The organism is Streptomyces sp. NPDC050085 (genome assembly GCF_044460595.1).
Classification (GTDB): Bacteria; Actinomycetota; Actinomycetes; order Streptomycetales; family Streptomycetaceae; genus Streptomyces.
Map to the genome: position 1 here is coordinate 167885 of NZ_JBITJZ010000011.1, position 52271 is coordinate 220155.

Below are 52271 nucleotides of genomic sequence, written 5' to 3' on the forward strand. Positions count from 1 at the left end.
CGGGTCGAAGAACTTCTTCCAGTTCGCCTTGATCTCCTTCTCCGCCGCGGCCCTGTCCGCGGGTGCGGTCTGCGCGGGCGCCGACGAGGAGGGCTGCTGCGACGTGGGCCGCTGCGTCGAGGGGGTGGGCGGGTTGCTCTCGTTGCCGCCGCTGTCGTCGCACGCGGCCAGGGCCGGTCCGAGCGCCAGGGCCGCGACGGCGAGGGCGAGTGCCCTGCCGCGTCCGCGGGCCGGCCTGATCGTGCGCGCACGAACCATCTGGCTCACCACCGGGTGTCGGTCCGGGCCCCAACTGCGCCCGGAGCTTTCAGGGTTGGCCTGCAGAAGGCATAGTGCAAGCGATCGGCCGACAAGACCAGACGCACGCAGGACGTCACGACGTGGGGGTCACCGATGCGGACTGCCAGAACTGCCCGGTCTGCCCGGTCCGCCCGGATCTCGCGGCTGCGCACCGTGCACCCCGCCCTATGGGCGGGCCTCGCCGCTCTCGCCGCGGGCGCGGTGCTGTGCGTGGTCGGCTGGTACGGGATGTCCGGCGAGCGCTTCGCCGAGCGCCAACTTCCCTATCTCGCCTCGTGCACGGTGCCCGGCGCGGCCCTGATCGTCGTGGGCGCGATCCTGCTCACGTACGGCAGGAGCACCCTCGCGAGCTCCCGCGTGGAGGAGTTGTACGAGCTTCTGGTCGCCGTCGAGCCGCCGGAGCGGGCCGAGGCCGCTCTCCCGCTCGCGACCGCCGAGGCACTGCTGATGGTCCCCGGTGGGACGCTGCGGCACCGCGCGGACTGCCCGCTCGTCGAGGGGAAGCCGGAGGCGGTGCCCGCCGACGCGGGGGCCGTCGCGGCCGCCGGGCTCGACCCGTGCCCCATCTGCGAGCCGCCCGCGGGGAGTTGAGGCGTGTCGTCACTGACGTACGACCTCACGCTGGCGGGTCTTTCGGTGGGCGCGGCGGCGGCGCTCAGCGGGGTCGGGCTCATCGTCACGTACCGCGCGACGGGTGTCCTGAACTTCGCGCACGGCGCGCTGGCGATGCTCTGCGCCTATCTGTTGCGCCAGTTCGTGGTCGTGTGGTCCTGGCCGCTGTGGGCGGGTGCGGCGCTGGTCCTCCTGGTCGTCGCCCCGGCGCTCGGACTCGCCCTGGAACGCCTGGTGTTCAGGCCGCTCGCGAAGGCCGGGACCGACCCGGCGCGCACCCTCGTCGCGTCGATCGGCGTCTTCGTGCTGCTGGTCGGTGCGGCGGCGATGGCGTGGGGAACCGGCGCACAGGAGGACGCGCCGACGCTCATCTCAGCCGATCCCTGGGGGCAGTTGGCGGTGGCCTGCGCGCTCGCGGTGGCGGTGTGGGCGGTGACGCGCTGGACGCGGTTCGGGGGCGAGCTGCGGGCGGTCGTCGACAACCGGTCGCTCGCGGTCCTCGGCGGCATCGACGCGGACCGGGTCGCGGCGGTGGGCTGGGCGTTCGGCGCGTTCACCGCGGGCCTGACGGGCGTGCTGCTCGCGCCCTACGTACGCCTCGACCCGTACGGCCTGCCGCTGCTCGTGATGGAGGTCGTGGCGGTGGCGGTCGCGGCGCGGATGCGGCTGCTCTCGGTGGCGGTGCTCGTGGCCCTGGCGATCGGCGTGGCGCAGAGCCAGTTGACGCGGCTGCACCCCGACGGCCGGGTGCAGCCGCTGCTGCAGGCGGTCGGCGCGAACCTGTTCGTGGTGGCGCTGCTCGTCGCCGCGCTCGCCCTGCCGGGGATCGGCGGGCGGGACGCGCTGCCGCGTGCGGTGACGCGCCGGGTGGTCCCTGCACCTCCGGGGGCCTGGCTGGTCACGGCGGTGCTGTTCCTGCTCCCGCTGGGCTTCGCGGGCTCGGACCTGCACACGTCGATCCAGGTCCCGGCGCTGGCCCTGATCCTGCTGTCGTTGGTCGTGGTGACGGGCCGGGCGGGGCAACTCGCGCTCGGCCAGGGCGCGTTCGCGGGCCTTGGGGCGCTCTTCGCGACGCTCCTGACCCTGGGACGCTTCCCCGGGGTCCCTCAACTCCCGGCCCTGACAGCCCTGTTGATCTCGATGCTCCTGGTCGCTCCCCTGGGACTGCTGACGGCCGTCCCCGCGATCAGCCGGCACGGGCTCGCGCTCGCCCTGGCCACCTTCGCGGTCGGGGTCGGGGTGAGCCGGTTCGTGTTCGCGCAGCCGTACGCGGCCACGGGCCTGGCGCCCGGTCGACCGGCCGGCTTCGGCTCGGACCGGGCGTTCTACGTCCTCGAACTCGCCCTGCTCACCGGCGCGTTGATCCTCGTACGGGCGTTGCGCCGGGGCCGGGTGGGCCGTGCGCTGGCCGCGGTCCGGGACCACGAGGCGGGGGCGTCGGCGGCCGGGGTGCCGGTGCCCGCGCTGAAGGTGGCGGTGTTCGTGGTGGGCGCGGGCCTGGCGGCGCTCGGCGGCGGCCTGCTGGCGTTCGCCCTGCGCTCGTTCGACCCCGGGGCGTACGACCCGGTGCGAGGCCTGCTGTGGTTCGCGGCGATCGTGGTCCTGGGCGCGGACAGCCCACTGGGCGCACTCGCGGGCGCGGCCCTCCTGGTGGGCCTGGACGCGGGCACCACGGGCGGGGTGGCGGCAGGACTGGTGGGCCTGCTGGCGGTGACGACGGGCCGACTCCCGTCCGTACGGGGCCGGGGGCGACGGCGGTTGACTGTGCGGGGGGTTGGGGTGCGGGGTGTGTTGGGGGCGGGGGCGGAGGCGCGGGCGGGGGGTTCGGACGGATGGCAGGCGCTTGGAGGGCGGCGTGCGCCGGGGTCGGAGGCGGGGGGTTCGGACGGGAAGCAGCCGCTTGAGGGGCGGCGCGCGCCGAGGTCCAGGTCCGGCGCGGGCGGGCCGGACGGGTCGCACGGGCCGCACGGGCCGCTCGGGTCACACGAGCCGCACGAACCGCACGAGCCGCACGAGCCGCACGAGCCAGACAGGTCGCACGAGCCGGACAGGTCGCACGAGCCGCATGAGTACCGGCCGGTCACCGCCCCCTCACCCCCCTCCCTCTCCGCGACCGGCCTCACCGTCACCTTCAACGGCCGCCGCGTCCTCGACGGCGTCGACATCACGGTTCCCGGCGGGCGGATCACCGCCGTCGTCGGGCCCAACGGGGCGGGCAAGAGCACCCTGTTCCACTGTCTGGCGGGGACGTTGCGGCCCGGTGGCGGGCGGGTGCGGTTCGGGGGGCGGGACGTCACCGGGCTGCCCGCGCACGCCCGGACGCGGCTCGGGGTGGCGCGGACCTTCCAACAGCTCGTCGTCTTCCCGTCGTTGACCGTCGCCGAGAACATTCGCGTCGGCGCCGAGCAGGGCCGAGTCCGCGATCCGGCCGTCACCGGGCGCCTGCTGGCCCTGTTCGGCCTGCGGGGCGACGCGCTCACCGCCGACCTGCCCACCGGGGCCCTGCGCCGGGTCGAACTCGCCCGCGCCCTGGCGGGCCGACCGCACGCCCTGCTTCTGGACGAGCCGGCCGCGGGCCTGGACGAGGCCGAAGTCGCGGACCTGGCACGGCTGTTGAAGACGCTGGCCGCCGACGGCACGGCCCTGTTCGTCGTCGAGCACGACCTGGACCTGGTGACGGACCTGGCGGACACGGTGCACGTGATGACAGCGGGCCGCATCGTCACCTCGGGCCCGCCCCGCACGGCCCTGGCCCGGCCCCCTGACAGCCTGGACGCCCCATGAGGCACGGCATGGAACTCCGCGACGCCCGCGTCCGCTACGGCCCCCTGGAGGCCCTGCACGGCATCACCCTGGCCGCGCCCGCCGGGACGGTCACCGTACTGCTGGGCCGCAACGGCTCCGGCCGGACCACCGCCCTGCGCGCCCTCGCGGGCACCGTCGCGCTCAGCGCCGGGTCCGTTCTGCGGGACGGCGCCGACATCACCCGGCACACGGCACACGCCCGCGCGGCCGCCGGACTCTGCTTCGTCCCCGACCGGCAGGCCGTCTTCGCGGGCATGACCGTCGCCGAGAACCTTCAACTGGCCGCACCCGACGGCGACTTCACCTTCGCGCTCGACGCGTACCCCGAACTGCGCCCCCTCCTCCCCCGCCGCGCCGGCACCCTCTCCGGCGGCGAACAGCGCATGCTGGCCGTGTCCCGCGCCCTCCTCTCCCGCGCCCGCACCGTCCTCGTGGACGAACCCGCCCAGGGCATGGCCCCCCACGTGGCCGCCCGCACCTACGCCCTGTTGCGCGGCCTGGACGCCTGCGTCGTCCTCGCCGAACAGCGACTGCCGCCCGGCCTGCGCGCGGTCGGCGCGGGCGGGGCGGCAGTGGTGGTGCACGAACTGCGGCGCGGATCCGTCGTGTTCAGCGGTGAAGCGAGCGAGACACCCCGGCCGGGACCGCGCGGGCCCTCTCCGGGATGAGCAGCATCGTCCCGACGTTCAGCCGGTCCGGGTGCGGGCCGACCATCTGGCGGTTGGCCTTGTAGAGCGCCTGCCAGCCGCCCTTCACCTTGAAGCGGGCGGCGATCGAGGCCAGCGTCTCGCCGCGCTGCACCACATGGATGCGCCCGTCGAGCCGGTACGCCCTCGAGCACACGGGCCAGGCGCGCCAGCCCTGGTCCCGCAGCACTTCCTCGGCGACCTCGATCTGCTCCTCCCTGGTGGCCAGATCGGCGCGCGGCGCGTACGCGAGGCCGCCGTGCTCCTCCCAGGTGGGCTGCCAGAACTGGAGCCCGCCGTAGAAGGTGTTGCCGGTGTTCTCCTGCCAGTCGCCGCTGCTCTCGCACTGGGCGAGGCAGGACCACGGCCATTGCTCACGGGCACAGTCATAGGGTTCGGCAGACGCAGAGACAGAGACAGAGACAGAGACGGAGGCAGAGGCAGAGGCAGAGGCGGACGCGGCTGTCGGCGCCAGGATCAGGGCGAGCAGCACGCCCAGAAGGGCCGCCGCCCAGCGGTGCATCGTCGGCATCGTAGGCATCAGGTGCATCGCGTCACGCTAAGCAGCGGGGACAGGGCCGCCTCCGGTGCCGCGCCGCGCCGCCCGCGGCCCCACCCGGTCGGCGCACCGGGCGGGGCCGCGGGTCCCGGTTCGCGCTACCGGACCAGAAGGTGCTGACCCGGCAGGATCAGATCCGGATCGCCGCCGATCACCGCCTTGTTGATGGTGTAGAGGCGCTGCCAGTTCGTGCCGTGGGCGGTCGCGATCGCGCCGAGGGTGTCACCGCCGCGCACGACATAGCCGCCCCGGCGGGCCGCACCGCGCTCGGCCCCCGACGAACTCCGCTTCGGAGCAACGGACTTGGGCTTGACCGACTTGGGCTGCACGGACCTCGGTTTCGTGGATTTGGGCTTCGTGGACTTGGGCGCGGCCACTCCCGCCCCCGGCGCGCTGCCGTACGCTCCGGCCCGCGCCGCACAGGTGGGCCAGGCGCCCCAGCCCTGTGCGCGTTGCACCCTCGTGGCCACAGCGATCTGCTGCGCCCTCGACGCCCGGTCGGCCGTGGCTGCGTAGGCCCCTCCGCCATGTGCGCGCCACGTCCCGGCGGAGAACTGGAGCCCGCCGTAGTAACCGTTGCCGGTGTTGATGTGCCAGTTGCCGCCGCTCTCGCAGCGTGCGATGCGGTCCCAGACGCCCGGGTCCGCCGCATGGGCGGATCCCGCGGACGCCAGCAGACCGAGGGGGGCGAGCAGAGCCGCCCCGGCGATCACCGCTGTCGTGCGAGCCGTACGTATCGGCACGGACATGAGATTCCCTCTCGTGGACTGCAAGGTGCAGACGGCGGTGGAATCTAGGCAGCCCACGAGGTTGGCATCAACCAACGGCTTGTCACGCCAGGCCAGTTCGCCGTTACCCGAAGTAGCGACGAGTTCAAGCCACCCACTTCATTCACTGATTTCAGGATTTGTCGACCTGTCACCTCGGTGATCTGTGACCCACTTCACCCCCTCAACTTCCTTGGATTCCCAACAAGTTGGCATGGAGTGACAGATTCCGGGCGGCCGTTCACGGTGTGCTTCGGATGGGTGGATTCCGTTCGGTTCCGGGCGTGACTCCTGCCACAGATCGGCCGTTGTCCCTTTATCAGCCCGATCCCGTTCCACGCCCGATCCACGCCCGATCCAGAGGAGTCCCCCGTGCCGCGCTTGCTCGACGTCAGTGACGACGTACGCGCCGAGATCGGCGACGACGAAGCCGACCGGCTGCTCACCGGGGACAGCACCCCCGGCGGCTACGACTGCACGTCCTGCCGCACCCCCGGCGACAGCGAGCGGGAGCGCACCAGCACGGTCCTGTTCGTCGGCGACGAGACCGCCGTCCTCGCCTTCGCCCACGCCGGCTGTCTGCCCTCGCAGGTGGTGCAGGTCGCCGAGGACCAGCTGCAGGGCGCGGTGCGCTCCCTCGGCGGCGCGGACGACGGCGCCGAGCCGCCCGAGGTCGCCCCGGCGCAGGCCGTGCTCGGCGTGACCAGCGGTCTGGTGCTGATCGCGGGCCAACTGCACCCGGCGCTCGTCGTCGAGCCGACGGGTCCCATCTCGCGCCCGGGCGCCGAGGCCGGCGGGGACGACTTCCTGCCGCTCCTGATCGAGCAGGGCTTCATGCCGCTGACCGAGCTGACCGAGGCGCCGCGCGCGCTGCCCGGCTGGTCGGTACTGCTCGCCATGGGCCAGCTGCACGCCGTGCTGCAGCCCGGCACCGGCGGCTCCCCCTCCCAGGTCGCCTGGTGGCAGGCACACCAGCCGCTGCAGGTCACCGAGGGCTGGCGGGCCGCGGCCAACAAGACGCACACCGTGCTCGTCTTCGCCGCGCCGGTCGGCTCGATCGGCCGCCAGCCGCGCGAGGACCTGCTGCGCGACGCCCTCGACAAGGCCGCGGCGAACGGCCGTCTGGTGGCCGCCGCGATGCCGCTCGCGGGCACCTGAGCCACCACCCCGTCGGTACCCGGTCCCCCGCGAATGCGCCGGTCACACTCCTGATGCCCCGGTCAACCCGAGGCCAAGGGCGCATCCGTCGGGGGTCCGGGTCGTTGGCACATACGTGCACCCATACGACCCCACCTCGGCCCACTCCGGGCGGCGCCAGCCGTACCCGTCCCCCATCCCGGCGATGCGTCCCGCGGAGGACCACGCGAGCAGCCACTCGGCGACACCGATCTACGACGCGCTGTACGCGGAGTACCGCCGGTCCTTCCGGGCCCTGCCGGGCGACCGCAGCGGCGAGGAGGATCTCGGGTTCACGGCCTTCGGGACGGGGCCGTACGGGACACGGCACCACCACGCGCCGCAGCACCCGCACCCGCATCCCCACCCGCACGCTCACCAGCAGCAGCACTGGCAGCCACAGACGAACGGGCGGCAGTACAGCCAGGGAAGTCACTTCCCCGCCGCACTGCCGCCCGGACCGCGCCGCGAGCACTGAGCCCGCGCCGCCAGAACGTAGAGCCGCTCCAGGAACAACGTAGAGCTGCTCCAAGAACGTAGAAGAACTACTTCTTCTTGCCGCGCTTCTCCCGCACCCGCACCGAAATGTGGATCGGCGTCCCCTCGAACCCGAACTCCTCGCGCAGACGCCGCTCCACGAAGCGCCGGTAGCCGGCTTCGATGAAGCCGGAGGCGAAGAGCACGAACCGCGGCGGCTTGGTGCCGGCCTGCGTACCGAAGAGGATGCGGGGCTGCTTGCCGCCGCGGACCGGGTGCGGGTGGGCCGCGATGAGCTCGCCGAGGAAGGCGTTGAGCCGCCCGGTCGGCACGCGGGTCTCCCACCCGGCGAGGGCGGTCTCGATGGCCGGGACCAGCTTCTCCATGTGGCGGCCGGTACGCGCCGACACGTTCACCCGCGGCGCCCACGCGATCTGCGCGAGCTCGGTCTCGATCTCGCGCTCCAGGTAGTAGCGGCGCTCCTCGTCGAGGGTGTCCCACTTGTTGTACGCGACGACGATCGCGCGGCCCGCCTCGACCGCCATCGTCACGATCCGCTGGTCCTGGATCGAGATCGACTCGGAGGAGTCGATCAGGATGACCGCGACCTCCGCCTTCTCGACGGCGGCGGCGGTGCGCAGCGACGCGTAGTAGTCGGCGCCCTGTTGCAGGTGGACGCGCTTGCGGATGCCCGCCGTGTCGACGAACTTCCAGGTGACGCCGCCGAGTTCGATGAGCTCGTCGACCGGGTCACGGGTGGTGCCCGCCAGCTCGTTGACGACGACGCGGTCCTCGTTCGCCACCTTGTTGAGCAGCGAGGACTTTCCTACGTTCGGACGGCCGATCAGCGCGATGCGGCGCGGGCCGCCGACCGCCGTGCCGAAGGTCTGGGCGGGCGCCTCGGGCAGCGCCTCCAGGACGGCGTCGAGCATGTCGCCGGTGCCGCGGCCGTGCAGCGAGGAGACCGGGTGCGGCTCGCCGATGCCGAGGGACCACAGGGCGGTGGCGTCGGCCTCGCCGGACGGGCCGTCGACCTTGTTGGCGCAGAGCACCACGGGCTTGCCCGCCTTGCGCAGCAGGCGCACGACGGCCTCGTCCGTGTCGGTGACGCCGACCGTGGAGTCGACGACGAAGACGACCGCGTCGGCGGTCTCGATCGCGTACTCCGCCTGGGCGGCGACGGACGCGTCGATGCCGAGCACGTCCTGCTCCCAGCCGCCGGTGTCGACGACCTTGAAGCGGCGGCCCGCCCACTCCGCCTCATAGGTGACGCGGTCGCGGGTGACGCCCGGCTTGTCCTCGACGACGGCCTCGCGGCGGCCGATGATGCGGTTCACGAGCGTCGACTTGCCGACGTTCGGGCGGCCGACGACGGCGAGGACGGGCAGCGGACCGTGGCCCGCGGCCTCGATCGCACCCTCGACGTCCTCGATGTCGAAGCCCTCTTCGGCGGCGAGCTCCATGAACTCCGCGTACTCGGCGGCATCGGCATCGCCAAGCGCCCCGTGCTCGTACTCCGCCGAGCCCTCGGGCTGAATCTGGTCGTTCATGAAGTCCGTACCTCGTCGTTCATTCGTGGTGATCGGTGCGCCCGCCCCTCATGAAGGCTGGTGCACTACTGAAAGTCTCGCTCAGCGCCCGGTCAGGCGCCTGGCGTTCTCCAGGTGGGCGGTGAGCCGCTCCTGGATGCGCACGGTCGCCTCGTCCAGCGCCTTGCGCGTACGCCGTCCGCTGCCGTCGCCCGCTTCGAAAGGATCCCCGAAGACGACGTCCACGCGGCTCCTGAGCGGCGGCAGCCCCTTTATCAACCGTCCGCGCCTCTCCGTGCTTCCCAGTACGGCGACCGGGACGATCGGCGCCCCGCTGCGCACCGCGAAGTACGCGAGCCCGGCGCGCAGCGACGCGAAGTCGCCGTCGCCGCGGGTGCCCTCGGGGAAGATCCCGAGCACGCCGCCGTCCGCGAGGACGTCCAGGGCCCGGGTGATGGCCTTGCGGTCCGCGGTGGTCCGGTCGACCTTGAGCTGCCCGATGCCTTCGAGGAAGGTGCCGAGCGGGCCGACGAACGCCTCCTGCTTGATCAGGAAGTGCGTCGGCCGCGGGGCCACGCCCATGACCATCGGGCCGTCGACGTTGTGCGAGTGGTTGACGGCGAGGATGACGGGTCCGCTCGCCGGAACCCGCCACGAGCCGAGCACGCGCGGCTTCCACAGCCCGTACATCAGGCCGACGCCGATGCGCCGCCCGACCTCGGCGCCACGCTCGGAAGCACGCTCAGAAGCAGCTGTCACTTGGACGCCCGCTTCTCCTCGACCAGGGTGACCACGCACTCGATGACCTGCTGCAGCGTGAGCTCGGTGGTGTCGACCTCGACGGCGTCGTCCGCCTTGGCCAGCGGCGACGTCTTGCGGCTCGAGTCGGCCTGGTCGCGCTTGACCAGGGCCTCCTGCGTGGCCTTGACGTCGGCACCCTTGAGCTCGCCGGAACGGCGGGCGGCGCGGGCCTCGGGCGAGGCGGTGAGGAACACCTTCAGGTCGGCGTCGGGCAGCACCGTCGTACCGATGTCACGGCCCTCGACGACGATGCCCTTCTCGGCACCCTTCGCGATGGAGCGCTGCAGCTCGGTGATGAGGGCGCGCACCTCGGGCACGGCGCTGACCGCGCTGACCTTGGAGGTGACCTCGGTGGTGCGGATCGGCCCCGCGACGTCCGTGCCGTCGACCGTGATGGTCGGGGCGGACGGGTCGGTGCCGGAGACGATCTCGGCCTTGCCCGCGACCGCGGCGATGGCGGTCGGGTCGGTCAGGTCGATCCCGTTGTTCACCATCCACCAGGTGATCGCGCGGTACTGGGCACCGGTGTCCAGGTAGCTCAGGCCGAGCTGGGCGGCGACGGCCTTGGAGGTGCTCGACTTGCCCGTGCCGGAGGGTCCGTCGATGGCGACGATCACAGCTGCCGGGGCGGCGGTTTCCACGGTGACGGGCACCTTTCTGAGTACGCGGGCGGAGGTGCGGGACGCGAGAACGCCCCGCACAAGGTTACTGGCTCCGCGCGGCGCCTCTCACAGCCGCTTACTGGCGCATGGCCCAGCCGCGCTCGCGCAGCGCCGCCGCCAGCTTGGGCGCGGCCGCGGGCTGCACCATCAGCTGCACGAAACCGGCCTGCTGCCCGGTGGCGTGCTCGATCCGGACGTCCTCGACGTTGACGCCCGCGGCGCCCGCGTCCGCGAAGATGCGGGCCAGCTCGCCGGGCTGGTCGGAGATGAGGACGGCGACGATCTCGTACGCGGCGGGGGCCGCCCCGTGCTTGCCGGGGACCCGGGACTGGCCCGCGTTCCCCCGGCGCAGCATCGTCTCGACGCCGTCGGCGCCCTCGCGGCGCTTGGCGTCGTCGGCGGACTGGAGGGAGCGCAGGGCCTGCACCGTCTCCTCCAGGTCGCCGGCGACGGCGGAGAGGAGGTCGGCGACGGGGCCCGGGTTCGCGGACAGGATGTCGATCCACATCCGGGGGTCGGAGGCCGCGATCCGGGTCACGTCCCTGATGCCCTGGCCGCACAGGCGTACCGCGGACTCCTCTGCGTTCTCCAGGCGGGCCGCGACCATGCTGGAGACCAGGTGCGGCATGTGCGAGACGAGGGCGACGGCCCGGTCGTGGGCGTCGGCGTCCATCACGACGGGCACGGCGCGGCATAGCGCGACCAGTTCGAGCGCGAGGTTGAGGACCTCGGTGTCGGTGTCCCGGGTCGGGGTCAGCACCCAGGGGCGGCCCTCGAAGAGGTCGGCGGTCGCGGCGAGCGGGCCGCTGCGCTCCCGGCCGCTCATGGGGTGCGTGCCGATGTACGTGGTGAGGTCCAGGCCGAGCTCCTCGAGCTCGCGGCGCGGGCCGCCCTTGACGCTGGCGACGTCGAGGTGGGCGCGGGCCACACCCCGGCGCATCGCGTCGGCGAGGGAGGCGGCGACGTGCGCGGGCGGCACCGCGACGACGCACAGGTCGACGGGGCCCTCGGGCGCCTCGGTCGTGCCCGCGCCGAGCGCGGCGGCGGTGCGGGCCTGCGCCTGGTCGTGGTCGGCGAGGTGCACGGTGACCCCGCGCGAGGCCAGGGCGAGGGCGGCGGAGGTGCCGATCAGGCCGGTGCCGATGACGAGTGCGGTTCTCACTGGGCGATGTCCTTGCGGAGGGCGGCCGCGGCACCGAGGTACACGTGCGCGATCTCGGACTTGGGCAGGTCGGTCTCGACGTGCGCGAGCACCCGGACGACGCGCGGCATGGCCCCGGCGATGTCCAGCTCCTGTGCGCAGATCAGCGGGACGTCCACGATGCCGAGCCCGCGGGCGGCGGCCGCGGGGAAGGCGGAGTGCAGATCGGGCGTGGCCGTGAACCAGATGGAGATCAGGTCGTCCCCGGCCAGCCCGTTGCGCCCGAGCACCTCGGTGAGCAGCTCGCTGACCTGCTCGTCCATGTGCCCGGCGTCGTCCCGGTCGAGCTGGACGGCGCCTCGCACCGCTCGTACCGCCACGGTGTCACTCCTTGATCCTGTGCTGTGCGTTCGTGCCACACGTTTGTCGCTCAAGACTAGTTGGGGCCCCACACACGGGTGCGCGGCGCCCGTCCTTCGAGACGGCCGCCGCGCACGCGTGCTTACGGGTCAGAGGTTCTGCTGCTTGATGATGTCGTCCAGCGAACCGGTCGGCACCTGTCCCTCGGGCGTCAGCTTGTCGATCGCCTCGGGCAGCTTCTGCGCCACCTGCTCGGCGACCTGGTCGCGGCTGACGTGCGCCTCCTCGGCGAGCTTGTCGAGCGTCTCGTCGGGGATGGCCTGCTTGACCTGCTCGGGGCTGATCGGCTGGTTGTCGCCCTTGCCGATGAACGAGTCGAGCTGGTCCTGGCTGACCAGGCCCGACTTCGTGATCATGTCCATGAGGCCGCCGAGCGGGTTGGACCCACCGCCGCCGCCCGCGCTCGCACCGCCGGCGCCGCCGCCGAGGAGGCCGCCCAGGATCTTGCCGAGGTCGAGGCCGCCACCGCTGCTGGACCCGCCGCCGCCGAGGAGGCCGCCGAGGAGACTGCCCAGATCGTTACCCGCCATGGTTACCGCGCCTTTCGGGACATTAAGGAAACCCGGACCATCTCAATGTCACCCGAACCACCCCCTGTCGCCACTCGGCCGGAGCTGCTTGCATGGAGGGCGGCACCGTGCCGCCTCGGGGGAGGCTCGTCATGAAGCGCTCTGGACCCCTGTTCACCCTGTTCACCGGCCTGGCCCTCGCGCTGTTCATGTTGTCGCTGAACGCGACGACGGGCGAAGGCACCTCGTCGTACGGCGGCGCTCCGGCCGCGACGACCACACCGTCCGCATCGCCCTCGGCCTCACCCTCGCCGTCCGCCACGAAGGCGAGCCCGAGCACGAGCCCGAGCGCGAGCCCGTCGCAGACCAAGCGGGCCCGCCCGAATGCAAGCTACGCGGGCCGCACCGACGACAACACCTCCGCCGTCTCCGTCTCCGTACGCGGCGACAAGGCCGTCGCGTACTTCTGCGACGGCCGCACCAAGGAGTCCTGGCTGAAGGGGAACGTCGAGGACGACGGTTCCATGAAGCTCAGCGGCAGCCACGGCGCCAAGCTCGAGGGCACCCTCGCCGGTGACCGGATCCGCGGCACCGTCGAGATCCAGGACCGCCCGTACGGCTTCACGGCGCGCAAGGCCGTCAAGCCGTCCGGCCTGTACCGCGCCACCACCGAGGTGCGCGGCGCGAAGGTCGACGGCGGCTGGATCGTGCTGCCCGGCGGCCGCCAGGTCGGCATCGTCACGAAGAACGACAAGCCGTCCTCCGCGCCTCCCATCGACCCGGAGACCGGAGCCGTCACGGTCGACGGGGAGCACCTGACCGCGCGTCCCGTCGTCCCCTGACCTCCCCGGAGGCGTCGTCATGACCGTCGACCCGAATGCCGCCACCCAGAGCTTCCCCGGCGGACCCGACCCCGGGCACCGCCGTCCGGGCCCCGCCCGCTATCTCGTGCCCGCGCTCGTCGCGGCCGCCGTGGCCGTGGCGCTCGGCGCGTACGGCAAGGTCCACGACCCGGAGGGCACGGCGTTCAACCTGGCCGGGTTCTCCAGCACCAGCGCGGTGAAGGCCTGGCTGGCGACGGTGGCGTTCGCGTTCGGCGTCGTCCAGGTCGTCTCGGCCTTCATGGTGTACGGGAAGCTGCGCGGCCCGTCCTGGGCGCCCGTCCTGCACCGCTGGTCGGGCCGGATCGCGTTCCTGGTGGCCGTCCCGGTGGCGGTGCACTGCCTCTACGCGCTCGGCTACCAGACGTACTCGACCCGCGTCATGTGGCACTCGTTCTTCGGCTGCTTCTTCTTCGGGGCGTTCAGCGCCAAGATGCTGCTGCTGCGCACGGAACGGCTGCCGGGCTGGCTGCTCCCGGTGGTCGGCGGCCTCGCCTTCGCGGTCCTGACGCTGCTGTGGCTGACGTCGGCGCTGTGGTTCTTCCGCACGGTCGGGGTGACGACGTGAGGCCGCCACCGGCCCGGCGCAGCGTGCTCGTCGCGGGGGCGGCGGTGCTCGCGGCGGGGTGCAGCAAGTACGGCGACGAGGGCGGCGGGGACAGCGGGGGCTCGGGCGGCGACACGGCGCAGCCGGAGCCGCGACCGTCCACGGCAGGCACCGGAACCGACACCGGAACCGGCTCCGGCGGATCCCAACAGCCGCCCGCCGCCGACGAGTTGGCGAAAACGTCCGACATTCCGGTCGGCGGCGGAAAGATCTTCGCCGACAAGAAGGTCGTGGTGACACAGCCGACGCAGGGCGACTTCAAGGCGTTCTCCGCGGTCTGTACGCACCAGGGCTGCACGGTCAGTTCGGTCTCGGACGGCACGATCAACTGCCCGTGCCACGGTTCGAAGTACCGGATCGCGGACGCCTCGGTGGCGGACGGCCCAGCCCCGCGCGCCCTCGCACCCCAAGCGATCAAGGTCACCGGAAATTCGATCTCGCTGGGCTGAGGGGCCCCCTGACACGCCCTAGGCTGCGCGGATGAACCCGCACGACCTGGTCCGCGACCACACGGTGTACTCCTGCGTGATGGGCTCGCGCGCCTTCGGCCTGGCCACGGACACGAGCGACACGGACCGCAGGGGCGTGTACCTGGCGCCCACGCCCCTGTACTGGCACTTCGAGAAGCCCCCCACGCACGTCGAGGGCCCGGCCGAGGAACAGTTCTCCTGGGAGTTGGAGCGCTTCTGCGAACTGGCCCTGCGCGCCAATCCGAACATCCTGGAGTGCCTGCACTCCCCGCTGGTCGAGCACCTCACGGACACGGGCCGCGAACTCCTGTCCCTGCGGGACGCGTTCCTCTCCCGCCAGGCGCACGACACGTTCGCCCGCTACGCGCTCGGCCAGCGCAAGAAGCTGGAGGCGGACGTCCGCACGCACGGCGCCCCGCGCTGGAAGCACGCGATGCACCTGCTGCGCCTCCTCATGTCGGCCCGGGACCTGCTGCGCACCGGCGAGCTGACGATCGACGTGGGCGAGCACCGCGAGCCGCTGCTCGCGGTGAAGCGGGGCGAGGTCCCGTGGCCGGAGGTGGAGCGCCGCATGACGCTCCTCGCGGAGGAGGCGGAGAAGGCGGCCCTCGACACCCCGCTGCCCGCCGCACCGGACAGGGCCCGCGTGGCGGACTTCCTGTTCCGCGCGCGCCGGGCGTCAGCCCTGCAGGCGGGCCCTGACCACTAGGTCGTGCAGCGCGTCGTACGCCGACGCCTCGTCCGGCAGCTCGGACGCGGCCTGCGCCGCGTCGAGCTCGGCGTGCAGCGCCTCGACGTCGGCGGCCACGCGCGCGTGGTCGACCTCGGCGCGACCGTGCTCGGCAGCGGCCTTGACCTCGATCAGCTCGGGCAGATAGCCCGGCGCCCTCAACTCCCCTGCCAGCGTGGGCAGATCGGCCTGCACCTCGCCGCTGCGCATCAGACGGATCCCGGTGAGCAGCACCCGGAACGTGTACAGCAGAGGCTTCAGCTCCCGCGTCTTCTCGTAGAGCCGCCACTGCGTCCCCGCGAACCCGCGGTAGTGGTGCGCGTGATGACGGGTGATCACGCCGGGCGCCAGGGCGACCAGCTCCGCGTGCACGTCCGTCGTGTGCACGACGAGCGGCGACAGGAGCTGTTCCAGTACGTAGCCGTTGCGCCGCAGCATCAGGCGGACGAACTTGCGCAGGTCGTGCGTGACGAGGTCCATCTCGACGCCGTTCGCGTCCCACATCCGCGACCGCGTCTCCTCCGGCTCCCTGAGCCCGAGCAGCGCCTGAGCGGGCAGCAGGTGCACGCCGCGCAGATCGACGTCGGAGTCCCGCGACGGGAACCCGTACAGGTGCGCCCCGGAGACGGTGGCGAACAGTACGGGGTCGGGTTCGGCGGCGACCACGGAGGTCAGGTCCACGGCGGGCAGCTGTGCGTCGGCGATCATCCGCCCATGCTCCCCGACCCCGCTGCCGCGCCCCACCGAATTACCGGCAGGACCCGTCCCACTCCGCCCCGAACCCGAGCAGCTCGTCCCGGTGCTCGATGCGCCGCACCCAGTCCCCCGGCCAGGCGTCGGCCCCCAGGTGGGCCCCGGCGAAGGCGCCCGCGAGCGCCGCGATCGAGTCCGAGTCGCCCGACGTGCAGGCGGCCCGGCGCAGGGCGAGGACCGGCTCGTCGACGAAGAGGAGGAAGCACAACAGGGCGGTGGCGAGGGCCTCTTCGGCGATCCAGCCCGGGCCGGTGGCCAGGCACGGGTCGGTCTCCGGCGAGGGCGAGGCGAGGGCGTCGCGCAGCCGGTCGAGCACGCCGAGGCACTCGTCCCAGCCGCCCGCGATGAACGCCTCGGGCGTCGCCGCCTCCCCCCGCGTCCACAGATCGCCGAGCCACCGCTCGTGATACGTCTCACGGTTCTCGTACGCGTACGAACGCAGCAGGCCCACGAGCCCGGTCGGTTCGGCCCCCTCGGCGAGGAGGCGTACGGCGTGCGCGGTGAGGTCGGAGGCGGCGAGGGCCGTCGGGTGTCCGTGGGTGAGCCCGGCCTGCAACTGGGCGGCGCCCGCCCGCTGTTCGTCGCTCAGCCCGGGCACGAGGCCGAGCGGCGTGACCCGCATGTTGGCACCGCACCCCTTGGAGTGCACCTGGCTCGCGTCCTGCCAGGCCCGGCCCTCGGCCTTGAGCAGGTTGCACGCGCGCAGGCAGGTGTTGCCCGGCGCGCGGTTGTTGTCCGGCGACCGGTACCAGTCCACGAACTCCTCGCGCAGCGGCCGCTCGAACCGCTTCGGCCCGAGCAGCCCGCGCCCCATGGCGGTGCGCAGCCCGCGCGAGACGGCCAGCGCCATCTGCGTGTCGTCCGTGATGTACGCGAGGGGGTGCCCCGGCAGCTCCATCTCCCGCCACGGCCCGCATTTCGCGAGGATCGCGGGTACGTCGTTGAACTCGGTCGGGAAGCCGAGCGCGTCCCCGAGAGCCAGCCCGAGCAGCGATCCGGTCGCGGCGGTCTTGGTCACCGGCGGTTTCCTTCCGTGGGTTCGGGCGCGGGCCGCAGCAGCGGCGGGAGCAGGGACGAGGCGCCACCGGCCCGGTACAGCGCGGCGGGCTTGCCGCGGCCGCCGGTGAGCCGGGACGCGCCGGGGACCTGCTCGACGAATCCGGGGGTGGCGAGGACCTTGCGCCGGAAGTTCGCCGGGTCGAGCTCGGTCCCCCACACCACCTCGTAGACCTGCCGCAGCTCGCCGAGCGTGAACTCGGGCGGGCAGAACGCCGTGGCCAGGCAGGTGTATTCGAGCTTGCCGCCGATCCGGTCGTGCGCGTCGGCGAGGATCCGGTCGTGGTCGAAGGCGAGCGGCCCGTACGCGCCACGGGCCCCCGGCTCGTACGGCAGCCAGGCGGCGCGGGCCGCGTCCCCGCCGCCGCGGGCCTGCGGGGCGTCGGGCACCAGCGCGGCGAACGCCACCGACACGACCCGCATCCGGGGGTCGCGGTCCGGCTCGCTGTAGGTGCGCAGCTGCTCCAGGTGCAGCCCGGCCACGTCGCTGAGCCCCGTCTCCTCGGCGAGCTCGCGCCGCGCCGCGCTCTCCGCGGACTCGGCGGGCTGCAGAAACCCGCCCGGCAGCGCCCAGCGTCCCGCGTACGGATCCTGGCCGCGCTCGACGAGCAGGATCTGCAGCCGCCCCGCGCGCAGCGTGAAGACGGCCAGGTCGACGGTGACGGCGAAGGGCTCGAAGGCGTGCTTGTCGTATCCGTGCATGCCCACCCCCTCTCTTTAATGTCTAGTTGACTATAAAGAGAGGGGGCAGGCACGCACAAGCCCCTGAAAGCGCCGACCCGCCTCGCGCGGGCGCCGTGCGCTGACGCCCCGCGCGGACTACGAGGACTTCCCCGGCACGAACGCCGCGACCACCGCCCCCGCGGCCGACGCCCCGGCCGACACCCACAGCGCGGGCACGAACCCGTCCATGAAGTCCACGGGCGAGCCGTAACCACCGGCCCGCGCGAAGACGGCGGCGGCGATCGCCACGCCGAACACCCCGCCCAGCTCCCGCAGCGCCATGTTCACGCCGGAGGCCACACCCGCGTCCGGCGGCGGCACCGCCGAGGTGACGGCGTTGGCGGCGGTCGGGAAGACCATGGAGATGCCGACCCCGGCGAGGACCAGGGGCAGGACGAGCTTCCCGTACGCCACCCCGGGCTCGGTGACCATGGCCATCAGGCCGAGCCCGACCGCCTCCAGGACGAGACCGGTCAGCATGAACAGGCGGTTGCCGTACCGGTCGGCGAGCGCACCCGCGAGCGGCGCGACGAGCAGCGGCATGCCGGTCCACACGAGGATCCGAAGGCCGGCCTCCAACGGCGAGTTCCCGAGCCCCAGTTGGAACAACTGGGAGATCATGAACAGTGCGCCCAGCAGCGACACGAGCTGCAGGAACAGCGCGCCGTTCGCGGCGGAGAACCCGCGCAGCCGGAAGTACGCGAGCGGCAGCATCGGATACCGGGCCCGCCGCTCCCACCGCACGAAGGCCGTCACGAACGCGGCGCCCACCAGGAGCGACCCGAGCACCTCCGCACTCCCCCACCCGACTTCGGGCGCCCGGGCCGGCGCCCAGGTCAGGGCGAACATGCCGATGGCGGCCAACACCAGGCCCACCAGGTCGAGTTGGGGCCGCGGCCCCTTGCTCTCGCGCAGCTTCGACGCCGCGAACGGGATCATGACGAGTCCGATCGGCACGTTGATCCAGAAGATCCACTGCCAGGAGAGCCCCTCGGTGACCGCCCCGCCGAGCACCGGCCCGAGCGCCACCCCGACCCCGGTGACCCCGCCCCACAGGCCGATGGCCACGCCCCGCTTCTCCGCCGGGAACGCGTCACTGATCAGCGTGAGCGTCAGGGGCAGCACGAGTGCGCCGCCCGCGCCCTGCGCGACCCGGGCGGCGATCAGGATCTCGGGCCCCGCGGCGAGCGCCGCGACGGCGGAGGCCAGCGTGAACAGGGCGAGCCCGGCCACGAACATGCGCCGCCGCCCGAACCGGTCGCCGAGGGCCGCGCCGGTCAGGGTGAGACAGGCGAAGGCGAGGTTGTACGCGTTGATGGTCCACTCGAGCTGCGACAGGCTCGCCCCGAAGTCGGCCCGCAGCGCGGGCAGCGCGGTCGAGACGACGACCACGTCGAGGGAGCCGAGCAGCGCGCCGAGCCCGGCGAGAGCGACGGTCCAGCCGCGGCGCACGGGCACCCCGGGCGCGGGCGCGGGGGACTTCCCGAGTCCCACCGGGCCCGCGACGATTTCTGTGTCTGTCATGACGGTGACTGTCCTTCCGGGACGAAGGCACGTACGCGTGGACGTACGTGCGGTGCTGGTCACGGAAGACAGACCGGGCCGGGGCCGGAAAGGAATCGCGGCGGCCCGGCCGGACGGCGGCCGAGGAAGGCGACGAGCCGGTCGCCCGGGCACGCGCCCGGGGCCACGTCGACCGGCTCGGCGAACCCCGTGCCGCGCTCGACGGACGTCACGAACCGCCGTGCCAGCGGCAGCAGTTCGGCCGCGAGGGCGGGCGGCACGGGCCGCCGGACGCCGCGGGCCTCGGCGACGTCCCAGCCGTGCACGGCGATCTCCACGGCGCCGACGGCGGCCACCACCCCGGCGGGCAGGCCCCGGTCCGCCACGAGGACGGGCTCGGCGTCCCGCACCGCCGTGCCCAGCAGGTCCCGGGCGCGCTCCCGGAAGCCCGCTCCCGGGTCCGCGCCGAGCAGCGTTCGCGGCCCGGCCCCGAGCCCTACACAGCCGCCCCCGAGGCCCTCCCGCAACGCGTCCAGGGAGTCGTCGAGGTGCCCGATGAGCGCGCCGAGGTCCCACTGCGCACACGGAGTGGGCCGTGCCAGCTGGCAGGGGGTGACCCCGGCCAGGCTGCCGAGGGCGTAGGCGAGGGCCCGCTCCAGGAGCTCGTCGGCGTTCACGGCAGCACCGGCGGCAGCCCGCAGCGCTCGACGAGCCCCTCACCGAGGAAGGCGGTGATCCGGGTGAGCCGCGTCCCGTCGGGCCCCGGCGTGAGCACCTGAACGGAGTGCGGCCGGCAGATGCCGTCCGCCCCTCGCTCGTAGGCGCCCACGGCCGGCTGCCCGTTGGCCCGCGTGGCGAGCATCCGGATCCGGGCGTCGCCGAACGGGTCGAGCACCCTGGCCCCCAGGAAGGCGAGCACGTCCTTCTTGCCGCTGAACCAGGCGGCGTAGGGCGGCATCTCCAACTCGATGCCGTCGTACAGGAGTTGGGCGAGTCCGTCGGCGTCACCGCGCTCGAAGGCCGCCATGTAGCGGTCGAGGAGGGCCCGTTCGTCCACGGCGGCGGGCTCGGACAGCAGCTCCTCGGCGGGCGCCACCTCGTCGAGCCGCGCCCTGGCCCGCTGCAGGGTGCTCTTGACCGCGGCCGTACTCGTCCCGAGCGCCGCGGCGACCTCGGACGCCCGCCAGGCCAGGACCTCGCGCAGGATCAGCACCGCCCGCTGCCGGGCGGGCAGCTCCTGCAGGGCGGCCACGAGGGCGAGCCGCAGGCTGCCGCGCGCGACGACCAGCGACGCCGGGTCGACCAGGGCGTCCGGCAGCGGCTGCAGCCACGGCACGTCGTCCGACGCCCTCCCCAGCGGCTCCTCGGGGACGTCCGACGGCGCGCCGATCCCGGACGGCAGCGGACGCCGCCCCCGCGTCTCGATGGCCGTCAGACAGGTCCTGGTGGCGATCCGGTACAGCCAGGTCCGCACGCTGGCCCGGCCCTCGAAGCCGTCGTACGCGCGCCAGGCCCGCAGGTACGTCTCCTGCACCAGGTCCTCGGCGTCGTCCACGGAACCGAGCATCCGGTAGCAGTGCGCCAGCAGCTCCCGCCGCAGCGGCTCCGCCACCTTCTCGAACTCCTCGCGGTCCGCCATGCCGGCCGCCCCCTTCCGTCGCCCATCCCCTCTACTGACCTGCCGACGGGCGAAAAGGAATCGGCCGGCCCCGGATTTCTCCGGAACCGGCCGACGTACGAGCCGCGGGTGAGACCTACAGGTCGACTTCCTTCATCAGCATGCCGACCTCGGTGTTCGACAGACGCCGCAGCCAGCCCGACTTCTGGTCGCCGAGCGTGATCGGCCCGAAGGCCACCCGGACCAGCTTGTCGACGGGGAACCCGGCCTCGGCCAGCATCCGCCGCACGATGTGCTTGCGGCCCTCGTGCAGGGTCACCTCGACCAGGTAGTTCTTGCCGGTCTGCTCGACGACGCGGAAGTGGTCCGCCTTCGCGTACCCGTCCTCGAGCTGGATGCCGTCCTTGAGCTGCTTGCCCAGGTCACGCGGGATCGGGCCCACGATGTGCGCGAGGTAGACCTTCTTCACGCCGTACTTGGGGTGGGTCAGACGGTGGGCCAGCTCGCCGTGGTTGGTGAGCAGGATGACGCCCTCGGTCTCGGTGTCGAGCCGCCCGACGTGGAACAGCCGCGTCTCACGGTTGTTCGTGTAGTCCCCGAGGCACTGCCGTCCTTCGTTGTCCTCCATGGTGGAGACGACGCCGGCCGGCTTGTTCAGGACGAAGAACTGGTACGACTGCGTGGCCACGGTCAGCCCGTCGACCTTGATCACGTCCTTCTCGGTGTCGACGCGCAGACCCTGCTCGAGCACGATCTCGCCATTGACCTCGACGCGGGCCTGGTCGACCAGCTCCTCACAAGCGCGCCGCGAGCCGTAACCGGCACGGGCGAGCACCTTCTGCAGCCGCTCGCCCTCCTGCTCGGCGCCGGGGAAGGTCTTGGGGAGGTTCACCTTCGGCTTGCCCGCGTACCGCTCGCGGTTGCGCTCCTCGGCCCGCGCCTCGTACTCGCGCGACGTCGCCGGGACCCAGCGCCCACGCCCGGTCGAGGACTGCTGCTGACCCCGCTTGGGGCCGCCCTTGGCGCCGCCGCGCGCCGAGGCGCCGCGGCCCGACTTCGGGCCGTCCTGCGTGCCGCCGGGGCCCACGTCGTAGCGCCGCTCCTCGGGACGCGGCTTCTTCGGACGGCCGCTGCCCGGCTTGTCGTCACGCCGGTCGTCACGCCTGTCATCGCGGTTGTTGCCGGCGCCGCGGTAGTTACCGCGGCCGCCGCCACTCCCGCCGCGGCCGCCGCTGTTGCCACCACGGCTCCCGCCGTTGTTTCCGCTGCTGTTCCTGCCGCTGCTGCTTCGCATCAAATTTCCGTTAGTCGGCTGTCTACTCGGTGGAGTCGGAACCCGGCGCATCGGGTGCGTCCGGGTCGAACGACGGAACCCCTTCCAGGGTCTCGGCCTCGATCGCGTCCGCCTCGGGGAGGAAGGGCGCGAGCTCCGGCAGCTCGTCCAGGCCGCGCAGGCCCATCCGCTCCAGAAAGTAGTTCGTCGTCCTGTACAGGATCGCACCTGTTTCGGGTTCCGCGCCCGCCTCCTCCACCAGACCCCGCTGCAACAGGGTCCGCATGACCCCGTCACAGTTGACTCCGCGCACGGCGGAGACCCGGGAACGGCTGACCGGCTGGCGGTACGCGACCACGGCCAGAGTCTCCAGAGCGGCCTGCGTCAACCGGGCGACCTGCCCGTCGAGCACGAAGCCGTCGACCGCCGCGGCGTACTCGGGCCGGGTGTAGAACCGCCACCCGCCCGCGACCAGCCGCAGCTCGAAACCGCGCCCCTGCACCGTGTACTCGTCGGCCAGCGCCCGCAGCGCATCGGCGACGGCCCGCTTCGGGCGCTGCAGGATCTTGGCCAGGTGCTCCTCGGTGGCGGGCTCGTCGACGACCATCAGCACGGCTTCGAGGGCGGGCCTGAGCTCAAGCGCCGCGACTTCGCTCTCGGCCCCGGTCTCCACACTCATCCCGCACGCTCCTTGTCGCTGACGTCGTCGGTGTCGTCGGTGTCGTCGGTCACGGGCTCGGGAGCCCGGTCGAACTCATCGGTCACCACGGGCTCCGGGCCGCCCTCGTCCCCGGTCCAGCGCACCCGCAGCTCCCCGAGGGCGGTCTCCTGGTCGAGGGCGACGGCCTTCTCCCGGTACAGCTCGAGCAGCGCCAGGAACCGGGCCACGACGGTGAGGGTGTCGTCGGTGTCCGCCACCAGGTCCCGGAAACTGGCCTCGCCCACCTCGCGCAGCCTGGCCACGACGAGCCCGGCCTGCTCCTGGACGCTCACCAGCGGGGCGTGGATGTGATCGACGTACACCTGCGGCTTGGGCCTGGGCTGCATCGCCTTCACGGCGAGCTTGGCGAACCCCTCGGCCCCGATGCTGATGACGACGTCGGGCAGCAGCTCGGCATGGTGCGGCTCGAGCCCGACGGTCCTCGGCCGGCGCCGCGCCTCGTCCTCCATCCGCCGGCTGAAGATGTCGGCGATCTGCTTGTACGCGCGGTACTGCAGCAGCCGCGCGAACAGCAGGTCCCGCGCTTCGAGGAGCGCCAGATCGCCCTCGTCCTCCACCTCGGCGGCGGGCAGCAGCCGCGCGGCCTTCAGATCGAGCAGGGTCGCGGCGACGACGAGGAACTCGGTCGTCTGGTCCAGGTCCCAGTCGGGCCCCATGGCGCGGATGTGCGCCATGAACTCATCGGTGACCTTCGACAGCGCGACCTCGGTGACGTCGAGCTTGTGCTTCGAGATCAGCTGCAGCAGCAGGTCGAAGGGCCCCTCGAAGTTCGCGAGCCGCACCTTGAAGCGACCGTCGTCGACTTCCTCGGGCGCCGGGTCGGCCGCCTCGGGCGCGGGGTCGCCGTCACCGTCAGGCGCCACGACCGACTCGGCAGCGCTCTGCGACTCCGCGGGGCTCTCCGGCTCGTCCGGCGAGGACAACGCCCCACGCCCCAGCGCACGCCGACGCGCACCCCGGTCAGGCGTGAGGGAGGCGGAATCGTTCACAGGCACAATGCCGGAGGCTACCGCCCGCGCAGCCTGCGTACGAGAATGCTCGCGTCGCCGCGCGACTCCAGGTCGGCGAGGACCACGGCGACGGCCTCGCGCACGATGCGGCCCCGGTCGACGGCGAGCCCGTGCTCCCCGCGCAGCACCAGACGCGCGTGCTCGAGGTCCATCAGCTCCTCGGCGGAGACGTACACGGTGATCTTCTCGTCGTGCCGCTCACGGCCGCTGGGCCGGCGATTGGCCGCACGGGACCGACGCCGCGCCGCGGCCGTGCCACGACCGTTGCCAGAACCTTCCTGCGCGCCGTTCGAAGAGCGCTTGCCGGTCTCCGCCCCGGCGCCGCGACTGCGCGAGCCGGCGTCCGACTCGGCCTCGGAAGCGGTGTGTTCACCAGAGGCGGCGGACCCGGAGTCCGCGTCACCGTCCTCGGCGGCGGGCGCCGCGGCGGCCGCCTCGTCGCTCTCCCCGGCAGGGCCCGGTACCCGCGCCTCGCCGTTCGCCGGGCGCCTCGGCGAGGACGCCTGCAGTGCCATTCCCCCGGTCGTACGGAACAGTTCGTCGGCCCCCGGCAGACTCACTCGGCGTGACACCGGGCGAGCACCTCCCTGGCGAGCTGGCGATAGGCGGCGGCACCGACGGAGTTCGAGGCGTACGTGGTGATCGGCTCACCGGCGACGGTGGTCTCCGGGAAGCGCACGGTCCGGCCGATCACGGTGTGGTAGACGTGATCGTCGAACGCCTCGACCACCCGGGCGAGCACCTCGCGGCTGTGCACCGTGCGCGAGTCGTACATCGTCGCGAGGATGCCGTCGAGCTCCAGGTCGGGGTTGAGCCGCTCCTGGACCTTCTCGATGGTCTCGGTCAGCAGGGCGACACCGCGCAGCGCGAAGAACTCGCACTCCAGCGGGACGATGACCTTGTGAGCGGCCGTCAGCGCGTTCACGGTCAGCAGGCCGAGCGAGGGCTGGCAGTCGATCACGATGTAGTCGTAGTCGGCCATCAGCGGCTTCAACGCCCGCTGCAGCGTGGACTCTCGGGCCACCTCGCTCACCAACTGCACTTCGGCAGCCGACAAGTCGATGTTGCTGGGGAGCAGGTCCATGTTCGGGACGGCGGTCTTCAGCAGGACCTCGTCCGCGGACATCCCCCGCTCCATGAGCAGGTTGTAGACCGTCAGGTCGAGTTCCATCGGGTTCACGCCGAGCCCGACCGACAGGGCACCCTGCGGGTCGAAGTCGACGAGCAGGACCCGGCGGCCGTATTCGGCAAGTGCGGCGCCCAGGTTGATGGTCGACGTCGTCTTGCCCACGCCGCCCTTCTGGTTGCACATCGCGATGATCTTCGCGGGGCCGTGGTCGGTCAGCGGTCCTGGAATCGGGAAGTACGGCAGCGGACGCCCGGTGGGGCCGACGCGCTCACGGCGCTGGCGTGCAGCGTCCGGGGCGAGCGTGGCCGCGTATTCGGGGTCGGGCTCGTATTCGGCGTCGGGGTCGTAGAAGTGCCCCTCGGGGGACAGTTCGTCGTAGTCGGCGAAGTGGCTTCGTGTGTCGCCGCTTCGGTCGCCGGCCATGGCGTTCACGTGATGGCCATCCATGCTCTGGTGTGCTGTCTGCGTCGGCGTCTGCTGGGGGCTGCCCGGGTAACTGCTCTGCTGGGCCGCGAAGGTACGCACAGCGACGGAGCCGACAGCCTGAAGCCCCGCGGGAACCTGTCCGCCTGGCTGGCCACCTCCGGGAGTAAATGTCGACTCATTCACAAGTCGTCTTACCTCCTTGGATGTGACCAGGAACATTTATCGATAGGTCAGCGTGGCACCATGCCGACGGTTGGCGACTCTATGGCGTGTCACCACTCCGCAGCAACACAATCCGCCGGACCCGGCACGATGTGTCGGCACTTCAGCGACAACCGAACACCCTCATGTCAAGGGCGTGCGACGGTTCTTCGGTGTGTTTCACGGCTGCGCGAATCGGTTAAAGGGTTACGTTCAAGGCGAGTTGAGCATGTCCGTACCCATGCCGCTTCCCTACACGTACGGCCGGACCCCTCACAAGGTCCGGCCGTTGGCGTGAGATTGACGACTCTCGTTGACGAGGTCGGTCGGAAAGTCAGCCGAGCAGGGTCTCGAGCTCCAGGTGCTCGAGGCCGTGCGCCTCGGCGACCTCCTTGTAAACGACCTTGCCGTCATGGGTGTTGAGGCCCAGGGCGAGCGCGGGGTCACGGCGCAGCGCCTCGACCCAGCCGCGGTTGGCCAGCTCCACGATGTACGGCAGCGTCGCGTTCGTCAGCGCGTACGTCGACGTGTTGGGCACGGCGCCCGGCATGTTGGCGACGCAGTAGAAGACCGAGTTGTGGACCGGGAAGGTCGGCTCGGCGTGCGTCGTCGGGTGCGAGTCCTCGAAGCAGCCGCCCTGGTCGATCGCGATGTCGACAAGGACACTTCCCGGCTTCATCCGCGAGACGAGCTCGTTGGTGACGAGCTTGGGGGCCTTGGCGCCCGGGATGAGGACGGCACCGACGACGAGGTCGGCGTCGAGGCAGGCCTTCTCGAGCTCGAAGGCGTTGGAGACGACGGTCTGGATCTTCGTGCCGAAGATCTTGTCGGCTTCCTTGAGCTTGTTGATGTCCTTGTCGAGCAGGGTCACGTGGAAGCCCATGCCGATGGCGATCTGCGCGGCGTTCCAGCCGGAGACACCGCCGCCGATGACGACGGCCTTGCCGGCGGCGACACCGGGGACACCGCCGGGCAGCACGCCGCGGCCGCCGTTGGCGGCCATCAGGTGGTAGGCGCCGACCTGCGGGGCGAGGCGGCCCGCGACCTCGGACATCGGGGCGAGCAGCGGCAGTTGACGGTTCGCGGTCTCGACCGTCTCGTACGCGATCGCGGTCGTGCCCGACTCCAGGAGCGCGTCGGTGCACTCCTTGGACGCGGCCAGGTGCAGGTACGTGAAGAGCGTCTGGTCCTTGCGGAGGCGGTGGTACTCCTCGGCGATCGGCTCCTTGACCTTCAGGAGCAGGTCGGCCGTGGCCCAGACCTCGTCGGCGGTGCCGAGGATCTGCGCGCCCGCCGAGACGTACTCGGCGTCCGTGATCGAGGAACCCACACCGGCGTCCCGCTCGATGAAGACCTGGTGGCCGTGGCGCACCAGCTCGTGCACACCGGCGGGGGTGATGGCCACCCGGAACTCGTTGTTCTTGACCTCGCGGGGGATGCCGACCTTCATCGTCGATCACGGTCCTTGGCTCAGGGGATATCTCGGGCAATGCACTGCATACCAGTGCGCCGAAGGACACACCGGGAGACACCACGGAAGTACGCGGCGGAGCCAGTCTAATGAAGGTTGTCGAGCTGTCTAGCCTTTCGATGCATCAATCTTTCGCGGATGCACTACGGATTTCGCAGGTGTTAGCGGCTCGTTCCGAAGGGTTTGCTTCCGCTGCCCCGTCTGCGGGGCCACCAGGCATCTCCTCCCCCAGCATGCGCTCGGCGGCACCCCGGTGCAGCTTGGCCGCGGCGGGGTCGCCGAGCCGCTCCAGCGTGTCCGCGAGCCGCAGCTGGAGCGCCGCCTGCAGGCGTACGTCCTTGGCCTGGCGCGCCCACTCGACGGCCTCCTGGCAGGTGTACAGCGACTCGTCGGGCCGCCCCGCGTACTCCTGCACCCGGGCCAGTTCGCTCAGGGCCCGCGCCTGGGCGGCCACGTCGCCCTCCTTGCGGTACCCGGCGACGGCCGAGCGCCAGCCGCGCAGCGCCTCGCCGTAGCGCCCCGCGTACGTGTGGACCGCGGCGATGCGTCCGTGCAGGCGCGCGGCGTCGGCCCGCTCGCTCCGGGTGAGGCGCTGGGCGAGGGCGCGGCCGTACCAGTCGGCGGCCCGCTGCCAGTCCCCCAGCTCCTGGTAGGCGCCGCCTACGGATTCCATCGCGCGGCCCGTCGCGTACGGGTCCTGCGCGACCCGCCCGGCGTCGAGCGCGGCCCGGTAGCGGGCGAGGGCCTCCTGCGTACGACCGGTCTGGGCATCCAGATCGGCGAGGTTGAGCAGCGCGGCCGCCTTCTCCCTCGGCAGGTTCCGCCGCTCGGCCACGTCGAGCACGAGCCGGTGGATCCCGTACAGCTCGGGAGCGGCGGCCTCGGTCCCCCGGTGCGCCACCATCGCCCGCACGAGAGCGGCCATGAGCCGCCGCGCCAGGGTGTCCAACTCCCCGTCCGCCACGGCCAGTCGGGCCGACGCGAGCAGCGCGGGCTGCCGTACGCGCAGCCACTCCGCGCCCGCTTCCGGGTCGGCGAACCGCAGGGCGCTGGGCAGCCCCGCGAGCTTCTTGCGGGCCGGGGAGCCGTCGGGCTCGGTGACGGCGCGGCAGGAGGTGAGCAGCCGCACGGTCCGCTCCAGCATCCGGGCGCGGGCCAGCTGCACCTCGGCGGGCCGGTCCAGGGTCTCGGTGAGTCCGCGCAGCAGCGGCACCAGGCAGCCGGGCACCTCGTACTGGGGCAGCTCCGAGTCGACGGCCCGGACGAGGCCGAGCGTCACGAAGTCGTCCAGGGTCGTGCGGGCGGCGGACACCGAGCAGCCGGCGAGCGCGGACGCGGTGTGCGGGTCGACGCAGCCCTCGGGGGCGAGCGACAGGTATCGCAGTATCCGGGCGGCGGGCCCGGGCAGGGACGCGTAGGAGTGCCGGAACACCCGGGCGAGGGCGGGCCCGTCGCCGTCGAGCGCGTGCAACTGCTTGGCCAGGTCGGCCACGGACTCCTTCGGGCGTACGGCGAGCCAGCCGCCGGCGATCTCCAGGGTGGCGGGCTCGGCGCCGCACAGCTCGACCAGGGACTCGGCGGAGCGCGGGTCGCAGGTGACCCGGACGGACCCGGTGTGCCGGGTCAGCAGTTCGAGCGCGGACTTGGTGTCGAGCCCGCCGAGCGTGCACGGCCGTACGTCGGGGATGCCGGTCAGCGGCCCTTCGGCGACGGCCACGACGAGGCAGTCCGGGGAGTCCGGGAGCAGCGGGTCGACCTGCTCGGCGTCACCGGCGTCGTCGAGGAGCAGCACGACGCGGCGCACGGAGAGCCCCTCGCGCAGCCGCTCCGTGAGGTCGTCGGCGCTCTCGCCGGGCGGCGCGGGCAGCTCCAGCGCGTTCAGCAGGTCACGGGCGACGCGCTCGGTCGGCACGGGGGTGCCGTCCGGGGCGGTCAGCCGGGTGCGCAACACGCCGTCCGGGTACGCGTCGGCGACCTGGCGCAGCAGTTCCTCGGCGAGGGCGGTGCGGCCGGTGCCGGGGCGTCCCGCGATCAGCAGGACCCGGGCGCGCGGCGCCTTCCGCCCCGACAGGGTGTCGAGTCCGGCCCGCTCGATGTCGGACCTGAGCTCCTTCAACTCCCGCCTGCGCCCCAGGAACTGAGGCTCCGTCACGTCTTGCCCGCGGCGGGTTCGACGCCGCTTGCGGGACGGATCCGAGGACGCCTCGACCGCCGTTACGCCGTCCGACTCGACCGCCTGCTCCGTCACGGGCCACGCTCCGTCCACCGATCCCCTCCGGGGGTCGGCAGGGGCGATTCCGAGCCTAGTTCAGGGGGTGAGCCTCTCCTTGGCGAGCGGCGCCGCCGAATCCCCCGATCGGATCAGCGGATGGTCGGACTGGCGCCGTGTCGACGGGTGCGGGTACGTCGATGGAGGCGAGCGGCGCAGCCGCAAGCCTTCAGGCGCGCGGGGAACTGCGCGACCAGCCACGACGAAAGCCGCACCCGCCAACCGAACCGGCACAGCTACGGCGACTAGGCCTCGAACGGCCTCGCGGGCCACTCCGCCTCCGCGGGACGCAGGGCCTCGACCCCGTCACCCGCCAGAGCCGCGCTCAGCGAAAGCACCCCCACCACAAGGCAGTTGTTGTGCAGCTCACCCCCGAGCACCCCCCGAACCAGCTCGGCCAGAGGCACCCGCGCGAACTCCATGTCCGCCTCCTCGTCCTCCACCTCGAACCGCTCCCCCTCCGCCTCGGAGAGATCACGGGCCAGGAAGATCCGTACGGCCTCGGAGCAGCCGCCCGGCGTCGTGTACACGTCGGTGAGGACGCGCCAGTCCTCGGCCTTGACGTGCGCCTCCTCGTACAGCTCGCGCTGCGCCGCGTGCAGCGGGTTCTCGCCGGGGACGTCGAGGAGTCCGGCCGGGATCTCCCACAGCTTCATGCCGACGGGGTGGCGGTACTGCTTCAGGATCAGCACCCGGCCCTGGTCGTCCAGGGCGAGCACGGCCACCGAGCCGGGGTGGACCTGGTAGTCGCGCCGGGCGACCGATCCGTCGGGCATGACCACGTCGTCCGTACGCACCGAGGTCTTGTTCCCGACGAACGGGGTCGCGGTCGCCCGGACCTCCCACTGCTCGGCGGTGTCCAGAATCGTCGTCATGCCGGAACGTCCTCCCACGTACGCACAAGAAAACCGGGGCACGTGCCTCAAAAGGCACGCACCCCGGTTACCGTACATCGCCTGTGTTACAGGCCCCTGAGAGCCCTTACTTGGCCTTCTTGGCCCCCGCGGCGGCGGCCACCTTGCGCTCGACGGCGGCCTTCACCAGACCGGCGAACAGCGGGTGCGGGCGCGTCGGGCGCGAGCGCAGCTCCGGGTGCGCCTGGGTGGCGACCAGGTAGGGGTGGATCTCGCGCGGGTACTCGACGTACTCGACGAGCTTGCCGTCCGGGGAGAGGCCGGAGAACTGCAGTCCGGCCTTCTTCTCGAGCTCGGCGCGGTAGGCGTTGTTCACCTCGTAGCGGTGGCGGTGGCGCTCCTCGACGTACTCCTTGCCGTCGTACACCTCGCGCACGATGGAGCCCTCGGCGAGCTTGGCCGGGTACATGCCGAGCCGCATGGTGCCGCCCATGTCGCCCTCACCGGCGACGATGTCGAGCTGCTCGGCCATGGTGGAGATGACCGGGTGGGCGGTGGCGGCGTCGAACTCGGTCGAGTTCGCGTCGGGGATGTCGGCCAGGTTCCGGGCCGCCTCGATCACGGTGCACTGCAGGCCGAGGCAGAGGCCGAGCAGCGGGATCTTGTTCTCGCGGGCGAACTGGATCGCGCCGACCTTGCCGGACACACCGCGGTCGCCGAAGCCGCCGGGGATGCAGATCGCGTCCACGTCACCGAGCTGCTTCTTGGCGCCGGCCGGGGTCTTGCAGTCGTCGGAGGTGACCCACTTGATCTTGACGCGGGCCTTGTTGGCGAAGCCGCCGGCGCGCAGCGCCTCGGTCACCGAGAGGTAGGCGTCGGGCAGGTCGATGTACTTGCCGACCAGGGCCATGACGATCTCGTGGTCGGGGTTGTGGACGCGGTCGAGCAGGTCGTCCCAGGTCGTCCAGTCCACGTCGCGGAACGGCAGGTCCAGCTTGCGGACGACGTACGCGTCCAGGCCCTCGCCGTGCACGGTCTTCGGGATGTCGTAGATCGAGCGGGCGTCGGGGCACGCGACCACGGCGTCCTCGTCGACGTCGCACATCAGCGAGATCTTGCGCTTGATGGCGGTCGGGACCTCGCGGTCGCAGCGCAGCACGATGGCGTCCGGCTGGATACCGATGTTGCGCAGGGCGGCCACGGAGTGCTGGGTGGGCTTGGTCTTCAGCTCGCCGGAGGGGCCGATGTAGGGCAGCAGCGAGATGTGGACCACGAACACGTTGTCCCGGCCGACCTCGTGGCGGACCTGGCGGACGGTCTCCAGGAACGGCAGCGACTCGATGTCGCCGACCGTGCCGCCGACCTCGGTGATGACGACGTCGACCTCGTCCGTCGCCATGCGGCGGATGCGGTGCTTGATCTCGTTCGTGATGTGCGGGATGACCTGGACGGTGTCGCCGAGGTATTCGCCGCGCCGCTCCTTGGCGATGACCTGCGAGTAGACCTGGCCTGTAGTGACGTTCGCACTGCCGTCCAAGTCACGGTCGAGGAAGCGCTCGTAGTGTCCGATGTCCAGGTCGGTCTCAGCGCCGTCGTTCGTGACGAACACCTCACCGTGCTGGAAGGGGTTCATCGTGCCCGGGTCGACGTTCAGGTACGGATCGAGCTTCTGCATGACGACCCGGAGGCCCCGCGCCTTGAGCAGCATGCCGAGGCTGGAGGCGGTCAGCCCCTTGCCGAGAGAGGAGGCGACACCCCCGGTGACGAAGATGTGCTTGGTCGTCGAAGATTTCGGCTGCATGGCCAAGAGGGGGCTCCCGTGGTCGCGGTCTGGGGTGCGTGCCGGCGATCCGTCCCGTTTTGCGGGAGGCGCCGTCGCTGCGGTTCGGGGGTTCTATGACCACCGGCTCACGGGCTACCAGGGTATCAGCGACGGGACGAGGCTGCTTCCGGCCACGCTCCGCGCATGCGCCGCCACAGGCGCACGACCTGGTCACCCGACGCTCACCCGTTCGGCCCAGACGCGTTGCCGCGAGCGGCACGCGGATCACTTGGGTGCGTCGTATCCTGCTCGGACACTCGGCTGGCGAGTCACGCAGGACAACGGCACCACAACGGCAACACCCCTGTCCGTTCCCGACCGTTCACCGGATCACGAAGCCCGATCGCCGGTGGCTGCGCCGGAACAACCGGCTCGTCAGTTCGTTTGACAACGACGTATCAGCATGACGAATCTCGACGATCCGTTGACTCCCCCATTGACCGTTGACTTGACCGTTGACCCCACTTGACCGTTGGCCCCCGTTCTTCCGGGGGCGCACGTGGCCGTTCGACTGGAGATGCACGTGGCCGGGCGCATCGAGGATTACGCACTCATCGGAGACATGCAGACCGCAGCCCTGGTCTGCCGGGACGGCACAGTCGACTGGCTGTGCCTGCCCCGCTTCGACTCGCACGCCATTTTCGCCGGGCTGCTCGGCACCGAGGACCACGGCTTCTGGCGCCTGGGCCCCGCGCACGCGGCGGACGCGCAGCCACCCAGCGCGACGCGGCGCACGTACCGCGGTGACTCGCTGATCCTCGACTCCGAGTGGGACACCCCGCGCGGCACGGTCCGGATCACGGACTACATGCCGCCGCGTGACGGTGCGCCCCAGCTGACCCGGGTCGTGGAGGGCATCAGCGGGCGGGTGCCGATGCGTTCGGCGCTGCGCATGCGGTTCTCGTACGGGCGGATCACCCCCTGGGTGCACAAGGCGGACGGACGTACGGTCGCGGTGGCCGGGCCCGACTCCGTGTGGCTGGACGCGGACACGGAGACGTACGGCAAGGACCTGACGACGTACGCCGACTTCACCGTGGCGCCCGGCGACAAGATCACCTTCACGATCACCTGGCAGCCCTCGCACCACGAGCCGCCGCCGCTGCCGGACCCGCAGGGTTCGCTGGAGGCGACCGAGGAGTTCTGGCGCGACTGGGTCGAGCAGTGCACGTACCACGGGCCCTACCGCGAGTCCGTGGTGCGCTCGCTGATCACGCTGAAGGCGCTGACGTACGCGCCGACCGGCGGCATCGTCGCCGCGCCCACCACCTCGCTGCCGGAGGAGATCGGCGGCGTACGGAACTGGGACTACCGGTACACGTGGCTGCGGGACGCGGCCATCACCCTGTCGTCGCTGCTGCGCACGGGCTACCGCGAGGAGGCCCGCGCCTGGCGCGAGTGGCTGCTGCGGGCCGTGGCGGGCGACCCGGAGAACCTGCAGATCATGTACGGGATCGCGGGCGAGCGGGAGTTGGGCGAGGCGGAGCTCGACTGGCTTCCCGGGTACGAGAATTCGGCGCCGGTCCGCGTCGGGAACGGGGCGGCGCACCAGCTGCAGCTCGACGTGTACGGCGAGGTCACCGAGGCCCTGCACCTCGCGCACATGACGGGCCTGACCCGCAACGACTACGCCTCGCTGCTCCAGTTGAAGCTCATCCGCTACCTCGAGGGGCACTGGGACGAGCCCGACGAGGGCATCTGGGAGGTGCGCGGGCCGCGGCGGCACTTCGTGCACTCGAAGGTGATGGCATGGGTGGCCGTCGACCGCACCATCAAGCTCATCGAGTCCGGTGACGCGGACGGTCCGCTGGAGAAGTGGCGCGATCTGCGCGACGACATCCACCGGGACGTCTGCGAGAAGGGCTACGACAAGGAGCGCAACACCTTCACGCAGTCGTACGGCAGCAAGGAGCTGGACGCCTCCCTGCTGTTGATCCCGCAGATGGGCTTCCTGCCGCCCGACGACAAGCGCGTCATCGGGACGATCGAGGCGATCCAGCGGGAGCTGTCGACGCCGGACGGGTTCATCCTGCGCTACCCGACCGACGGCGACAACGCGGGCGTCGACGGGCTCCCCGGTGACGAGGGGGCGTTCCTCGCCTGTTCGTTCTGGATGGCCGACGACCTCGCGATGATCGGCCGGGTCGACGAGGCCCGCAAGCTCTTCGAGAAGCTGCTCGACCTCCGCAACGACCTGGGGCTGCTCGCCGAGGAGTGGGACCCGCGCCTGAAGCGGCAGGTCGGCAACTTCCCGCAGGCCTTCAGCCACGTGCCGCTGATCGACACGGCACTGCGGCTGACGGCGAGCGGGGCGTACGGCGGTTAGCTCAGCGCCGGCTCCCGTGGTTCGGAGCGTTCGGCCGCATCCTCCAGGACGATGCGGCCGATCACCTCGTAGCGCTCCGGGCGGCGGGACTTGAGGTAGTACCCGAGGCCGAGGCCGCCGAAGAAGACGACTCCCACGATCCACGGGATCGCCTTGAAGAAGAGGGAACCGGCGGCCGTACCGGCCGCCGTGTCCATGTTCAGGACCAGGAGCACGACCACCACGATCATGCCGATGCCGCCGAGGAGCGGGGCCACCAGGGTCCTGAACCAGTGCCGGTCCTCCGGGTGGTGGTGGCGGAAGTAGCCGATCACGGCGAACGAGCACAGCGTCTGGACGATGAGGATCGCCATCGTGCCCAGGATCGCGAGCAGCGTGTACAGGTGGACGTACGGGTCCTGGCCGGTGAGCCAGAAGGCCGCCACGATGGCGACGGCGATCACCGACTGGACGAACGAGGCGATGTACGGGGAGCCGTGCACGCGGTGCGTGCGGCCGAGCGCCGGGTGGAGGAAGCCCTCGCGGCCGATCGCGTACAGGTAGCGGGACGCGCACTGGTGGAAGGCCATGCCGCAGGCGAACGACCCGGTGATCAGCAGCCATTGGAACGCGTCGACCGCCCACGCCCCGATGAAGGAGTGCGCCGGGTCGAAGAAGAGGTCGAGCGGGCTGGTGCCCGAGGAGACCTTGACGGAGCCCTCGAGGCCGTTGCCCGCGATCGTCATCCAGGAGACGTAGATGTAGAAGAGGCCGACGCCGACCACCGAGATCAGGGTGGCCTTCGGGATGACGCGCTTGGGGTCGCGGGACTCCTCGCCGTACATCGCCGTCGACTCGAAGCCGACCCAGGACCAGAACGCGAAGAAGAGGCCGAGGCCCGCCGACGTACCGGTGAAGGCGTTCTTGGGGTTGACCGGTTCGAGCGGGATGCCGTCGGGGCCGCCGCCGTGGACGAGGACCGCCGTCGCCACCGCGAAGAGGACCGCGATCTCGGCGATCAGCATCACGCCGAGCGCCTTCGCGGTGAGGTTGATGTCGAAGTAGGAGAGGGCCGCCGTGACCGCGAGCATCGCCGCCGCGTAGACGATCCACGGGACGTCCCGGCCGAGTTGGTCGTGGACCGTGGTCTTCGCGAAGTACGCGAAGACGCCGACGATCGACGCCTCGAACACGACGTACGCGAGGACGGCGAGCATCCCCGACGCCATGCCGGCGATGCGGCCGAGGCCGTGCGAGATGTAGCCGTAGAAGGCGCCGGCCGCCGTGATGCGCTTGGCCATGGCGACGTAGCCGACGGAGAACACCGTCAGGACGAGCGTGGCGAAGAGGTAGCCGGCGGGGGCTCCCGTGCCGTTGCCGAAGCCGACGGCGATGGGCAGGTTGCCGGTCATCGCGGTGATGGGGGCGGCCGTGGCGACGGCCATGAAGACCACCCCGACGAGCCCCACCGAGTTCGCCTTCAGGCGCTGGACCGGGGGTGCGCCGGGGGTCGTGCCGTGTGCGCCGTTCTCCACTGTCTCTGGCATTTCCGTCCCTCTCTGGGGGCAGCTGCTGCGAAATCCGTAGATCGATTGGGGGTACGCGTACGAATGCGTCAGTGTGGCGGGGAAGTGACGTACGCCACAACAGACAGCAGGTCGCGCAATTTCCGCCACGGGACGACGAGTTGTCGCGGAATCCGGCCGGGTGATCACTCCCGTAACGGACCGGAGATGTTCCCGGAACCCGCACGCAGGTACCGTCCGCTGCATGGACAGCACCTCCCCCGACTTCTCCTCCCCCGGCGGCATCACCGTGCAGCGCGCCCTGGAGCTTCCGGGGCTGCGCAGCGGGCTGCCGGAGGTGGTGGCCGGCGGGGAGCGGCTGCAGCGGACGGTGCGCTGGGTGCATGCGGGCGAGGTGCCCAACATCGCGTCGCTGCTCAAGGGTGGCGAGCTGCTGCTGACCACGGGGTTCGGCCTCGGGACGCGGCCCGCCGAGCAGCGCGCGTTCGTGCGCAAGCTGGCCGAGCGGGGCATCGCGGCGCTGGTGATCGAGCTGGGGCAGCGGTTCGCGCGGCTGCCCGCGGCGCTGGTGGAGACGGCGCGGGCGGCGGGTCTTCCGCTGGTGCAGCTGCACCGCGAGGTGCCGTTCGTGACGGTCACCGAGGAGATCCACACCGAGATCGTCAACGGGCACTACGCGCTGCTGCAGCGGGCCGAGGAAGTGCACCGCCGGTGCACGAACGCCCTGCTCGGTGGCGGTGGCGTGCCTCAAGTCCTGCGCATCCTGGCCGAGTTCAGCAACAACCCGGTGTTCCTGGAGACCGCCGACGGGCAGCTGCTGTACGCGGCCGGGGTCGACTCCGAGGTCGCCGACCCCCTGCAGGTGTGGGAGGGGATGCGCGGTACGCACCAGGACGAACCGCCGGGCGGGGCCGTGCTGGTGGACGTGCCGGGCGGTGGCCCCGGGGCCGGGTCCGTGCGGGCGCGGCTCGTGCTGCTCCCGGTGTCGGCGCCGCTCGCACCCGTGCACCGGATCGCGGCCGAGCGGGCCGCCGGGTCGCTCGCGGTGGTGCTGATGCAGGCCCGGCAGGAGGAGGAGCTGGCGGCACGCGGACGCGGCGACTTCCTCACCGATCTCGCCGAGGGCCGGATCACCCCCGAGGACGCCCCGGCGCAGGCCCGCGTCCTGGGCTTCAAGCCGACCGGCCAGGGCCCGCTGCTGCCCGTGGTGATGCGGCTGCCCGAGGCCTCGATGGGGCCTTCGCCGGGTGGCGGCTGGGCGGTCCTCGCGCGGGCCGTCTCCGAGGAGCTGGCCTCGGTCGGCGTGCCGGTCCTGCTGGGCGTCCGGCCCGTCGAGGGGCGGGTGCCGCTGCTGCTCGGCCTGCGCTCGGAGTCGGAGCGCACGGCGGTCGCGGAGCGGGTCGCGGCGGCACTGCGGGCCGGCGTGGAGCGGGCCGGGATGCAGCGGGCGGGCACCCAGGCGCCGGTCGTGGTGGTCGGCGGTGCGGGCGGCTGGGCGGCGGCGGCCGCGGGCCTGCGGCACGCGGCGGAGACGGCGACGGCGGCGCAGGGCCTGGACGACCGGCCCTGGTACGACGCGCGGCGCCTGGACATCGATCTGCTGCTGTGGCGGCTTCGGGACCATCCGGACCTCTCGGCGTTCGTGGAGCGCGCGATCGGTCCGCTGCGGGAGCACGACAAGAGGTCGAAGCCGCCGCTGCTGCCCACGCTGCAGACGTATCTGGCGCACGCGGGCCGCAAGGCGGAGACGGCGCGCGAGCTGCATCTGAACCGGCAGACCCTCTACAACCGCCTTGCGCGCATAGGGGAGTTGCTCGGCACGGACCTCGACGACCCGCAGACGGTGCTCGCGCTGAGCCTGGCGCTGCGGGCCCGCCGGCACGTGCCGTAGGGCCTGTCAGTACCGGGCTCTCAGAACCCGCCGGCCAACTCGTCGTAGACGCTGAGCACTTGGGTGATCGTGGCGTCCTCGGTCGGCCAGGACGCGGCCTGCGCGGCGCCCCGCTCCATGAGTTCGGCGCGGCGGTCTGCGTCGGACAGCAGCCGCTCGACGGCCCGGGCCAGCGCAGGGGCATCCCCGTAGGGCACCAACTCGGCGCCTTCTCCTACGAGTTCGGGGATGCCGCCGACATCGGTCGCCACCAGCGGGACCCGGGCGTGCAGCGCCTCCTGCGCGAGCAGCGAGCGGGACTCCCAGCTGCTGGGCAGCACCGCGAGGTCGGCGGCGCCGAGCAGTTCGGCGACGTCAGCGCGCCGGCCGAGCAGCCGCACGGGCAGCCCCTCGCTCTCGATGCGCCTTTGGAGTCCGGCCCGCTCGGGTCCCTCCCCCGCGATGACGAGCAGCGGGGCCGGGTCGAGGGCGAGCCATGCGTGGGCGGCGTCGAGCAGTACGTCGTAGCCGCGGTGCCGCTCCAGGCTGCCGACGGCCATCAGCAACGGCCGGTCCACGGCGCCGAGTTCGGCCCTGGTCTTGAGGCGGGCGCGCTCGGCGTCGTCCGCGCTGCCGGCGGGAGCGCGCGGCGGCGGGAAGGAGACCGCGGCGAGCCGCGCGTCGCGTGCGCCCCGCGCCCTGGCCCGGTCGACCAGGTCGGACGAGGTGCCGAGGACCACGGACGCGGCCCGGGCGACGCGCCGCTCCAGCATCCGCAGCAGATGGGCGCGGGCGCCTTCCGCGTAGGACCGGGTGTGCCAGGTGACGACGAGGGGGACGCTGCGGCCGCTGAGCGCGAGGGAGGCGCGCAGCGCGGCGTGCAGTCCGTGCGCGTGCACGAGGTCGGCGTCGGCGCAGGCCACGCGGAGCGCGGCGAGGGACGCGGGGTCGCTGCTGCGGGGCACCGCGAGGTGGTGGGCGCCGACGCCCCCGAACCCGTACGCGCGCTCGGCCTCGGACGGCGCGCACACCGTCACGCGCACCCCGCGGGCCACCAACCCGGCCGCGAGCGACCGGACATGGGCACTGCTGCCCGCACTGCCGCCGCCCAGCACCTGCACGGTGCGCAACGGCGACTGGCCGTGTGCCGAGTGGCTGCTCACGTGACTCACGCGGCGGGGCTCCTGGTCGATAGAGGACAGTCGGTGGCGGACAGTCGACAGAGGACTGAGGTCCGTAGGTATACGGAGGGTGCAGGTCTGGGGTACGTACATGCCGCCGGGGCCAAGGATGCCAGCCCGTACGGGCGTTCCGGCACCGGCCACGGTCCCGCACCGCACGGCCACGGGCAACACGGCGCACGGGATCACTCACACGGGTGAAGTGGGCTCACTTGCCGTGCCCTTGGCGAGCGCACTGACCCGGTCCCCGTACGCGGCCGCCGCGACGAGCCCCGCGGCGTGCGCCACCAGGCCCGCTCGCCCGTTGCCCGCGACGATCGCGACGCCGAGCGCGGCCCCGAGGGCGTGCGCCCCGGCGTCGCCGAGCATGCCGCGTTCGGCGAGGTCGTCCGGGAGCACGGCCGCGGCGGCGCCCATCGGCGCGGCGGCGAGCGGGCCGCGCACCAGTCCGGGCGCACCCAGGGCGAGGGCGAGTTGGGCGGCGCGCCCGGGGCGTACGTCCACGAGGTTGACGAGGTGCGCCGTGCCCGCGACGACGACGCCCGCGAGCACCTTGTCGGCCGAGCGTTCCTTGAGCAGGGCTCCGGCGACGAGCCCGGCCGCCGAGATGCCGAACAACTTGACGGCGCCGCTGGTGAGTTCGCCGTGCCGCAGCGCCCCGAGGTGCGCCCGGAAGCCGCGCCGCGGATCGCCCGCCCCGGCCACGTCGTCGTACGCGCCACAGGCTCCGGCCGCGAGCGTGGCGACGAGGGCGGCGGCGCGGGTGCCCGGCTGTGCGGCGAGGGCGCCCGCCGCGACGCCTGCCGCGACGGCGGGACCGGCACACAGGTCGACGGTGCGCCCCGCGTGGTTCGCCCGCTCCCACCGGCCCGCGCCGCCCGGCTTCGTACGGCGGAGGGCGGCGCACGCGGTGCGCGTGACGCCTGCGGCGAGGGCGGCGGAGCGGAGGGTGCGGCTGACGTCGATCATGCCGTCACCCTGGAACGGCCGGGAGTTACGCATCGGCGCGCGCCGCCGCCAACAGCTCCTCCGCGTGCGCGCGGGCCGTCTCGGAGTCCTCCTGGCCCGCGAGCATCCGCGACAACTCCCGTACGCGGTCCTCGCCTTCGAGGACGGTCACGCCGGAGCGCGTCACGGAGCCGTCGTTCGTCTTCTCGACGAGCAGCTGCCGGTCGGCGAACGCCGCGACCTGCGGGAGGTGCGTGACGACCACGACCTGCGCGGACTTGGCGAGCTTGGCGAGGCGGCGGCCGATCTCGACGGCGGCCTTGCCGCCGACGCCGGCGTCGACCTCGTCGAAGAGGTACGTGGGCACGGGGTCGGTGCCCGCGAAGACGACCTCGACGGCGAGCATCACGCGGGACAGTTCACCGCCGGAGGCGCCCTTGGCGATGGGGCGGGGCAGGGCCCCGGGGTGCGGGGCGAGCAGCAGCTCGACCTCGTCGACGCCGCTGGGCCCGGCGATCACGGTCCGTCCCTCGACCTCGATGCCGTCCCCCTCGCCGGTCTCGGTCTGCCGGATGTCGAAGGAGATCCGGGCGTGCGGCATGGCGAGCGAGGCCAGTTCCTCGGTGACCGCGGCGGCGAAGCGGGCGGCGGCCTCGATGCGGGCGGCCGTCAACTCCTGGGCCAGCGCGCCGAGTTCACCGCGCAGCGACTCGCGCTCGGCGGTCAGCTCGTCGATCCGCTCGTCGTCGCCGTCGAGTTCGAGCAGCCGCGCGGCGCTCGTCTCGGCCCACGCGAGCACCGCGGCGACGTCCTCGCCGTACTTGCGCGTGAGCTGGGTGAGCGCGGCCCGGCGCTCCTCGACGGCCGACAGGCGCAGCGGGTCGGCGTCCAAGTCGTCGGCGTACCCGGCGAGTTCGGCGGCGACGTCGGTGAGCAGGATCTGCACCTCGCCGATCCGCTCGGCGAGCGTGGCGAGGGCGGGGTCGTGCGAACGCACGGCATCGAGGGCCCGGTTGGCGCCGCCGACCAGCGTCGTGGCGTCGACTCCCTCCGGGTCCTCGGGGTTTCCGGCGAGCGCGGCGTGCGCGGCGGTGGCCGCCGAGGCGAGCGCCTCCGCGTGCCCGAGCCGCGAGGCCTCCTCGGCCAGCTCCACGTCCTCGCCGGCGCGCGGCTCGACCGCGGCGATCTCGTCGAGCCCGAACCGCAGCAGATCGGCCTCCTGCGCCCGCTCACGGGCCCGGGTGGTGATCTCGTCGAGCTCGTTGCTGACGCGCTTGAGCCGCTTGTACACGGCCGCGTACTTGGCGAGCGGCTTCGCGACCGCGTCCCCCGCGTACCGGTCGAGCGCCTGGCGCTGCCGGCCGAGCTTCAACAGGCCCTGCTGGTCGGTCTGTCCGTGCACGGCGACGAGGTCGTCCGCCAGCTCGGCGAGGACGCCGACCGGCACGGACCGCCCGCCCAGGTGCGCCCGCGAGCGCCCCTCGGCGGAGACGGTACGGCTGACGAGCAGCACCCCGTCCTCCAGCTCGGCGCCGGCCTCCTCGGCACGCGTCTGCGCACCGGAGCCCGCGGGCACGGCGACGCGCCCCTCGACCACCGCGTTCTTCGCGCCGATCCGCACGAGCGCCGGGTCGGCCCGCCCCCCGAGCAGCAGCCCGAGGCTGGTGACGACCATGGTCTTGCCCGCGCCCGTCTCACCGGTCACCGCCGTGAATCCGGGCGACAGCTCGACCACCGCGTCGTCGATGACTCCGAGCGACCGTATCCGCATCTCCTCCAACACGGACACGACCTTACGAGGTCGGGGGCCACCTGTGCGACGGGCCCTGGCCTCCGGGAGGGAATCAGCAGGTGACGCGGGCCCCGCACACAGGGTCTTCACCCGGGCGAGTGGGGGTGGGGTTGTCCCCCGGGATGATCGACGGGCCCGCCCCATGTCCTTGGCAGGACCGGTCCGCGCACGCTTGACCCCATGAGTACGGCACTGGCGCAGGCAGCCCTCAAGGCCCACCGTCCGGCGTTCGTGGGGACGGCGGTGGCCGCACTGTTCGCGGCGACCGTGGTGAGCGCCTCGCTGATGATCCTCGTATCGACCGGCACGCACGACGTCCCTGCGGCCGCCCGCCACGCCATCACGGCGAACGGGGTCGGCGACATCGCGACCGTGCTCCTCATCGGCTCGATCTACATGTCGATTTTCGTGGTGGTCTCCACGATGGGCACGGCCGTCGCCCAGCAGCACCGCGAACTGGCCCTGGTCCGCGCGATCGGCGCCCGCCCGCGCCAGGTCCGCCGCGCGGTGGCCCTCCAGGCGCTCGTGGCGTCCGTACCGGCGGCGCTGCTCGGCTTCGCGGCGGGCGGGGTGCTGGCCCGCTTCTGGTTCCACGGGATGGTCACGCACGACCTGATCCCCGCCTCGGTCCCGTTCCGCTTCTCCTGGCTGGCGCTGCCCGTCTGCCTCGCGGTGGCGGTCGTGACCACGACGATCGCGGCGTTCCTGGCCTCGCTGCGCTTCTCGCTGCTGCGCCCGGCCCGCGCCCTGGACGAGGCCGCGGCGGGCCGCCGTCGCCTGGGCCTGCTGCGGGCCCCTCTCGGGGTCCTGGCGTTCGCGGGGGCCGGGTTCCTCTCCGTCCTCCTGTCGCAGCAGTCGGCGGACGACGCGAACCAGGGTGCCTTCCTGGTCCTGATCCTGTTCTGCGTCGGCGTGGGCCTGCTCGGTCCGCGGCTGATCGGCCCGGCGGCCTGGCTGGTCTCGGCGCTCATCGGCCGGATCGGGCCCGGCGCCCGGCTGGCGATGCTGAACATCCGCTCGCAGCCCCGCCGTTTCTCCGCCGCGGTGGTCCCGCTCGTCCTGGTCGTCGGCTTCGGCGTCACGAAGATCGCCCTGCGGACCACGGCCGCGCACGTCACGGGCTCGGCGGGCAGCCCCGGCGAGGTGTGGCTCGACTACATGGGCACGGCCCTGTACGCGGGCTTCGCCGCCATCGCCTCGGCCAACACCCTGGCGATGATCTCCCTGGAACGCCGCCGCGACGTGGCCCTGCTCCGCGTCGTCGGCTCCCAGCGCCGCCAGATCACCGCGATGGCGTTCTGGGAGGCGCTGGTGGTGGCGGGCACGGCCCTGCTGCTCGGGGCGGCGATCGCGGGAGTGACGCTGGCCCCGATCCTCGCGAGCGCCTTCGGTTCCCCGTTCCCGTACGTCCCGTGGTCCCTGGCCGCCGCCGTCGCACTGACGACAGCGGCCCTGACGGTCACGTCGACGGGCGTCCCGGTGCGCTGGGCGATGCGCGGACAGGCGGTACGGGTCCTGCAGGGCTGACCCGGTTGATGGGGTTGATGCGGTTGATGCGGTTGATGCGGTTGATGCGGTTGTTGGGGTACATACGGTCGAGGCGGTCGAGGGCGGCTAGTTCGGCGCCCCGCGCCACCCCGCCACCGGCAGCGCGAACTTGGCCACGAGCCGGTCGGTGAAAACGGCGTGATGCAGCCGCGCGAGCCGCACCGGCACGGCCCCCCGCCGCACCTCCACCCGCGCCCCCGCGGGCAGTTCCACGGTCCGCCGCCCGTCGCACCACAGCACTCCCTGCGGCGTGTGCGGCTGCACCTCCACGGCGAGCACCGAATCCGGCGACGTGACCAGGGGCTTGGCGAACAGGGCGTGGGCGCTGATCGGCACCATCAGCAGCGCCTCGACCTCGGGCCACACCACGGGCCCGCCCGCCGAGAAGGCGTAGGCGGTCGACCCGGTGGGCGTCGCGCACACGATTCCGTCGCAGCCGAATCCGGTGACGGGCCGCCCGTCGATCTCGAGGACGACCTCGAGCATCCGCTCGGGCTCGGTCTTCTGCACGGCGGCCTCGTTCAGGGCCCAGTCGCGGTGCACGACGTCTCCGTTGCGGTGCACGACGACGTCGATCGTCATGCGCTCCTCGACCTCGTACTCCTTGGTGACGACCCGGTCGACGACCTTGTCCAGGTCGTCCCGCTCGGCCTCGGCGAGGAAGCCGACCCGGCCCAGGTTGACCCCGAGCATCGGCACGCCGGACGCCCGCGCGAACTCGGCGCCGCGCAGCAGCGTCCCGTCACCGCCGAGCACGATGAGCAGCTCGCACGCGTCCAGGCAGGCCGGGGTCGCCTCCTTCACCAGCTCCACCTCGGGCGGCAGCGGCAGATCGGCCGCCTCCGCCTCCAGGACGCGCACGCCCAGGCCGCTGCGGAGCAGCCCCTGGACGACGAGTTCGGCGCTGCGGATGGCCGCGGGCCGCCCGGTGTGCGCCAGCAGGAAAACAGTACGAGCTCGGGTCTGTGTCAACGAGGCCCCTCCGCCACTGCACGGTCGATGTCGGCCGGGTCCGCCTCGGGCGCCCCGGCACGCAGCCACAGAAAGTACTCGACGTTCCCGGAGGGCCCGGGCAGCGGGCTCGCGGTCACGCCACGCACGCCGAGCCCGAGCCGGAACGCCTGCGCGGCGACCTCGCGCACGGCCTCGGCCCGCAGCTCGGGGCTGCGCACGACTCCGCCGCTGCCGAGGCGCTCCTTGCCGACCTCGAACTGCGGCTTGACCATCAGGACGAGGTCCGCGTCGGGCGCCGCGCACCGCGCGAGGGCGGGCAGCACGAGCCCGAGCGAGATGAACGACAGGTCGCCGACCACGATGTCCGCCGGTACGCCGTCGATCGCGTCCAGCGTCAACTCGCGCACGTTCGTACGGTCCTTGACGGTGACGCGGTCGTCGCTCTGCAGCGACCAGGCGAGCTGCCCGTATCCGACGTCGACGGCCATGACGTGCGCGGCGCCGGACCGCAGCAGGACGTCGGTGAAGCCGCCGGTGGACGCGCCGGCGTCGAGCGCCCGCCGCCCCTCCACCACGAGCCCCTGCGGCACGAAGGCGGCCAGCGCGCCCGCGAGCTTGTGCCCGCCGCGCGAGACGTACTCGGGGTCGCTGTCGTCCGACGCGACGACGATCGACACACCCGTGTCCACCTGCGTCGCGGACTTGGTCGCGACGATCTTGCCGACGGCGACCCGCCCCTCGGCGATCAGCTGACTGGCGTGCTCGCGCGAGCGGGCCAGCTTCCGGACGACGAGTTCGGCGTCGAGGCGGCGACGTGCCACACCTGCCACGTTGGGTTCAGCTCCTGTGCTCGTACGAGGATGACGGCTGGGGCCTGGCGTCCAGCGCGGTCAGCGCGGTGCGCAGCCCCTGGTGTACATCCTCGTACACCTCGACGTGTCCGTCCGCCGCGAGGTGGTCCACGTCGCCGAGCCGCTCCAGCTGCGCGTCCACCTCGGCGTTGCCGGTGGGGGTGCGCTCGATGCCGAGGGGGGCGGGGGCCGCGGGCTCGTACGACGGCTCATCGGCCGGGGCCGGCACGTCGGCCGGAGTCTCACTCATGCCCCGACGCTACCTCGGAAGGCCGGTGTACCGTCGATCACGATGGCCACGATCGAAGAGTGCCGGGCGGCACTCGACACACTCTCGGACAACATGGCGGGGGCCGACGGTGACGTCCGCTCCGCCGCGGCGCTCGACCGCTCGCTGAGCTGCCGCATCACCGACCTGGACGTGACGTTTTCCGGCCGTCTCGAGGACGGCCGGATCAAGGTGCTCGACACCCGGCCCGGGCCGCCCGCGCAGAAGGCGCAGATCCGCCTGGCGATGACGGGCGACGACCTGGTGGCGATGGTGAACGGGCGGCTGAACTTCGCGAAGGCCTGGGCCTCGGGCCGGGTCAGGCTGGAGGCCTCGTTCCGCGACCTGCTGCGCCTCAGGACGCTGCTGTAGCGACCGCCCGCTGCCGGGCCTTGCGCGCGGCGGGCACCACCAGCGGCGTCCCCGTCTCCGGATCGTCGATGACCTGGCACTTCATACCGAAGAGCCGCTCGACGAGCTCGGCGGTGACGATGTCCTTCGGGGCGCCCTCGGCGATCACTTCCCCGTCCCGCAGCGCGATGAGGTGGGTCGCGTACCGGGCGGCGTGGTTGAGGTCGTGCAGCACGGCGACGAGTGTGCGCCCCTGCTCCTCGTGCAGTTCGGCGCAGAGGTCGAGGACGTCGATCTGGTGCTGGATGTCGAGGTAGGTCGTCGGCTCGTCGAGCAGCAGCAGCGGCGTCTGCTGGGCGAGCGCCATGGCGATCCACACGCGCTGGCGCTGGCCGCCGGAGAGCTCGTCGACGTACCGGTCGGCGAGCTCGGCGACGCCGGTCGACTCCATCGACTCGCGTACGACCTTCTCGTCCTGCGGCGACCACTGGCGCAGCAGGCCCTGGTGCGGGTAGCGGCCGCGGGCGACGAGGTCGCCGACGGTGATGCCGTCGGGCGCCACCGACGACTGCGGCAGCAGCCCGAGCGTCTTGGCGACCTTCTTCGCGGGCATCGACTGGATGACGCTGCCGTCGAGCAGCACGCGCCCCGCGCTCGGCTTGAGCATCCGCGACAGGGCGCGCAGGAGCGTGGACTTGCCGCAGGCGTTCGGGCCGACGATCACCGTGAAGGAGTTGTCGGGGATCTCGACGGACAGCTTCTCGGCGATGACGCGCTGGTCGTATCCGAGGGTCACGTCGTCGGCTATCAGCCTGTTCACAGGGGTACTCCTTTGGTTCGTACGCGAAGACGTACGCGAAGACGTACGCGAAGACGTACGCGCGTCGGTCGTCGAAGGCTGCCCGCTCATATCCGCCCCGCCTTGCGCTCGGTGACCAGCAGCCACAGCAGATAGACACCGCCGACCACGCCGGTCACGACGCCGACGGGCAGCTGGTCCGCGCCGAACGCCCGCTGCGACGCCAGGTCCGCGACGATCAGCAGGGTCGCGCCCATCCAGGTGGACGCCATCAGGTTCGGTCCGGGCGACTTGGTCAGGCGCCGCGCGATCTGCGGCGCGGTCAGCGCCACGAAGACGACCGGCCCGGCCGCGGCAGTCGCGGCCGCGGTCAGGAAGACGGAGGCGGTGAGCAGCAGCAGCCGGGTCCGCTCGACGCGGATGCCGAGCCCGCCGGCCGAGTCGTCGCCCATCTCCAGCATGCGCAGCGGCCGCCCGTACGCGGCGACGACGGGGACGAGCACGACGAACAGCCAGAACAGCGGCCACACCTGGTCCCAGCCGCGGCCGTTGAGGGACCCGGTCATCCACACGGTGGCGCGGGCGGCGTCGACGAAGTCGGCCTTGGTGAGCAGATAGCCGTTGATCGCGGTGACGAAGGCGGAGACGCCGATGCCGACGAGGACGAGCCGGTAGCCGTGCACGCCCCGCTTCCACGCCAGTACGTAGATGGCGAGACCGGTGACGAGCCCGCCGACGAGGGCGCCGATCGCGACCTCCCCGGCGCTCCCGCCGAAGATCACGATCATCACGAGCGCACCGGCGGTCGAGCCCTGCCCGATGCCGAGCACATCGGGACTGCCCAGCGGATTGCGGGAGATGGACTGGAAGAGCGCCCCGGACAGGCCGAGCGCGCCGCCGACCAGGAGGCCGACGAGGACCCGCGGCAGGCGCAGGTCGTTGATGATGAACTCCTGGCCGGCGTTGCCGTGCCCGACGAGGGTGCGCAGCACGTCGAGAGCCGGGATCGGGAAGTCGCCGGTGCCGATCAGGACGACGCTCCCGGCGAGCGCGACCACGATCAGGGCCACCACGACGACGGACGCCCGCACGTCGACCCGCACGGAGAGCCCGCCGGGGGTGCGTATCGCCTTCATCGCCTTGATGTCCCGCGCCTTGGTGCCCCGAGCCTCGATGTCCCGAGCCTTCGTGGCAGGCGCCTTGGTGGCAGGCACCTTCGTCTCTTGGTTCGCCTTCACAGCTGGGCCAACCTCCGGCGTCGTACGAGGAAGATGAAGACCGGCGCGCCGATGACGGCGGTGACGATGCCGACCTGGAGCTCGGCCGGGCGGGCCACGATGCGGCCGACGACATCGGCGCCGAGCAGCAGGACCGGCGAGAGGATCGCCGCGTACGGCAGGATCCAGCGCAGATCGGGCCCGGTGAACGAGCGCACGATGTGCGGCACCATCAGGCCGACGAAGACGATGGGCCCGCAGGCCGCGGTGGCCGCGCCGCACAGCAGGGTCGCGGCGGCCATGCTCAGCGCGCGGGTGCGCCCGAGGTGGGCGCCGAGCGCGCGGGCGGTGTCGTCGCCCATGGCCATGGCGTTGAGCGGCCGGGCGAGGCCGAGCGCGAGGACGGTACCGGCGGCGATGAACGGCCAGACCTGCTCGATCGTGTCCATCTTCGCGCTGGCCAGCGAGCCGACCTGCCAGAACCGCATGCGGTTCAGCGCGACGTCGTCGGTGATCATCACCGCGTAGAGGTAACCGGAGAGTGCGGCACTGATGGCGGTACCGGCGAGGGCGAGCCGCACGGGCGTCGCGTTGCGCGTGCCGCCCAGGATGTACACGAGGGCGCCGACGGCGGCAGCGCCGCAGAACGCGAACCAGACGTACCCGCTGAGCGAGGTCACCCCGAAGAAGCTGATGGCGGTCACGACGGCGGCGGACGCGCCCATGTTGATGCCGAGGATGCCGGGGTCGGCGAGCGGATTGCGGGTCAGCGCCTGCAGCACCGCACCGGCGAGCCCGAGCGCGAGCCCGGCCAGCAGACCGAGCAGCGTACGGGAGACGCGCTCGCCCACGACGACGTCCGCGTAGTTGTTGGTGTCGTGGAACAGGCCGTGCCAGACCTGGTCGAGCGAGAGCGGTTTGGCTCCGACGGCGATGCTCGCCACGACGACGGCGAGCAGCAGGACGGTCGCGACGAGCAGCCCGGCCGTACGTATCGCGATACGGCGGCCGGGGGGCGCGGGAGCGGTCTCCGCGCTGGTTTCTGGGGGACTGTCGACCAACACGAGGTTAGGTTAGCCTACCCTCCGATCCGGCTACCTCCCCTACCTGGTTCGACGAAAAGGCCCGGGTAGGAGCAGGGGCAAGAGCGGGCGGAGCCGGAAGCCCAGGCAGGGCTCACCGCCGGCCCTGCCCTCCCTCCTCCCCCTCCCTACAGCCCCAACTTCCCCCTCCCTACAGCCCCAACTTCCCCCTCCCTACAGCCCCAACCGCGCCAGAACCTTGTCCGAGTCCAGCTCGCACTCCCCGTCCCCCGCCGCCGTCCACGCGGCAGCGCACAGCGCCCGCAGTCCGTCGATCGACTCCCCGTCCCCCTCGAGCTCCAGCTCCGCCGCCCCGGCCGAGGCCGTCCAGCCCCCGCACCGGAACCCGGTCCCCTCCTCGGCCACCTCCGGCTGCCCGGTCAGCAGCCCCCGCAGATCCAGGTCCACGTACGTCGGCCGGTGCTGCGGCGGCGCGGCCAGCAGCTGCGCCCCGTCCGTCACTCCGGTCAGCACGAGGAGCGAGTCCACCTCCCCGTTGAACGCGCCCTCGATGTCCGTGTCCAGGCGGTCCCCCACCACCAGCGGCGTCTTCGCCCCGGTCCGCAGAATCGTCTCCCGGTGCATCGGGGGCAGCGGCTTCCCCGCGACCTGCGGCTCCGCGCCGGTCGCGATCCGGACGACCTCGACCGCCGCCCCATTACCCGGCGCGATCCCGCGGCCGCTCGGAATGGTCAGGTCCGTGTTCGACGCGAACCACGGCACACCCCGCGCAATGGCATAACAGGCCTCGGCGAACCGCCCCCACGCCATGTCGGGCCCGCCGAACCCCTGCACCACAGCGGCCGGATCGTCGTCGGCCGAGTCCACCGGCACGAGCCCACGCTCGCGCAGTGCGACCTTCAGTCCTTCCCCGCCGATCACCAACACCCGCGCCCCGCCCGGCACTTGTTCACTGATGAGCCGCGCCACGGCCTGCGCCGACGTGATGACATCGCCCGCCCCGGTCGGAATCCCGAGCTCGGTCAGGTGCTCGGCCACCGCATCCGGGGTCCTCAGCGCATTGTTCGTCACGTACGCGAGCCCCATCCCCCCGTCACGCGCCACGGCCAGCGCGTCCACGGCGTGCTCGATGGCGTGCCCGCCCGCGTAAACGACCCCGTCCAGATCGAGCAGCGCCGTGTCGTACGCCTCGCTCAACGCCCGCGCGCTGCCCTCCGGCCGCACCCGAGACCCGCCGCCGGCCGCACCGCTCGCACTCTGGCTCATTCCGTATCGCCCTTCTTTCGATCCCACTGACCCGATCATCCCCCACGCCACTGACACTCGTACGATGCACGAATGAACACTGCAGGTGACGGCTTGGATCTGCGCCCCTTCCGAGGGGTGCGCTACGTCCCCGAGCGCGTCGGCAGCCTCGCCGCCGTCACCTCGCCCCCGTACGACGTCGTCGTCCGCCCGGACGGCCTGCTGCACCTGGAGAGCGCGGACCCCCACAACATCGTCCGCCTGATCCTGCCGCAGGCCACGTCACCGCAGTCCCGCAACGACCAGGCGGCCGACACCCTGCACCGCTGGCTCACCGAGGGCGTCCTCGCCCCCGACGCCGAACCGGCCCTGTACGTGTACGAGCAGCGCAACGGCGACCTCCTCCAGCGCGGCCTCATCGGCGCCCTGCGCCTGTCGGAAGCCTCCGAAGGCGTGGTCCTGCCGCACGAGGACGTCATGCCGCACGTGATCGAGGACCGTGCGGGCCTGATGCGCACCACGTCGGCGAATCTCGAGCCGCTCCTGCTGACCTACCGCAGCAACGGCAACGCCACGGGCGCCACTGCTGTCGTCGAGCACACGGTCCGCCGCCCTCCGCTGCTCGCCACGACCACGGAGGACGGCTACAGCCACCGCCTGTGGGCGATCACGGACCCGGCGGAACAGCAGCAGGTCCAGTACGCCCTGGCCCACCACCAGGCCCTGATCGCCGACGGCCACCACCGCTGGGCGACCTACCTGCGCCTGCGCACCGAACACCCCTCGCCCACCCCGTGGGACTACGGCCTGGTCCTCCTCGTCGACACGGCCCGCTATCCGCTGCGCGTGCGCGCCATCCACCGCCTCCTGAACCGGCTCCCGATCGACCAGGCACTGGCGGCGGCCGCCCCCTGCTTCCGCGTACGAAATGTCGCGGGCCCCCTCCCCCAGGCCCTGGACGTCCTGGCCGGCGCGGCAGCCCACGGCAACGCCTTCCTCCTGACGGGCACGGACGGCACGTTCCACCTGCTCGACCGCCCGGACCAGAACCTCCTTGACCGTACGATCCCCACGGACCGCCCGGAGGCCTGGCGCACCCTGGACGCGACGGTCCTGCACGCCGTGCTCCTGGGCCACGTCTGGGGCATTCCCGAGGACTCCCCCGCCGACGTCTCGTACATCCACGACACGGCGGCGACGGTCGAGAAGGCGCAGCGCGACGGCGGCACCGCGGTCCTCATGCACCCGGTCCGCGAGGAGGTCGTGCGCGAGCTGGCCCGCCAGGGCGTGACGATGCCCCGCAAGTCGACGTCGTTCGGCCCGAAGCCGGCAACGGGCCTGGTCCTGCGCACGCTCACCGACGACTGACCCGCAAACGACGGACGGGCGGGCCCCCGAAGGAACCCGCCCGCCACTACAGCGCCCGCCTACTTGAAGTCGGAACCGTCTTCACCATCGACATCGCCATGGGCCGACGCCGGTGCCGCAGCCTCATCGGCGTCGGCGTCGGCCGCGTCATCGTCATGGTCATCGTCATCGCCGTCGAAGGCGTCGACGAACTCGACACCGTCCAGCTCGGCCAGCCGGTCGGACGCGTCGGTGCTGCCGTCCTTGTCGGACTCGACGGCCTTGGCGAACCACTCGCGCGCCTCGTCCTCCTGCCCGGCGGCCAGCAGCGCATCGGCGTACGCGTACCGCAGGCGTGCCGTCCACGGTTGCACGGAGTTCGAGGCCAGCTCGGGACTCTGCAGCGTGACGATGGCGGCGTCCAGCTGCCCCATGTCCCGCCGCGCCCCGGCCGCGACCAGCCGCATCTCGACCTGCCCTGCCTTGTCCAGGCGGTTCACCTCGGACGCACCGGCCATGTCGAGCGCCTTCTCCGGTCGCCCGAGCCCACGCTCGCAGTCGGCCATGACGGGCCACAGCTCGACATTGCCGGTCATCCGCCGCGCGGCCCGGAACTCCGCCAGGGCCTCGTTGTACTTCTGGTTCGCGTACGCGGCGAAGCCCGCAGCCTCACGCACGGCGGCGACGCGGGACGCGAGCCGCAGAGCGACCCGCGAGTACCCGTAGGCACCCTCGGGATCCTCGTCGATCAGCCGCGCAACCATCACCAGGTTCTTGGCGACATCCTCCGCAAGCCCCTTCGGCAGGGACTGCAGCTCCTGCTGTACGTCCTTGTCGAGCTCAAAACCGGAAACGTCCTCGGGGATCGGCAGCCGCTTGATCGGCTCACGGTCCCGCTCCCGCTCATCCCGGAATCGCCCGCCGCCACGGCGGTCGTCGCGCCGGTCGTCACGCCCACGGAACCCACCGGGCCGCCCGCCACGATCGTCGCGCCCGCGGTAGCCGCCGCCACCGCCACCGCCACGGTTGTCGTCACGCCGGTCACCACCGCGGTAGCCACCACCG

At 72.4% G+C, this 52271-nt stretch carries 50 protein-coding genes (1 of these 50 cut by a window edge); 14 read left to right on the plus strand and 36 right to left on the minus strand.

What is annotated here, in order from left to right; translation table 11 throughout:
- A protein-coding gene (locus ACIBUY_RS32505) for a hypothetical protein (RefSeq protein ID WP_399154512.1) crosses the window boundary here: on the minus strand, positions 1–258 show its start. The gene continues 300 nt to the left of window position 1, outside the view; the window shows 258 of its 558 coding nt (coding positions 1–258); its start codon is at positions 256–258; its stop codon lies beyond the left edge, outside the window.
- Positions 259–393: 135 nt separating this feature from the next.
- On the opposite strand from ACIBUY_RS32505, the gene ACIBUY_RS32510 reads away from it, so the two are divergent.
- Genes ACIBUY_RS32510 through ACIBUY_RS32520 form a run of 3 tightly spaced genes read left to right on the plus strand, consistent with a single transcriptional unit; the run spans position 394 to position 4385 of the window.
- Positions 394–891 (plus strand): hypothetical protein, encoded by a 498-nt coding sequence (locus ACIBUY_RS32510; protein ID WP_365567055.1) that lies wholly within the window; start codon positions 394–396, stop codon positions 889–891.
- Between the two features lie 3 nt (positions 892–894).
- Positions 895–3696: an ATP-binding cassette domain-containing protein gene (locus tag ACIBUY_RS32515; protein WP_399154513.1), complete on the plus strand. Its 2802-nt coding sequence runs from the start codon at positions 895–897 to the stop codon at positions 3694–3696.
- Entirely contained in the window at positions 3693–4385 is a 693-nt protein-coding gene (locus ACIBUY_RS32520; protein WP_399154514.1) for an ATP-binding cassette domain-containing protein, read from the plus strand. The genes ACIBUY_RS32515 and ACIBUY_RS32520 overlap by 4 nt, the downstream gene beginning before the upstream one ends.
- Here the strand turns inward: ACIBUY_RS32520 and ACIBUY_RS32525 are convergent.
- Positions 4327–4953, minus strand: coding sequence for a transglycosylase family protein (locus ACIBUY_RS32525; RefSeq protein WP_399154515.1), 627 nt, complete (start codon positions 4951–4953; stop codon positions 4327–4329). The genes ACIBUY_RS32520 and ACIBUY_RS32525 overlap by 59 nt on opposite strands.
- A gap of 107 nt (positions 4954–5060) precedes the next feature.
- Complete coding sequence (locus ACIBUY_RS32530) at positions 5061–5711, minus strand: transglycosylase family protein (protein WP_399154516.1); 651 nt, start codon at positions 5709–5711, stop codon at positions 5061–5063.
- A gap of 390 nt (positions 5712–6101) precedes the next feature.
- On the opposite strand from ACIBUY_RS32530, the gene ACIBUY_RS32535 reads away from it, so the two are divergent.
- Together ACIBUY_RS32535 and ACIBUY_RS32540 are read left to right on the plus strand one after the other, a co-directional pair.
- Positions 6102–6887 carry a hypothetical protein gene (locus tag ACIBUY_RS32535; protein WP_365567050.1) on the plus strand — a complete coding sequence of 262 codons (786 nt, stop codon included), beginning with the start codon at positions 6102–6104 and terminating at the stop codon, positions 6885–6887.
- A 184-nt stretch (positions 6888–7071) separates the two neighbouring features.
- On the plus strand, positions 7072–7383 hold the full coding sequence (locus ACIBUY_RS32540) for a hypothetical protein (RefSeq protein ID WP_399154517.1): 312 nt from the start codon (positions 7072–7074) through the stop codon (positions 7381–7383).
- A gap of 67 nt (positions 7384–7450) precedes the next feature.
- Here ACIBUY_RS32540 and der read toward each other — a convergent pair whose 3' ends face one another.
- The 6 genes from der to ACIBUY_RS32570 all read right to left on the minus strand — a co-directional run bounded on the left by der (position 7451) and on the right by ACIBUY_RS32570 (position 12465).
- Positions 7451–8932 (minus strand): ribosome biogenesis GTPase Der, encoded by a 1482-nt coding sequence (gene der, locus ACIBUY_RS32545; protein ID WP_365567048.1) that lies wholly within the window; start codon positions 8930–8932, stop codon positions 7451–7453.
- 81 nt (positions 8933–9013) lie between these two features.
- On the minus strand, positions 9014–9709 hold the full coding sequence (locus ACIBUY_RS32550) for a lysophospholipid acyltransferase family protein (RefSeq protein ID WP_365567047.1): 696 nt from the start codon (positions 9707–9709) through the stop codon (positions 9014–9016).
- Positions 9667–10353 carry a (d)CMP kinase gene (gene cmk, locus ACIBUY_RS32555; RefSeq protein ID WP_365567046.1) on the minus strand — a complete coding sequence of 229 codons (687 nt, stop codon included), beginning with the start codon at positions 10351–10353 and terminating at the stop codon, positions 9667–9669. The genes ACIBUY_RS32550 and cmk overlap by 43 nt, the downstream gene beginning before the upstream one ends.
- Before the next feature lie 97 nt (positions 10354–10450).
- Positions 10451–11536, minus strand: a complete 1086-nt coding sequence (locus tag ACIBUY_RS32560) for a prephenate dehydrogenase (protein WP_365567045.1) — start codon at positions 11534–11536, stop codon at positions 10451–10453.
- Positions 11533–11895 (minus strand): chorismate mutase, encoded by a 363-nt coding sequence (gene aroH, locus ACIBUY_RS32565; protein WP_365567044.1) that lies wholly within the window; start codon positions 11893–11895, stop codon positions 11533–11535. Before aroH ends, ACIBUY_RS32560 begins: the two co-directional genes overlap by 4 nt.
- 129 nt (positions 11896–12024) lie before the next feature.
- Positions 12025–12465 (minus strand): YidB family protein, encoded by a 441-nt coding sequence (locus tag ACIBUY_RS32570; RefSeq protein WP_399154518.1) that lies wholly within the window; start codon positions 12463–12465, stop codon positions 12025–12027.
- Between the two features lie 131 nt (positions 12466–12596).
- On the opposite strand from ACIBUY_RS32570, the gene ACIBUY_RS32575 reads away from it, so the two are divergent.
- From ACIBUY_RS32575 to ACIBUY_RS32590, 4 genes are read left to right on the plus strand one after another with little or no spacing between them, the layout of a single operon-like run.
- Positions 12597–13286: a hypothetical protein gene (locus tag ACIBUY_RS32575; RefSeq protein ID WP_399154519.1), complete on the plus strand. Its 690-nt coding sequence runs from the start codon at positions 12597–12599 to the stop codon at positions 13284–13286.
- Between the two features lie 19 nt (positions 13287–13305).
- Positions 13306–13893: a DUF6529 family protein gene (locus ACIBUY_RS32580; RefSeq protein WP_399154520.1), complete on the plus strand. Its 588-nt coding sequence runs from the start codon at positions 13306–13308 to the stop codon at positions 13891–13893.
- Positions 13890–14381, plus strand: a complete 492-nt coding sequence (locus ACIBUY_RS32585; RefSeq protein ID WP_365567040.1) for a Rieske (2Fe-2S) protein — start codon at positions 13890–13892, stop codon at positions 14379–14381. Before ACIBUY_RS32580 ends, ACIBUY_RS32585 begins: the two co-directional genes overlap by 4 nt.
- A gap of 31 nt (positions 14382–14412) precedes the next feature.
- Positions 14413–15111: a DNA polymerase beta superfamily protein gene (locus tag ACIBUY_RS32590; RefSeq protein WP_365567039.1), complete on the plus strand. Its 699-nt coding sequence runs from the start codon at positions 14413–14415 to the stop codon at positions 15109–15111.
- Here the strand turns inward: ACIBUY_RS32590 and ACIBUY_RS32595 are convergent.
- From ACIBUY_RS32595 to ACIBUY_RS32665, 15 genes are all read right to left on the minus strand, one after another.
- Entirely contained in the window at positions 15082–15840 is a 759-nt protein-coding gene (locus tag ACIBUY_RS32595; protein ID WP_399154521.1) for a DNA polymerase beta superfamily protein, read from the minus strand. The two genes, ACIBUY_RS32590 and ACIBUY_RS32595, sit on opposite strands and share 30 nt — an antisense overlap.
- Before the next feature lie 40 nt (positions 15841–15880).
- Entirely contained in the window at positions 15881–16903 is a 1023-nt protein-coding gene (locus ACIBUY_RS32600) for an ADP-ribosylglycohydrolase family protein (protein ID WP_399154522.1), read from the minus strand.
- Complete coding sequence (locus ACIBUY_RS32605) at positions 16900–17643, minus strand: NUDIX hydrolase (RefSeq protein WP_399154523.1); 744 nt, start codon at positions 17641–17643, stop codon at positions 16900–16902. The genes ACIBUY_RS32600 and ACIBUY_RS32605 overlap by 4 nt, the downstream gene beginning before the upstream one ends.
- 117 nt (positions 17644–17760) lie before the next feature.
- On the minus strand, positions 17761–19188 hold the full coding sequence (locus ACIBUY_RS32610) for a DHA2 family efflux MFS transporter permease subunit (RefSeq protein ID WP_399154524.1): 1428 nt from the start codon (positions 19186–19188) through the stop codon (positions 17761–17763).
- A 59-nt stretch (positions 19189–19247) separates the two neighbouring features.
- On the minus strand, positions 19248–19844 hold the full coding sequence (locus ACIBUY_RS32615) for a TIGR03086 family metal-binding protein (protein WP_365567034.1): 597 nt from the start codon (positions 19842–19844) through the stop codon (positions 19248–19250).
- Complete coding sequence (locus tag ACIBUY_RS32620; protein ID WP_399154525.1) at positions 19841–20806, minus strand: sigma-70 family RNA polymerase sigma factor; 966 nt, start codon at positions 20804–20806, stop codon at positions 19841–19843. The genes ACIBUY_RS32615 and ACIBUY_RS32620 overlap by 4 nt, the downstream gene beginning before the upstream one ends.
- A 115-nt stretch (positions 20807–20921) precedes the next feature.
- Complete coding sequence (locus ACIBUY_RS32625) at positions 20922–22079, minus strand: pseudouridine synthase (protein WP_399154526.1); 1158 nt, start codon at positions 22077–22079, stop codon at positions 20922–20924.
- Positions 22080–22101: 22 nt separating this feature from the next.
- Positions 22102–22737 carry an SMC-Scp complex subunit ScpB gene (scpB, locus tag ACIBUY_RS32630; RefSeq protein ID WP_399154527.1) on the minus strand — a complete coding sequence of 212 codons (636 nt, stop codon included), beginning with the start codon at positions 22735–22737 and terminating at the stop codon, positions 22102–22104.
- A complete protein-coding gene (locus ACIBUY_RS32635; RefSeq protein WP_399154538.1) occupies positions 22734–23642 on the minus strand; it encodes a segregation and condensation protein A in 909 nt (302 codons plus the stop codon). Before ACIBUY_RS32635 ends, scpB begins: the two co-directional genes overlap by 4 nt.
- A gap of 143 nt (positions 23643–23785) precedes the next feature.
- Positions 23786–24361 carry a hypothetical protein gene (locus tag ACIBUY_RS32640; protein ID WP_365567029.1) on the minus strand — a complete coding sequence of 192 codons (576 nt, stop codon included), beginning with the start codon at positions 24359–24361 and terminating at the stop codon, positions 23786–23788.
- Positions 24346–25527 (minus strand): ParA family protein, encoded by a 1182-nt coding sequence (locus tag ACIBUY_RS32645; RefSeq protein ID WP_365567028.1) that lies wholly within the window; start codon positions 25525–25527, stop codon positions 24346–24348. Before ACIBUY_RS32645 ends, ACIBUY_RS32640 begins: the two co-directional genes overlap by 16 nt.
- Before the next feature lie 352 nt (positions 25528–25879).
- Entirely contained in the window at positions 25880–26995 is a 1116-nt protein-coding gene (gene ald / locus ACIBUY_RS32650; RefSeq protein WP_365567027.1) for an alanine dehydrogenase, read from the minus strand.
- Between the two features lie 145 nt (positions 26996–27140).
- A complete protein-coding gene (locus tag ACIBUY_RS32655) occupies positions 27141–29264 on the minus strand; it encodes a tetratricopeptide repeat protein (RefSeq protein WP_399154528.1) in 2124 nt (707 codons plus the stop codon).
- Positions 29265–29530: 266 nt separating this feature from the next.
- Positions 29531–30160 carry an NUDIX hydrolase gene (locus tag ACIBUY_RS32660; protein ID WP_365567025.1) on the minus strand — a complete coding sequence of 210 codons (630 nt, stop codon included), beginning with the start codon at positions 30158–30160 and terminating at the stop codon, positions 29531–29533.
- A gap of 106 nt (positions 30161–30266) precedes the next feature.
- On the minus strand, positions 30267–31940 hold the full coding sequence (locus ACIBUY_RS32665; RefSeq protein WP_365513908.1) for a CTP synthase: 1674 nt from the start codon (positions 31938–31940) through the stop codon (positions 30267–30269).
- 544 nt (positions 31941–32484) lie between these two features.
- Here ACIBUY_RS32665 and ACIBUY_RS32670 point away from each other — a divergent pair.
- Positions 32485–34287: a glycoside hydrolase family 15 protein gene (locus ACIBUY_RS32670; protein ID WP_365567166.1), complete on the plus strand. Its 1803-nt coding sequence runs from the start codon at positions 32485–32487 to the stop codon at positions 34285–34287.
- Here the strand turns inward: ACIBUY_RS32670 and ACIBUY_RS32675 are convergent.
- Positions 34284–35813 carry an APC family permease gene (locus tag ACIBUY_RS32675; protein WP_365567024.1) on the minus strand — a complete coding sequence of 510 codons (1530 nt, stop codon included), beginning with the start codon at positions 35811–35813 and terminating at the stop codon, positions 34284–34286. The two genes, ACIBUY_RS32670 and ACIBUY_RS32675, sit on opposite strands and share 4 nt — an antisense overlap.
- A gap of 223 nt (positions 35814–36036) precedes the next feature.
- Here ACIBUY_RS32675 and ACIBUY_RS32680 point away from each other — a divergent pair, with 223 nt between their 5' ends.
- Positions 36037–37683 (plus strand): PucR family transcriptional regulator, encoded by a 1647-nt coding sequence (locus tag ACIBUY_RS32680; RefSeq protein WP_365567023.1) that lies wholly within the window; start codon positions 36037–36039, stop codon positions 37681–37683.
- A gap of 20 nt (positions 37684–37703) precedes the next feature.
- Here the strand turns inward: ACIBUY_RS32680 and ACIBUY_RS32685 are convergent, their stop codons facing one another.
- The 3 genes from ACIBUY_RS32685 to recN form a co-directional block, all read right to left on the minus strand.
- Complete coding sequence (locus tag ACIBUY_RS32685) at positions 37704–38834, minus strand: glycosyltransferase family 4 protein (protein ID WP_365567022.1); 1131 nt, start codon at positions 38832–38834, stop codon at positions 37704–37706.
- A gap of 198 nt (positions 38835–39032) precedes the next feature.
- Positions 39033–39812, minus strand: a complete 780-nt coding sequence (locus ACIBUY_RS32690) for a hypothetical protein (RefSeq protein ID WP_365567021.1) — start codon at positions 39810–39812, stop codon at positions 39033–39035.
- Between the two features lie 25 nt (positions 39813–39837).
- Positions 39838–41562 (minus strand): DNA repair protein RecN, encoded by a 1725-nt coding sequence (recN, locus tag ACIBUY_RS32695; protein ID WP_399154539.1) that lies wholly within the window; start codon positions 41560–41562, stop codon positions 39838–39840.
- 201 nt (positions 41563–41763) lie between these two features.
- On the opposite strand from recN, the gene ACIBUY_RS32700 reads away from it, so the two are divergent.
- Entirely contained in the window at positions 41764–43110 is a 1347-nt protein-coding gene (locus ACIBUY_RS32700) for an FtsX-like permease family protein (protein ID WP_399154529.1), read from the plus strand.
- Between the two features lie 87 nt (positions 43111–43197).
- On the opposite strand, the gene ACIBUY_RS32705 is transcribed toward ACIBUY_RS32700, so the two are convergent.
- Genes ACIBUY_RS32705 through ACIBUY_RS32715 form a run of 3 tightly spaced genes read right to left on the minus strand, consistent with a single transcriptional unit; the run spans position 43198 to position 45186 of the window.
- Positions 43198–44103, minus strand: a complete 906-nt coding sequence (locus ACIBUY_RS32705; protein ID WP_365567019.1) for an NAD kinase — start codon at positions 44101–44103, stop codon at positions 43198–43200.
- On the minus strand, positions 44100–44915 hold the full coding sequence (locus tag ACIBUY_RS32710) for a TlyA family RNA methyltransferase (RefSeq protein WP_365567018.1): 816 nt from the start codon (positions 44913–44915) through the stop codon (positions 44100–44102). The genes ACIBUY_RS32705 and ACIBUY_RS32710 overlap by 4 nt, the downstream gene beginning before the upstream one ends.
- Before the next feature lie 7 nt (positions 44916–44922).
- Positions 44923–45186 carry a hypothetical protein gene (locus tag ACIBUY_RS32715; protein WP_365567017.1) on the minus strand — a complete coding sequence of 88 codons (264 nt, stop codon included), beginning with the start codon at positions 45184–45186 and terminating at the stop codon, positions 44923–44925.
- 42 nt (positions 45187–45228) lie between these two features.
- Between ACIBUY_RS32715 and ACIBUY_RS32720 the strand changes: the two genes are divergently transcribed.
- Entirely contained in the window at positions 45229–45576 is a 348-nt protein-coding gene (locus ACIBUY_RS32720; RefSeq protein ID WP_365567016.1) for an SCP2 sterol-binding domain-containing protein, read from the plus strand.
- Here ACIBUY_RS32720 and ACIBUY_RS32725 read toward each other — a convergent pair.
- The 4 genes from ACIBUY_RS32725 to ACIBUY_RS32740 all read right to left on the minus strand — a co-directional run bounded on the left by ACIBUY_RS32725 (position 45560) and on the right by ACIBUY_RS32740 (position 49880).
- Positions 45560–46501: an ABC transporter ATP-binding protein gene (locus ACIBUY_RS32725; RefSeq protein ID WP_399154530.1), complete on the minus strand. Its 942-nt coding sequence runs from the start codon at positions 46499–46501 to the stop codon at positions 45560–45562. The two genes, ACIBUY_RS32720 and ACIBUY_RS32725, sit on opposite strands and share 17 nt — an antisense overlap.
- Positions 46462–47490, minus strand: coding sequence for an iron chelate uptake ABC transporter family permease subunit (locus ACIBUY_RS32730; protein ID WP_365567164.1), 1029 nt, complete (start codon positions 47488–47490; stop codon positions 46462–46464). The genes ACIBUY_RS32725 and ACIBUY_RS32730 overlap by 40 nt, the downstream gene beginning before the upstream one ends.
- Positions 47491–47588: 98 nt before the next feature.
- Entirely contained in the window at positions 47589–48635 is a 1047-nt protein-coding gene (locus ACIBUY_RS32735; RefSeq protein WP_399154531.1) for a FecCD family ABC transporter permease, read from the minus strand.
- A gap of 192 nt (positions 48636–48827) precedes the next feature.
- Positions 48828–49880: an HAD hydrolase-like protein gene (locus ACIBUY_RS32740; RefSeq protein ID WP_399154532.1), complete on the minus strand. Its 1053-nt coding sequence runs from the start codon at positions 49878–49880 to the stop codon at positions 48828–48830.
- A 72-nt stretch (positions 49881–49952) separates the two neighbouring features.
- Between ACIBUY_RS32740 and ACIBUY_RS32745 the strand changes: the two genes are divergently transcribed.
- Positions 49953–51227, plus strand: coding sequence for a DUF1015 domain-containing protein (locus ACIBUY_RS32745; protein ID WP_365567012.1), 1275 nt, complete (start codon positions 49953–49955; stop codon positions 51225–51227).
- A 59-nt stretch (positions 51228–51286) separates the two neighbouring features.
- On the opposite strand, the gene ACIBUY_RS32750 is transcribed toward ACIBUY_RS32745, so the two are convergent.
- A complete protein-coding gene (locus ACIBUY_RS32750; protein WP_399154540.1) occupies positions 51287–52078 on the minus strand; it encodes a tetratricopeptide repeat protein in 792 nt (263 codons plus the stop codon).
- Between the last annotated feature and the right edge of the window lie 193 nt (positions 52079–52271).

Coding starts and splice junctions, on each gene's coding strand:
- ACIBUY_RS32510 (WP_365567055.1), top strand. CDS start 394: ATGCGGACTGCCAGAACTGCCCGGTCTGCCCGGTCCGCCCGGATCTCG.
- ACIBUY_RS32520 (WP_399154514.1), top strand. CDS start 3,693: ATGAGGCACGGCATGGAACTCCGCGACGCCCGCGTCCGCTACGGCCCC.
- ACIBUY_RS32525 (WP_399154515.1), bottom strand. CDS start 4,953: ATGCACCTGATGCCTACGATGCCGACGATGCACCGCTGGGCGGCGGCC.
- ACIBUY_RS32530 (WP_399154516.1), bottom strand. CDS start 5,711: ATGTCCGTGCCGATACGTACGGCTCGCACGACAGCGGTGATCGCCGGG.
- ACIBUY_RS32540 (WP_399154517.1), top strand. CDS start 7,072: ATGCGTCCCGCGGAGGACCACGCGAGCAGCCACTCGGCGACACCGATC.
- der (WP_365567048.1), bottom strand. CDS start 8,932: ATGAACGACCAGATTCAGCCCGAGGGCTCGGCGGAGTACGAGCACGGG.
- ACIBUY_RS32570 (WP_399154518.1), bottom strand. CDS start 12,465: ATGGCGGGTAACGATCTGGGCAGTCTCCTCGGCGGCCTCCTCGGCGGC.
- ACIBUY_RS32575 (WP_399154519.1), top strand. CDS start 12,597: ATGAAGCGCTCTGGACCCCTGTTCACCCTGTTCACCGGCCTGGCCCTC.
- ACIBUY_RS32580 (WP_399154520.1), top strand. CDS start 13,306: ATGACCGTCGACCCGAATGCCGCCACCCAGAGCTTCCCCGGCGGACCC.
- ACIBUY_RS32590 (WP_365567039.1), top strand. CDS start 14,413: ATGAACCCGCACGACCTGGTCCGCGACCACACGGTGTACTCCTGCGTG.
- ACIBUY_RS32595 (WP_399154521.1), bottom strand. CDS start 15,840: ATGATCGCCGACGCACAGCTGCCCGCCGTGGACCTGACCTCCGTGGTC.
- ACIBUY_RS32605 (WP_399154523.1), bottom strand. CDS start 17,643: ATGCACGGATACGACAAGCACGCCTTCGAGCCCTTCGCCGTCACCGTC.
- ACIBUY_RS32610 (WP_399154524.1), bottom strand. CDS start 19,188: ATGACAGACACAGAAATCGTCGCGGGCCCGGTGGGACTCGGGAAGTCC.
- ACIBUY_RS32620 (WP_399154525.1), bottom strand. CDS start 20,806: ATGGCGGACCGCGAGGAGTTCGAGAAGGTGGCGGAGCCGCTGCGGCGG.
- ACIBUY_RS32625 (WP_399154526.1), bottom strand. CDS start 22,079: ATGCGAAGCAGCAGCGGCAGGAACAGCAGCGGAAACAACGGCGGGAGC.
- scpB (WP_399154527.1), bottom strand. CDS start 22,737: ATGAGTGTGGAGACCGGGGCCGAGAGCGAAGTCGCGGCGCTTGAGCTC.
- ald (WP_365567027.1), bottom strand. CDS start 26,995: ATGAAGGTCGGCATCCCCCGCGAGGTCAAGAACAACGAGTTCCGGGTG.
- ACIBUY_RS32660 (WP_365567025.1), bottom strand. CDS start 30,160: ATGACGACGATTCTGGACACCGCCGAGCAGTGGGAGGTCCGGGCGACC.
- ACIBUY_RS32665 (WP_365513908.1), bottom strand. CDS start 31,940: ATGCAGCCGAAATCTTCGACGACCAAGCACATCTTCGTCACCGGGGGT.
- ACIBUY_RS32675 (WP_365567024.1), bottom strand. CDS start 35,813: ATGCCAGAGACAGTGGAGAACGGCGCACACGGCACGACCCCCGGCGCA.
- ACIBUY_RS32680 (WP_365567023.1), top strand. CDS start 36,037: ATGGACAGCACCTCCCCCGACTTCTCCTCCCCCGGCGGCATCACCGTG.
- ACIBUY_RS32690 (WP_365567021.1), bottom strand. CDS start 39,812: ATGATCGACGTCAGCCGCACCCTCCGCTCCGCCGCCCTCGCCGCAGGC.
- recN (WP_399154539.1), bottom strand. CDS start 41,562: ATGCGGATACGGTCGCTCGGAGTCATCGACGACGCGGTGGTCGAGCTG.
- ACIBUY_RS32700 (WP_399154529.1), top strand. CDS start 41,764: ATGAGTACGGCACTGGCGCAGGCAGCCCTCAAGGCCCACCGTCCGGCG.
- ACIBUY_RS32715 (WP_365567017.1), bottom strand. CDS start 45,186: ATGAGTGAGACTCCGGCCGACGTGCCGGCCCCGGCCGATGAGCCGTCG.
- ACIBUY_RS32720 (WP_365567016.1), top strand. CDS start 45,229: ATGGCCACGATCGAAGAGTGCCGGGCGGCACTCGACACACTCTCGGAC.
- ACIBUY_RS32730 (WP_365567164.1), bottom strand. CDS start 47,490: ATGAAGGCGATACGCACCCCCGGCGGGCTCTCCGTGCGGGTCGACGTG.
- ACIBUY_RS32740 (WP_399154532.1), bottom strand. CDS start 49,880: ATGAGCCAGAGTGCGAGCGGTGCGGCCGGCGGCGGGTCTCGGGTGCGG.
- ACIBUY_RS32745 (WP_365567012.1), top strand. CDS start 49,953: ATGAACACTGCAGGTGACGGCTTGGATCTGCGCCCCTTCCGAGGGGTG.